Here is a 57,671-nt window from a genome sequence, read left to right on the forward strand (position 1 = left end):
TCTACGCCATTGCCGAAAAAGTCTTCATCGACGGGGCATTGGTCTTCGACGCCGATGATCCCGCAACACAGCACAGGTCCGATTTCGAACTCGGGCAGCCGGCGGGAGATCTCTGACATGTTCTGCAAATGGATCTATACTGCCGGCACTGCGGCAGCGCTGGCTCTCGCCGGAAGCGCGCAGGCGGAAACCATCGCGATCATCAACGCCCACATCGTCACACCCGGCCCGGTGGGCGACGTGCCGGAAGGCACAGTGCTGATCGAAGGCGATCGCATCGCCGCTGCAGGCGCCAATGTGGCCGTGCCAGCATCCGCCCATGTCATTGATGCGAAAGGCGCTCCAGTCACGCCCGGCCTGATCGCGGTCGATACGATGCTCGGCCTCAAGGAAGTCAGTTCGGTTTCCGGCACGACCGACAATCACACCACCAGTCCGGGCATCAGCGCCGCACTGGACGTGCAATATGGCCTCAATCCCGATTCCACGATGATCCCGATCGCACGGCTGGGCGGTATCACGCGGGCGGTTGCCATGCCGGACTACGATGACAGCGACAAACAGCGGCATCTGGCCTTCGCCGGACAGGCGGCGATGATATCGCTCGAAGAGGGTCCGGACATTCTGTTCAAGCCCCGGATCGGCATGGTTCTGGAAATGGGCGAGCACGGTGCGCAGCGCGCGGGCGGATCGCGCGCGGCGGAAATCATCAGGCTGCGGATGCTCTTCGACGCGTTGCAACACCGCAAACAGCGCGGCAAGGCTGACACGGGCGGGACGGGGCTGTCAGCCGCCGATCTTGAGGCCTTGCGCCCCGTGGCAAGCGGCGCCATGCCGCTGATCGTCAGCGTTCACAGCGCACCCGACATCCGCCAGGCCCTGAAACTCGCCCGTGACTACCGGCTGAAGATCGTCCTCAATGGTGCGGAAGAGGCCTGGCGCGCAGCGCCTGAGATCGCCTCGGCCCATGTGCCCGTCATGCTGACGCCGCCATCGAACATGCCATCCAGCTTCGAGCTTCTGGGCGCCACGCTCCACAATGCGGCCATGCTGAACAAGGCAGGCGTGGAGATCGCGATAACCGGCAACGATCCCACCCATTCGGTGCGGGATATGCGCTTCAACGCGGGCATCGCCGTCTCGCGCGGCCTGCCCTATGCCGCCGCCATCGAAGCGATCACGCTCACCCCCGCACGCATGTTCGGGCTGGACGGTCAGCTCGGTTCGATCGCGCCGGGGAAGATCGCCGATATTGTGATCTGGGACGGCGATCCGCTGGAGCCGCTGTCCGGCCCCACCGCGATTTTCGTCGCGGGGAAGGTCCAGCCGATGACGTCGCGCCAGCGCGAATTGCGCGACCGTTATCTCGAACCGGCGCCCTGAAGCCGGGGCGGCACCTGAAATGCCGCCCCGGCCTCGTGATTAGCGATACTGCGAATTGGCAGTTCAGTCCTTCTTGACCGGGCCTGCGAGATAGACCTCGTCCGGCACCGGCTCCATCCACGTCACCGGGCTGCCGTCCATCGCTTCGGTGATGGCGATGTGCTGCATGGCCGTGGTGTCCGTGGCGCCGTGCCAGTGGCGGCGGCCGCAGTTGCACCAGACGGTATCTCCGGCGCGAATCTCGGTCTTTTCGCCGCCTTCGCACTGGGTCCAGCCGGTGCCCTGCGTCACGTAGAGGATCTGGCCGAGCGGGTGGGTGTGCCAGTTGGTACGGGCGCCAGGCTCGAAGTTCACAATACCGAAGCCGCCCCGCGCAGGTGCGGGCGGGTTGAAGATGATGTCGATCCGGACGTCGCCGGTGAAGGTTTCCGCCGGGCCCTTGATCGCCGGTGCGGTCCCGTTGCGCACGATCGCCATGTCCTGGTTCGAAATGTCGGTATTGCTCATTATCGCTTCCTTCGGCTGCGGTGCTTGCACACGCTGGTACAGTGCCTCTCGACGCCGGGATACTCGGCCTTTTTCCAGCAGTTGAAAATCCCCGCGCGTTGCATGTCGCGTTGAAGAGAGCTCATCGAGCATAGGCGCGGAAAATGCGGTATCGAGGATGAACCGTCCCGGCTGGCGGCCAACTGCCTGCTGCTGGAAAAACGATAGATGCCCATGGAGGTTCCGATGAAAAAGCAGATCATGGCCCTATGCCTGAGCCTGACAGGAGGCCTCGCCGGGCTTGCTCCTTCAGCCTATGCCGGCGATCCCGTGAACCCCGCCGATGCGAAAGTGATCGTTGGCCCGGCCGCCGTCTTCACCGGAAAGACCTATGTGCGCCTGCTCACGCGCCCCACTGCCCCCGGGCAGGCCGGCACAGCGCTGGTCACGTTCGAGCCCGGCGCCCGCTCCAACTGGCACACTCATCCGGCGGGGCAGACGCTCTATGTGACGCAGGGCTGCGGATGGACGCAGGAAGAAGGCGGCCCGGTGCAGCGGATCTGCGCGGGCGATATGGTCTACGTCAAACCCGGCGTGCGGCACTGGCACGGCGCCACCGCCAGCGAGACCATGACGCACCTTGCCATCACCGAAGTGCTGAACGGCAAGAACGTGGAATGGATGGAACCGGTCAGCGACGCGCAGTTCCACGGCCCGGACGATTGATATCGCTCTGTTTCTGCGCTGTTGCGTAACGGCGGCGCAAGCCGCATTACAAAGCGATGTCCATTGGCCGCACCGATATCGCCGACTTTTCCTATTTCCTGGCTATCGCGCGGCACGGCAGTTTTCGCCGCGCCGCGCTGGAACTGGGGGTAAGTCCTTCCGCACTCAGCCACTCGCTGCGCGGGCTGGAAACGCGGCTGGGCGTGCGGCTTCTCAACCGCACCAACCGCAGCGTCACTCTGACTGCCGCCGGGGAAGAGCTGCGCGACGCGATTGCCGAACCCTTTTCCCGGATCGACCAGGCCCGCGATGCGCTTAACCGGTTTCGCGACACGCCGATGGGGCGCATCCGCCTCAACGTCGCCTCCGATGCCGCAATTCTGTTGCTGGCGCCGGTCATGCCGGTATTCATGGACCGTTACCCGGATGTCGAAGTCGATATCGTGGCCAGCAACCGGCTGGTCGATGTCGTGGGGTCCGGCTTCGACGCGGGCATCCGGTACGGCGGCACCGTGCCCGAAGACATGATCGCACAGCGCCTCTCCGGCGATATTCGCTGGATGGTGGCGGGCGCCCCGGCCTATTTCGAACGCTTCGGGATGCCCGAGGAACCGGCCAGCCTGAAAGACCACCGCTGCCTGGGCGTGCGCCTGGGCGACGACCGCATCTACCGCTGGGAATTCGAAGGGCCGGACGGCGAATTCGATATCGCCGTCCCCAGCATGGTGACGGTCGACGACAGCCGCTCGATGCTGACGATGGCGCTGGGCGGCGGCGGGCTGATGTTCGGGCCGGAACCGGTCCTGCGCCCGCACCTTGCCGACGGTTCGCTGAAAGCCGCGCTGGATAGCTGGGCCACGACCGGCCCCGGCTTCCAGATCTACTACCCCAGCCGCCGCCAGTTGCCGACCGGCCTGCGGCTGCTTATCAACCTGATCCGCGAACTCGATCCACTCGGCTGCTGACCTTCCCAGCCGGAGTGAGCAAAACTCAACACTCCATGCAACGCTGGCCGGCTAATCACGCCCGCATCATGCGCCTATCTTCCCTTGCAGACGAAATCCTCGCGAGAGGCTGAAACAAGCCGTCCAGCAAGTGGAGCGCACAATGAACCCGACATACGATTACAGCGGCAAAGTGGCCTTCGTCACCGGCGCCGCGTCCGGAATGGGCCTCGCTGCCGCCACCGCCTTTGCCGAAGCAGGCGCCGCCGTAGCACTCGTGGATGCCAACGGGGAAGCAGCCAGCAGAGCTGCCGAAACACTCGCCGCCGCCGGTCACAAGGTCCTGGCCATCCGTTGCGACGTTTCCGAAGACGCTCAGGTAAAGAGCGCCGTGGAACGCACCGTCGAGGCATTCGGCAGCCTCGACATGGCCTTCAACAACGCCGGTATCCAAGCCGATGTGACCGAGCTGGCCGATATCGAAGTGGCTGACTACGACCGCATGACCGGCATCAACCTGCGCGGCGTGTTCCTCTGCATGAAGTACGAACTGCAGCAGATGCGCAAGCAGGGCAGCGGCGCGATCGTCAACTGCTCCTCGCTCGGCGGTTTCGTCGGCGTGCCCGGGCGCTCGGCCTATCATGCCGCCAAGCATGGCGTGCACGGCCTCACCCGCACCGCCGGAATCGAATATGCAGAGCAAGGCATCCGCATCAACGCCGTGGCTCCGGGCATCATCGACACGCCGATGGTCGCAGAGATCAAGGAACGCGAGGCCGGTGTGATCGAAGAGATGATGCGCGACGTGCCGATCCGGCGCCTCGGCAAGCCGGAAGAGGTCGCGGCAGCCGTGCTGTGGCTGAGCAGCCCGGCGGCCAGCTTTGTGGCCGGCCAGATCCTGCCCGTCGATGGCGGCTACGTCGCGCGGTAAACCGATAGCAGGAGAAATCCCATGCCCCATGTCAGTGTGAAGATGTACTCCGGCCGCAGCGACGCCGAAAAGCAGGCCCTGACTGACCGGATCACCGCCGCCGTGCGCGAAACACTGGGCTATGGCCCGGAATCGGTGTCGATCGCCATCGAGGACGTTTCGCCCTCGCAATGGATGTCGAAAGTCTATGGCCCCGACATCCAGCAGAAGGAAGACAAGCTGTTCAAGCGGCCCGGCTACGGCCCGCTGGCCTGAACCGAAGCACGGCATGCTGAGCTGCCCTCAGCATGCCGTGCGATAATTCTCATCGGCAAGATGGCAGCCGGAACGCGGCCAGCCGGTTATCCTGTTCATCGAACAATTCCGGGAGCGATTCATGACCAAGACAATCCTCACCGCCGCGGCAGCCGCCGCCCTTCCCCTGTCCGCCGGTGCGCAGGCGGCCGAACCCAGCCCGCCCGAAGCGATGAAGCACGCCGCCCCCGCGCTGGCCGAATACACCAAGGACACGCTGTTCGGCGACGTATGGAAACGCCCCGGCCTGACGCCACGCGATCGCAGCCTGATCACCGTTGCCGTGCTGGTCTCCACCGGCAAGAGCCAGCAACTGCCCACGCACCTTGCCCTCGCGCTCGACAACGGGGTGACGCCTGCAAAAATCGGCGGGCTCATCACCCATCTGGCATTCTACAGCGGGTGGCCCAATGCCGTTTCGGCCGTGGAAGTGGCGGACAAGGTCTTCCGCGAGCGCGGTATTCCCGCATCTGAACTGCAGTCCGCCGAAAGCGCGCTGCTGCCCCCGCCCGAAAACGATGCTCCGCGCGCCGCCGCCGTCGAAAAGAACATGGGCCCGATCTCCCCCTCGCTGGCGCAGCTTACCAATGGCGTCCTGTTCGACGACCTGTGGCGCCGGCCGGACCTTACACCGCGTGACCGCAGCCTTGTCACTATCGTGGCGCTGACGGCGAACGGCGATGCCGACCAGCTCGGTTTCCACCTGCAGCACGGCATCGCCAATGGCCTTACGCGCGAACAGTTGGGTGAGGCCATGGCCCATATCGCGTTCTATGCCGGATGGCCCAAGGCTTTCTCCGGCGCGAACGCCCTCGGCAAGCTGGACAAGTAAGAGCGAGCCCGCCCGCGATGAACACCCTGCCGGATACGACCGCCCTTTCCCCGCAAGCCCCCCTGAGCACATCGGCGGCGCTGACAGTCGTATCCCTGGCAACGGCGCTGGTGCTGGCTGTCTTCACGATCCCGCTGACGACGCTGGGCAGTACCAGCGCCGCGTTGGGCTCGAACGCGGGCGGGCTTGCCTGGATTCTCAGCGCCATGCCGCTGGGCTGTGCGATCGGGCTGCTGCCTGGCGGCGCATTGGGCGATGACTATGGCAGGCGCCGGGTATTCAACGCCGGGCTGGCGCTCATGGCCCTGTCTCTGGCAGGCGGCATGCTGGTTACGGGGACGGCGGCGCTCGTCCTGCTGCGTGTGGTGCAGGGGATCGGCGGCGCGGCGGTGATGGCCTGCGGGCTGGGCCTGCTGGCGAAAGTGTTTCCCGAACCGGCCCAGCGGACGCACGCCACGGCCATGTGGGCCACCGCGCTCGGCGCGGGCGTCGCGATCGGACCGATCCTTGCCGCAGTGATAGACGGCCTTGCAGGCTGGCGCTCCGTCTATGGCGTAGAGGCTATCCTCGCCGCCGCGCTCGCCATCGCGGGCACGCGGTTCCTGCCCGAATCCCGGGCCGATCAGGCAAGGCCGCTGGATCTGTCCGGCACGCTGACGCTGGGCACCGGCATGGCCGCTGTCCTGGCGGGCATGACCGAGGCCCGCGCGGACTGGACCCGGCCGCTGGTCTTCGGCCTTGCTATCGCAGGTATCCTGCTTCTGGCAGCCTTCATCGCCATCGAGTACCGCAAACGCCAGCCGATGCTCGACCTTGCCCTATTCCGGCGCGGAGACTTTACCGGCGCGATCCTGGGCGCGTTCTTTTCCGGAACGGGCGTGCTGGCCATCATGTCTCTGGTGCCCACCATCCTGCACCGCGCCTATGGAACGTCTCCGGTCGTGGGAGCCTTCGTGCTCCTGGCCTGGTCCGCGATGACGGCCATTGCCGCGCTGCTTGCCAAGCGCTTACCCGGCTGGGCTACCCCGCCGCGCGTGATCGTCGGCGGGCTGCTCGCCTGCGCGATCGGACAGGCCGCTACCGGTTTTACCGGGCCGGACGGCAGCTACCTGCATTTCCTCCCGGGAATGCTGCTCGCGGGGATCGCCAACGGCCTGCTGAACGCGGCGCTGGGCCAGCAGGCCATCGCCAGCGTGCCGCCCGAGCGCGCCGCGATGGGCAGCGGCGCGAACAATACCGCGCGCTACCTCGGCTCCGCAGCAGGGCTGACACTGGCCGCCTTGCTGGTGGCCCATGCGGGTCCGGACAACGTGCTGGACGGCTGGAACCTTGCGGTTATCGTATCGGCCTTGCTGTCCCTGCTGGGCGCCGTTTGCGTGATCCTTGCGGGACGAAGCCGATAGGCTCACCCGGCGCGGCGGGCATCCCACAGGCCGAACAGCCCCGATGCGGCAAGCAGGCCTGCGCTGGCCAGGAAAGTCGCCTGATATCCCGCAGCATCGAACAGCAGACCGCCGCCCGCCGCACCCAGCGTGATCGCCATCTGGATCACCGCGACCATCAGCCCGCCGCCGGCCTCGGCATCTTCGGGCAGGCGGCGCGCCAGCCAGGTCCACCAGGCCACCGGAACCGCCGTGCCGATGAGACCCCACAAGGTCAGCAGTATGGCCGTGGGCAGCGCCAGCGTTCCGGCCAGCACCAGCCCGATGGCAATCGCCACCATCGCGAAAGGCGCCAGCACCAGAACCGCCGAGAGACTGCGCGCAACCATGCGCCCGATCAGCCATGTCCCCGCCAGCCCTGCCAGCCCCATCAGCAGCAGCACGAACGACAGCATCGAAACGCTAAGCCGCGTCACATCCTCCAGAAACGGCCGCACATAAGTGAACAGCCCGAATTGGCCCGCGAACAGCAGGGCCACAGCCACCATGCCGATCCGCGCCACCGGCTTGCGCAAGACGCCCAGCGCGCTCGCACTCTGCCCGCTGCGAAGAGGCGGCATCGAGGGCAAAGTCAGCCATTGCCACACGAACGTGACCGCCGCGAGCGGCACCACCACGAAGAACGCCCCGCGCCAGCCGATATACTGGCCCAGAAAGGCCCCCAGCGGCGCAGCAATCGTGGTCGCCAGCGCATTGCCGCCATTGAGCATGGCCAGCGCCTTGGGCACATCCTCTTCGGGCACCAGCCGCATCACCGTTGCCGCCGACATCGACCAGAATCCGCCGATCACGACGCCCAGCAAAGCCCTCCCCGCCATCAGCACAAGGAAATTGGGCGCCAGCGAGACCATCGCGCCGGAAAGCATCATCAGCAGCGTCAGCCCCAGCAGCAGCACCCGCCGGTCGATCCCCCGGGCCACTGTCGCGATGGCGAGGCTGGTCAGCACGGCGAAGAGGCCGGACACCGAAATCGCCTGCCCCGCCGCGCCTTCGGTAAGCTTCAGGCTGGAGGCGATCGGGGTCAGAATGCTGACCGGCATGAATTCCGAAGCAATCAGGGTCGAAACGCACAGCGTCAGGGCAAAAACGGCACTCCAGCCATTTCCGGCCGGACCTTCTCCGGCCGCAACGGTGCCATATTTCTCTGAGATCGCAGGTTCCGTCACGTATCGGCTCCATCAAGCAGGGGTATTCGGCGCGAGGCGAGCCCGCGATTATGGCATGGCCCATAAAAGATCATGGCGCCGCCAGTCATTCCCTGTCTGTGCGATGCCGCGTTGAGCAGATTTCATGCAACGGATGGGCCGCCTTGTTCGTTGCATCCCGAACCATGGAAGGACTTTGACATGGCACGCATCCTCATCACGGGTTCTTCGGACGGACTGGGACTGGAAGCCGGACGGCAGCTTCTGGCGCAAGGACATGGCGTTGTCCTTCACGCCCGCAACGAAGAGCGTGCCGGTGATGCCAAGGCCGCTCTGCCCGGCTGCGAGACGGTGGTATCGGCGGATGTCTCCACGCTTGCCGGAATGAAGGCGCTGGCCGGGGAGATCGCCGCTCTGGGCCCGTTCGATGCCGTCATCCACAATGTTGGGATCGGCTATGGCGGCGGGCCTTCCATCACCGCGGACGGCTTTCAGCGGATCTTTGCCGTGAACGTGGTGGCGCCTTTCGTGCTGACGGCGCTGACACCGCGCCCGCAGCGGCTGATCTATCTCAGTTCGGAGATGCACGCAGGCGGAAATCCCGATCTGTCGGACCCGATGTGGGAGAAGCGCCGCTGGAACGGGGTGCAAGCCTACAGCGACAGCAAGCTCCACGACACGATCCTGGCCATCGCGCTGGCGGAGCGCTGGCCCGGCACGCTGGTCAACGCCGTCGATCCGGGCTGGATTGCCACCAGGATGGGCGGCTCCAGCGCGCCCGGCACGCTCGATGACGGAGCAAGGACGCAAGTCTGGCTGGCCGCCAGCGACGCGCCCGAAGCCGCTGTTACGGGCGGCTACTTCCACAACATGCGCCAGCTTCGTGCCTGCCCGGCCGCCTATGACAAGGCCGCGCAGACGCGCCTGCTGGAATACCTGGAGACAATCACCGGCATCCCGCTGCCACAGTGACCGTGCAGTGACCGTGCCGCTCAGTGCATCTGCAGGACGATGGGATCGGCACTGGCCGGATCGGTGCGCTTGCGCAAGTCCGCCACATCGCCTTGCGAAACCGCACCGCCGTGATTGCCCCAGGCCCCGCGCACGAACGTGAGCAGATCGGCGATCTCCCGGTCGGAAAGCTGGTGACGGTAGGACGGCATGCGGTAAGCGTCGGGCACGCCCTGCGCCACCACCCGGCCCGAACCGTTCAGCGTGGCATTGATGCCCGACACCGCACCGCCTTCGGCCAGCGATGAGGCTGCACCGGCAAGCGGCGGAATCCACGGAGCCTGCCCGCGCCCATCCCTGCCGTGGCAATAGCTGCACTTGGCACGGTAGGTCTGCGCGCCCGCGCTGGCGGCCATGTCGGCCGGGGTCTCGCCCGCCTGCCACGGCGTGCCATCCCGGTCCGGATCGCCCGGCAGCGACTTCAGGTAATGCGCCATGGCGCGCAGATCCTCGTCGCTCATGAACTGGAGCGAGTTGTTGAAGGCTTCCGTCATCGAACCATAGACGACGGCGTGGCGGTTCCGCCCGGTCTTGAGGAACTGGAGAATCTCCGCCTCGCTCCAGCGGCCGAGGCCCGTGTTGGGATCAGCGCGCAGGCTGGGGGCATACCAGCCGTCGAGCACGGCGCCCGCCAGATAGCGCGGGCTGCTTTCATCCAGCGCCTTCTCGTTCATCGCCATGCCGCGCGGCGTATGGCAGCTGCCGCAGTGGCCCGCGCCCTGCACGAGGTAGGCCCCCCGGTTCCACAGCGCGTCATGTCCGGGCTTGTCCTGATACCGGCCCGGTTCGGTGAAAGCGAGGTTCCACAAGGCCAGCGGCCAGCGCATGTTGAGCGGCCAGGGAATCTCGCTCTTGCGGTTTTCCTGCCGCGCCGCCGGAACGCCCTTCATGAAGAAGGCATAGAGCGCGCGCACGTCATCGTCGCTCAGCTTGGTGTACGAGGGATAGGGCATGGCCGGATAGAGCCTGTGCCCGTCCGGCGCCACGCCCGAACGCACGGCGCGGTCGAAATCGGCGAGGCTATAGGCGCCGATGCCGGTGTCCTTGTCCGGCGTGATGTTGGGCGCGAAGATGGAGCCCATCGGCGTTGCCATCTCCAGCCCGCCGGTGAAGGGCGCCTTCCCGGGCAGGCCGTGGCAGGCGACGCAGTCCGCCGCGCGCGCCACGCTTTCCCCGCGCTTGACGAGTGCCTGGGAAAGCGCTGGCGAAGCCTCCCCGTCGAATGGCGAGGCTGGCGTCCGGCTGGCAACCCAGACAACCGCACCGGCAACGATGACCGCTGCGGGCAGCAGAACCTTGAGCGTTTTCTTCAACGGCTTTCCCATTCCCGCTTAGCTGTCGAACTTCAGGCGCGAAAGCGGCATCGAGCGCACGCGCTGGCCGGTGAGCGCCGAAACCGCATTGGCCACCGCGGGCGGCACGGCGGGCAGCGGCGGTTCGCCGATACCGCCCATCTTGGCGCCGCTCTCGACGATCTTCACATGGACGCGCGGCATCTGGTCCGGCCGCAGGATCTGGTAGAGATCGTAATTGCGCGCCACCGGCTCGCCCTTTTCGTAGACAGCCTCTTCCATCAGCACTTGCGAAAGGCCCAGCGCTGCAGCGGAGTTGACCTGCGCCTCGACAATCGCGGGATTGACGATGCTGCCCGGGTCGATCGCTTCCCACACGTCGTGCACCACGACCTGCCCCTCGCGGATCGAGACTTCGGCAATCGCCGCCGCCTCGCTGCCGAACGGGGAGGCCATGCCGATGCCGCGCGCGCGGCGCGTGCCATCAGCGGCGGTATAGGGCCCGCGCTTCCAGCCGCCGGACAGTTCGCCCACTGCGTTCAGCAGATTGGTCAGCCGTTCGTTGCCATGCAGCAGCCGCAGACGCAGGCCGTAGGGGTCGATCCCGCCCTTGTCCGCCACTTCGTCGAGAAACGTCTCGTAAAGGAAATCGTTCATCGAATTGCCAACCGAACGCCAGTAGGCCAGCGTGGCCGGAGTCTTCACGAACTGCTGCGCGATGCGGCGGTTGGGGATGGCATAGGCCTTCTTGGTCAGCCCCTCCACCGCGCTCTCGTCAATGCCCTTGCCGCGCTTGTTGGCAATGCCTTCGCCCGGCCCTTCGGTGGCGCTGATCGCTTCGAAGGCAACCGGCATGCCTTCCGCATCAAGTCCCGCGCGGAACCGCACGGCGGCGGCCGGACGCAGCGGATCGCGCAGGAATTCCTCCTCGCGGCTCCAGATCAGCTTGACGGGACGGCCCGAGGCCTTGGCCAGTGCAATCGCCTGCGGATAGGGATTGCCCGCCGGATAGAGGAAATGGCGCCCGAAGAAGCCCCCCAGCAGCGGGCTGTTGATGATCACTTGCGAAGGATCGAGGCCGGTCAGCTCGGCAATCTGCCCCTGGAACATCTCCGGCGCCTGGTTGGGCATCCACAGTTCCAGCGTGCCGTCCGGATTGAACCGGGCCAGTGCCGAAGGCGGCTCAAGCTGGGCGTGATGGAGGTACTGGCTGTGATACGTCGCCTCGACCGTCTGGCTCGCCTCTTCGAACGCCTTTGCGAAATCGCCCTCGCTCTCGGCCTCTTCACCGTCCCCGGTGGTCGCGGCAAGGCTTTTCACGAACGCATCGCTGCCGAAATCGACAGGCATGTTGCGCCCGTCCGAATCCGCCGCAGGCTCCTGCCAATCGACCGACAGCGCTTCCACCGCGCGCTTGGCATGCCACCAGCGCTCGGCCAGCACCGCCACGGCGCCATCGAGACGATGCACCGAATGCACGCCCTTCATCGCCTTGACCAGATCCTCATTGCGGATCGCACCCACCGTCATTCCCAGACGCGGCGCATGCTGCACAGCGGCGTGGAGCATGTTCTCCACCTTGCAGTCGATGGCATAGACCGCCTTGCCGGTGGACTTTTCGTGCATGTCCAGCCGGGCGACGGGCTTGCCGATCCAGCGGAACTGCTTGGGATCGCGCAGCTTCAGCGCCGAAGCATCGGGCACCGGCAGATCCAGCGCGCCCGAGGCCAGTTCGCCATAGCGCAGCGAGCGGCCCGAGGCCTTGTGGATCACCTTGCCCGGCTCGGTCGTCAGCGTACCGGCGGCCACGCCCAGCCGCCGCGCGGCGGCCTCTATCAGCATGGCGCGTGCCGAAGCGCCAAGGCGGCGCATGAAATCATAGGTCAGGCGCACCGACATGCTGCCGCCAGTAATCCGCATGCCGCCGATCATGACCTGGAAGACCTTGCCCGCAGGCGCGGCCTCGACCACGAAGACCGAAGGATCGATGTCGAGTTCTTCGGCCACGATCTGCGCCATGGCCGTGAAGACGCCCTGCCCGCCTTCCATGAACGGGCTGAGGAAGCGCACGGTATCGTCGGGCCGGATCTCGATGAAAGCCGGAACCCGCGATGCCGCATCCGGAGAAGCCGGGGCGGCCTGCGCCAGCGCGCGCGGCGCGCCTAGCGGAATGCCAAAGCCCAGAACGAGCGCGCCGGTGGCAACGCCCGCCGATCCCAGCAGGAAGCGGCGGCGGGAAATGTTGGTGGGCTCGCCAGCGGGAAAGCGGTGAAAGTCGGCCGGAGCGTTCATGTCAGGCGCCCTCCTCTTCGTTACGGGTTTCCGGCCGGGCTTCCGGGCTGGTCTCCTGACCGGCCGCCTTGGCTTTTCTGGAACGCCGCACCAGCGCACCGCCTGCCACGGCCGCGCCTGCCGCAACGGCAACGCCTGCCGCGATCGTGCCTGCGCCCAAGCCGCCTTCGCCGCCGCCAGCAGCTTCGCTTTCCGGCGCAGTGTTCTCGATCCCGGCCAGATCCATCATCGCTGCCTCGATCGCGTTATAGGTTCCGCAGCGGCACAAGTTGACCATGGCCGCGTGCACGTCTTCCGCTGAAGGGCTGGCATTTTCCTTGAGCAGAGCCGTGGCCGCCATGACCTGCCCGGACTGGCAATAGCCGCACTGGGGAACCTGATGCTTGACCCAGGCTTCCACCACGCGCTTGCCCACCGCGTCCTGCTCGATCGCCTCGATCGTGGTGATCGCGCTGTCCGCCACGCTTTCCACCGGAGTCACGCAGGAGCGGGTAATCACGCCGTCCACCATCACCGAACAGGCACCGCACTGGGCAAGGCCGCAGCCATACTTCGTGCCCGTCATGCCCAGATCGTCCCGGATCACCCAGAGCAGCGGCGTATCGCCATCCGCATCCACTTCGCGAGATTCGCCATTGATCCGAAGCTGCATCGCTGCATCACCTTTCCAAAGAGTTGTGCAGGCCGCGATGCCCCCCTTTTGACATCGAACGCGGAAATCATTCTGCCCTGCACGCCGGACTTCGGAGATATCCTCCTGCGACCAATATCCGGCGCATTCTCAGAGGTAGAACCTGTGCAAGGCAATGAGCAAGAGCAATATCACTCATCGTTTAAATGAGCACGGCTCATCAACCCAGCCAGCCCGGCAGCGGCCGCAGCGCCTCTTAGCGCTGCAGAGCCCAGCCGTAGAACCTGTCCAGATCGGCTTTCATCTTCGCCAAAGCCGTGTCATCGACATAAGTCATGTGGCCGGAGCGATAGTGGGAAAAGCGCACATTTCTGCGCAAGTTCGGCGTCAGATAGAGCTGCGAGATGTCGTATTCCGCGCCGGCATAAGGCGTCGCCAGATCGTAGACACCGCCCATGATCAGCACCTTGAGGTGGGGATTGCGCTGCAAGGCTCCAGCAAGGTCCAGGCCGGTGTTGGCAAAAGGCAGGGGCTGATCGATGCCCGGCGCCTTGTGCCGGTTGTCCCACTGGGGCTCGATCACCGCGTTGTAGAGCGGGCGGTAATGCCGTTCGCTGATATAACCGATGTCCCGCACCAGATGCTGGCGGAACAGCGAAAGATGCGCGCTCGTGACGCCTGCGGTCGCGGCATCGTTGGTCGCCGGATCGAACGTGCCATCACCGGAGGCATAGGATGCGGGCGCGGTAAAGCGCGTATCGAAACGCCCGATCACGATCCCTTTGCCGGCCAGCAGTTCGTTGCGGTACTGTTCCATGCCTACGCGCAGCTTGTTCTTCTTCAGGAAGTCCACGGAAAGCCCGGTGAACCCGCTGAGCTGGCGCGCAACGCTGTCTTCCTCATCCGGGGAAAGCCTGTCCCCCTTCAGCAGCGCGGAGGCGTAAGGGCCGAAAGCGAAGTCCCGCGCCTGTTCCAGATAGGTGTCCAGATCGGCGGGATGACTGGCCGAGCGCTGGTGATACCACGCCGTAGCCGCCAGCGTGGGCACGAGATTGATCGCATCGATATCGCTGCCCTGAAAGCCCGTGCCGAAGTTCAGCAAAGTGGAGAGCAGGACGACGCCGTTGAAATCCAGCCCCTGGTTCTGGAGCTTGTAGACCAGCCCCGCCGAACGCGTCGTCCCATAGGATTCGCCGAGCAGGAAACGGGGGGAGTTCCAGCGGTCGAACTTCGCGATGTAGCGGGTGATGCCGCGCGCGAAGGCATCGATATCCTGATCGACGCCCCAATAGGCATTGACCGGCGTATCGCCAATCGTGCGCGAATAGCCCGTCCCGATGGCATCGAGGAACACCAGATCCGAATGGCCGAGCAGCGTGAAGAGGTTCTCCTGCTCGCGGTAAGGCGCGGGTGGCGTGGCGCGGGGCGTCTGCGTCGGCGCGCGCACCGGGCCGAACCCGCCGACGTTGAGCCAGAGGCTCGCCGAGCCCGGCCCGCCGTTGGTCAGGAAAGTCACCGGCCGGTTCTTTGCCGCAGCCCCTTCGCGGGTATAGGCGACATAGAACATGCTCGCCCTGGGCTGGCCCGCATCGTCGCGGATGATCAGCGTGCCCGCCCTGGCGCGGTAGCTGATGGTCTGTCCGTCCACCGTGATGCGGTGCACCTTGCCGGTTTCGGTTTCGACCGCTTCGGCCTTCCCGGCAGGCGCCGTTTCCGCCGCCTGCGCGGCGGGAAGTGCCACCAGCGAAGCCACCGCCAACAGGGCCAGCGCGCCCCTTTTCCATTCCACCATCTGCAAGCCCCCTTGCTGCACCTTATGCGAAGCGCTCCACATCAAACGGCGCGACCGGCATCGCCGGTTCTTCCCCCGTCACCAGCGCCCGGATCAGCCCGCCCGTCACCGGCGCCAGCGTCAGGCCGAGGTGCTGGTGGCCGAACGCGTAGAAGAGATTGCCCAGCCGCTGCGAACGGCCGATGGCGGGGAGATAGTCCGGCAGCGTCGGGCGGCAGCCCATCCAGCGCCGGAACGGTCCTTTCACCGGCAATCCCAGCTCCGCCACGTGACGCTCCAGCCGTTCCCACTTGCGCGGATCGGGCGGGGCATCGGCATGGCTGAATTCCACGAAGCTCGCAGCCTGCACGCAATCGCGGAAGCGGGTGACGATCGTCGCACGTTCCTCGAAGGCCACCGGCGGCAGGTCTTCCGGCCAGAGCGGCGCCTCGGCGCGGATATGGTATCCGCGCTCGGCAACGATCGGCACCTTGTGGCCCAGCCCGGCCATGATCCCCCCGGACCGCACGCCCGCGCAGACGACGACCGCATCGGCCTCCACGCCTTCGACCTGTGCTTTCCCGCCCGTGCCGCGAACCACGGCCTCACCAGCCACGATCTCACCGCCGCGCGCCTCGACGGCGGTGCGCAGGGCCAGACGCAGCGCCCCGAGATCGGCGATCTGGCCGCTGCCGGCAAACCGGGCCGCGCCGCCCACCGGCCGGCCGCACAGCCTGCCGAGCACCTCCAGATCGCCCGCCGTGGCCGGGCTCACCTCAACGCTTCCGGTATCGCCGGCGATCCATGCCGCCGTGCCCTTGCGGGCCGCCTGCCCGTCCATCCACGCGACCAGATGCCCGTCCTGGCGCACCAGATCCTCGGCTTCCACCCGCGCCGCCAGATCGAGCCATGCCGGCATCGCCGCGCCCAGCAGCGCGCGCAGGGCATCGGCGCCCTTGCGGAACCGCGCCGGGCGCGACGCGGCGATCAGGCGCAGGCTGAAAGGCAGCCAGGCCGAAATACCCGACGGCGGCAGCGCCAGCGCGCCCCCGCGCAGGAACAGACGTTGCGGAAAACTGCGGAGAGTCTTCACCGAAGCCAGCGGTTCGACTTGCTCGGCCGCGATATGACCGGCATTACCCCACGACGCCGCGAGCCCGTCGGGATCGTTGTCGATCAGCGTCACGCCATGCCCGGCGTCGAGCAGTTCCAGCGCGCAGCACAATCCGGTCACGCCGCCTCCGGCGACTGCTACACGCTTCATCAAAAACTCCGTTGCATCCGTTCGATTATCGTATACGATATATACGATTCATCTTCCACGCAAGGCTTGATCCGCGATGTACTGCGCCGCCCTTCCCGACCCCACCGCCAGGCATGATCTGGCCGGAGCGGCCGCGCGCGTATTTCCGGCAGCAGGAGCCACCGCTTCGAAAGGGGCCTTTCCGCAAGTTGATCGGCCTTGGCGATTGCAGATCAGCGGCAGCATATCTACTTTATACAGTAGAATAGAGGCGGACATCTCCGCCTGTTCGGGCTGTATGGAGACAAAGCCGTGACAATCGTCGTTCGCACTCTTGCGGAGCGCATTTTCGAAATCATCCGAGAAAGGATCATCGAGGGCAAGCTTCCGGTCATGGAACCGGTCCGGCAGGATGCGCTCGCGGCGGAGCTGGGCGTGAGCAAGATCCCGCTGCGCGAAGCCCTCGCCCGTCTGGAACACGAAGGCCTGCTGTCCAGCCAGGCCAATCGCGGCTGGTTCGTCCGCCCCCTCTCGGCCGATCAGGCCGAGGAGATCTATCACTTGCGCCTCGCCATCGAACCGGACGCGGCCGCCTTCGGTTGCCTCCACGCCAGCGAGGATGACCAGAAAGCCGCGGAGGAAGCCCTCGAACGGCTCGATCTGGCCGCCGAAAGCAACCTCAGCGATGTCGCCCTGCGCAACCGCGAATTCCACGTCGCTCTGGTGCGCCCCGGCGGCCGCCTGCTGACGACGCAGCTTGTCGAGCGGCTGGAAGTGCTCGCCGAACGCTACGTCATCGCCCATCTGGAGCCTGCCGGGCGCGGCAACCGCGCCCATACCGAACACCGCGAGATTCTCGACGCCTGGCTCGCCCGGGACGAGGCGAAGCTGCAGACCCTGCTCGCCAAGCACATCGCCAATACGCTCGAAGATCTTCGCGCCCATTTCGCCGCCAGCCTGACCGGCTGACGCACTCAATGACCAAGGGGAACCCATGCTCGGACCGCGCAAATCGATAGAAAAACTGGCCCAACGCGAATCCGGGCATTCCCTTGCCAAGACCCTGAGCTGGCCCCACCTGATCGCCCTTGGCGTGGGCGCCATCGTCGGCACCGGCATCTATACGCTGACCGGCGTCGGCGCCGAGCGCGCGGGGCCTGCCGTCATTCTGGCCTTCGCCATTGCCGGGGCCGTGTGCGCCTGCGCCGCGCTGGCCTATGCGGAAATGGCGACGCTGATCCCGGCAGCGGGCAGCGCCTATACGTTCAGCTATGCGGCCATGGGCGAGACGATCGCTTGGGTCGTCGGCTGGAGCCTGATCCTCGAATACTCGCTCGCCTGCTCCACCGTTGCGGTGGGCTGGTCGGGCTATCTCGTCGGCTGGATCGAGTCTGCGGGCGTGCACTTGCCCGCGATGTTGCTGGTGGGGCCCCATGGCGGCGGTATCGTCAACCTGCCCGCTGTGCTCGTGGCGCTGGCGGTGATGGGCCTGCTGATCGCGGGCACGCGTGAAAGCGCGACGCTCAACATCATTCTCGTCATCATCAAGCTGGTGGCGCTGTCGATCTTCGTCGCCATGGCGCTGCCCGCCTTCCAGTCCGGCAATCTCGAACCGTTCATGCCCTATGGCTTCGCCAGCACCGAAATCGGCGGTGAGAAGCGCGGCGTGATGGCGGCAGCAGCCATCGTCTTCTTCGCCTTCTACGGCTTCGATGCCGTCGCCACTTCGGCCGAGGAAGCGAAGAATCCGGGCCGCGACCTTACCATCGGCATTGTCGGCTCGATGGTCGTCTGCACGGTCATCTACATGGCCGTGGCGATCACCGCCGTCGGCGCCCTGCCGTTCCTCCAGCTTGCCAATTCGCCCGAGCCGCTCGCGCTCGTGCTGCGCGAACTGCACCAGCCGCTGGCCGCGCACCTGATTGCGCTCGCCGCCATCATCGCGCTGCCTTCGGTCATTCTGGTGATGATGTACGGGCAGAGCCGCGTGTTCTTCGTCATGGCGCGCGACGGGCTGCTGCCGCGCAGCCTCGCCAGGATCAGCCCGCGCACTGGCGCGCCCACCCGCATCACGCTGATGACCGGCGCCTCCATCGCGGTGGTCGCCGGCATCTTCCGGCTCGACGAGATCGCCGAACTGGCCAATGCCGGCACGCTGATCGCCTTCATCTCGGTGGGCGCCTGCCTGATGATCCTGCGCCGCCGCTCGCCCGACCTGCCGCGCCTGTTCCGTTGCCCCAAGCCCTATGTGGTCGGTACGCTGACGATCCTGGGCTGCGCCTACCTGCTGTTCAGCCTGCCCGAGACCACGCTGATCCGCTTCGGTGCCTGGAACGTCATCGGCCTGCTGATCTACAGCCTCTACGGCCGCAGCCGCAGCGACGAGGCGCAGGCGATCGCCCGCACGGTCTGAGCGTCGCTCACCCTTTTTCCCGTTTCCCCATTCAGGAGATTGCCATGTCGCGCGCTCTCATTCGTGCCGCCGCGCTGCTGGGCACGGCCCTTTCGCTCGCCGCAGCCCCGGCATCCGCCCATACCGCTTTCGACGGCGTCTGGCTGTTCGACGATACGCCGCCCACCCCGGGTATCACCATGATGGAGGTCTCCTCCCAGGGTGAGCGGATCGAGGGGCAGGTCACCAGCCAGTGGTACGGCCCGATGACAATGATCGATCCGCATGTCGAGAACGGCCGCCTGGTCTTCGACATGCGCAACATCAACGACCGCGATCACCCGACCCGGCGCTGGAGCGTCAGCCTCGAAAGCGGCAAGGCCCATCTGCAAGGGCAGGTCTGGTACACCGAGATCGACAGCATGGGCTATCGCGGCACCGCGAAGGACGCTGCGAAGCGCGCCTTCGCCGTGGCTCCGCTGCCGGAAATGGGCGCGCCCATCCCGGGCAAGCTGGCCGCCACGCCGCCGATGGGCTGGAGCAGCTGGAACAAGTTCGCCGAGGACATCGACGATGCCACCGTGCGCGCCATGGCCGATGCCATGGCCGCCTCCGGCCTGCGCGATGCCGGGTACACCTACATCAACATCGACGACGGCTGGCAGGGCAAGCGCGACGCCAGTGGCATGCTCCACCCCAATGCCAAGTTCCCCGACATGAAGGCGCTGACCGATTACGTCCATTCCAAGGGGCTGAAGATCGGCATCTACTCCTCGCAGGGCCCCCGCACTTGCGCGGGCTATGAAGGCAGCTACGGCCACGTCCAACAGGATGCGCAGACGTTCGCGGACTGGGGCTTCGACTATCTCAAGTACGATCTGTGCTCGGGTGAATGGTTCTATGCCGACGCCGATACGGTAAAGCGCAGCTATTATGAAATGGGCGCCGCGCTGCGGGCCACCGGGCGCGATATCCTCTATTCGCTGTGCGAATACGGGCGCTTCGAAGTGGGGAGCTGGGGCCGCTACGTGGGCGGCGAACTGTGGCGCACCACCGGCGATATTACCGACGATTACAAGACGATGGCCCAGATCGGCTTCGATCACAACGGCAACCCGGCCCACACCGGCCCGCACGGCTGGAACGATCCGGACATGCTCGAAGTCGGCAACGGCGGCATGAGCACCGAGGAATACCGCACGCACATGACGCTGTGGGCGATGTCCGCCGCGCCGCTGATGATGGGGCACGACTTGCGCGAGACCACGCCGGAAACGCTGGCGCTGCTCACCAACCCGCGCGTCATCGCCGTCGATCAGGACGTGCGCGGCATCCAGGGCACCGCCATGCGCAAGCAGGGCACGATGGAAGTCTGGGCCAAGCCGCTGGTGGACGGCCGCGTCGTCCTCGCCCTGTTCAACCGGGGCGAGGAAGCCGCCGAAATGGCCCTCACCCCTGCCGACGCGGGTCTGGCGACGGTCTCCGGCGTGGAAGACCTCTGGAGCGGCCAGCAGGCTGACGCCCTGCCCGCCTCCTACACCGTGCCCGCGCACGGCACGGTCATGATCGCCGTGCACGGCTGACGATCCTGCGATCCGGAACGGCCATTACCGGCCGTTCCGGATGGCAAACCGCCAACAGACGCCCGCTTGCAGACATCCGGATCAAGTCGTACGCTCAGACTCATCCGGGAAAGCGAATTCCATGAGCTATGTACATCCAGAGCCACGGCACATGCCTATAAGAAGGAGGCTTGCAGCAGCCATTTCAGGCGGCCCTGGCGTGCTCTTACTGTGCGACGAGTTCGGTTACTACGATATGCCCGGCCTCATGCGGACAGTGGTCGTTTGCCTTCTTGTAGCCGGTCTGGCTCTTGCGTCCTGGCCGACCGGGATCGAGACAGAAAGCGAGAGATAGTCCAATTGCCTCCCGGCATGGCCTCGCCGGAAGCGCAATGGACAAGCCTCCGCCCCCTATAGAACCTGCACCGCCTCCGCTCATTCCGAGCCTGCCGAAGAGCGCTTGCGCGGCTCCCACGAAAAGGGCCCGCCAGCGGTTGGGAACGCTGACGGGCCCTGTCTTCAACGGCGGCGGGATGGAAAGCCGCCGGTGAAAGGTGGGAACAGGAGACGAATCCGCGGTCCCTCCAAGAGTGCTTACTTGACCTGAAAACCCGCCCAGAACGTGTCTTCGCGGTCGATCCAGATGGTGTTGAAGCCGGTGGCGATCGCCGAGCCCTCGATCGACGGCACGATCGCGTTCCGGCCACCCAGCGTCACCGCCTGCTCCACGCGGCCGATAAAACGGCTGCCGATGTAGCTTTCGTGCACGAAGCTTTCGCCCACAGAGAGGCGCCCGGTCTCCACGAGATGGGCCAGACGCGCCGAAGTGCCCGTGCCGCAAGGGCTGCGGTCGATCGCCTTGTCGCCGTAGAACACGGCATTGCGGCCATCGGCACCCTCGCCCCGGGGCTTGTCCGCCCACAGCACGTGGCTGACCCCGCGGATGGTGGGATCGAGGGGGTGCACCGGCTCGAACGTGTCCGCCACAGCCTGGCGCACGCGACCGGACAGATCGACGATGCGGGCTGCGCCCAGATCGTCGAGGCCGGTATAGGCGCCCTGCGGCTCCACGATCGCATAAAAATTGCCGCCGTAGGAGACATCGACCGACAGCGGGCCGATCCCTTCCACGTCGATCTCTATGCCGCGCGCGGCGACATAGGCAGGCACGTTGGTGATGCGCACCGCCGTGACTTTGGCCGCTTGCGTCTCATAGGCGATCTCGATCACCCCGGCCGGCACTTCGACGCGCAGCTTGCCGGGCGTCGCAGGCTGGATCAGCCCGTGTTCCAGACCGAACGTGACCATGCCGATCGTGCCGTGGCCGCACATCGGCAGGCACCCGCTCGTCTCGATGAACAGGATGCCGATGTCGTTGGCCGGATCGACCGGCGGATAGAGGAAACCGCCGGACATCATGTCATGCCCGCGCGGCTCGAAGCAGAGCCCGGTCCTGATCCAGTCGAAGCGGGCGAGGAAGTCCTGCCGCCGCTCCGACATCGATGCGCCTTTCAGCAGCGGAGCCCCGCCCGCCACCAGGCGAACGGGGTTTCCGGCCGTATGGCCATCGATGCAGAAGAACGTATGGCGCATCACAGCTCCGTCAGGCAGCCACGGCCACCGGCAGTTCGGGGCGGGTCGCGGCGGCCTTTTCGACCATCGCGATCACTTCGGCGCGGCGTTCGCCTTCGAGCACGTAGCGCGGCGGCAGCACACGCTCGGACCCGCGGCCCATCACCTGCTCGGCCAGCTTGATCGACTGCACCAGATCGTGCTCGGCATCGAGGTGCAGCAGCGGCATGAACCAGCGGTAGATTTCCATGGCCTTGGCATGATCGCCGCGCTCGAACGCCTTGACCAGTTCCACCGATTCGCGCGGGAAGGCATTGGTGAGGCCCGAAACCCAGCCCTGCGCACCGAGATAGAGCCCTTCGAGCGCCACATCGTCGAGCCCCGCGAAGAGCACGTAGCGATCGCCGAAGATATTGCGGAAATCGGTGAAGCGGCGCGTATCCGGCGCGGACTCCTTGACCGCAACGATGTTCTCGACATCGACCAGCTCGGCCAGCACGTCCTTGTCGATGACGGTGCGGTAGGCGGGCGGGTTGTTGTAAAGCATGATCGGCAGACCGGTCTGCCCGGCCACGCCCTTGAAGTGCGCGACCAGTTCGTGCGCCTTGGGCACATAGACCATCGGCGGCAACAGCATGAGGCCATCGGCACCGATCTTCTCGGCCGCCTGCGCATAACGCGCGGCGCGGCGCGTATCGTATTCGGAAACCCCGGTGATCACCGGAACGCGGCCGTTCACCGCTTCCACGACGGCGGAGAGAACCGAGGTTTTCTCTTCGAATTCCAGTGAGTTGTTCTCACCCACCGTCCCGAGCGCGATCACGCCCGTCACACCGTCGCGAATGAGATCATCGACGACGCGCTGGGTGTCCGCCAGATCGATCGACAAATCCTCACGCACCTGCGTGGTGACCGCCGGAAACACACCCTTCCAACCAATTGCCATTCTTCGAATCTTCCTAAGCGTTTGCGATATAGATATCGTATACGATATTAGATAGACATGTGCAATTGCATATATTGCACCTGTAGTCTCAGTTCTTTTTGGGTTCCGTGCCGGACACAGGATCATCCACATGGCCAGCGAAGGGCAGGAAATGATCGATGACGCAGCTTGGGCCCGGCACCTTCGTGGGGGGCATGTACACTCTCACCGTGTCGCCCCCGCAGTAGCGCGACTGCCAGGAATCAATGCTAGCCGAAGCGAACTGATTGAGACGGCGGCAGCTTTCACCCTTGAACACAGCAATGTACGATTTCTTGTAGTCAGGCTGGCCGCGAAAATAGAGGAGCCCGTCATCCCGCACAACCGGCGCGGCGACTTGGGCACTCTCGATACACCGTTTTCCTTTGTCCGAAGACAATGGCGCCGAAGGTCTAGGTGCTGCCCCCATAACTGCAAAGCAAAGAGGAACAAGGATAGAGACTTTACGAAACATAATGCACTTCTCCTGCCTTCAAGCTTTTATTCAAGATCAAGACAAAGGGCCGCGATGCTGTGCATCACGGCCCTCTTTATCATGATCTTATCCTACAGCCGCTCACATCAAAAGCGGAAGCGAACGCTGCCCTGAAGCGTCCGCGCCAAAGTACGGACACCAAGCGGCAAGTAGTGCTGGCTGCCATGGTAACGGCGAACATCGTTACCTAGGATATTCGATGCCTCCAGCGAAAGCGTCATGAACGGCACTGGCGTATAGTTCACCGCGGCGTCCAACTTTTCTGTCGCTGAGTTATAGGGCGAAAAAGTCGCGTCGTTGCCACTCTCCGAATTGATCAGCCAGATACCAAGGCGATACGAAGAGCGGTAGTTATAAGCGACCCTGGCACTAAACTTGGGCGTATCATAGAACAGCGTTGCGTTTGCCGTCCATTTTGAAGTGCCAACCGAGTCGAACTCACCCGGGAAGCTTTCTTCATCGGCATATTCAACGCGTGCCTTCATGATGTGCGATGCGTTCAGGTTCACACCAAAGTTACCCAAGGCTCCCGGCAGGAAGTCGAAGAACGTCTGGAATGTCCCCTCGATCCCCGCGAAAGTGCCATCACCTACGTTGCGCAGCTGCTCGACATAACCGATCTCCGATCCATACGTGGAAAGATCTATGCCATACTTCGCCATTTCCTCCGGACCTACGCTTTCGCGGCTATAAAGCAGGAAGCCCGTGGCCTTCTTGTAGTATCCAGCCAGAGAGATCTGCCCGCCATGGCCGAAGTAGTACTCTGCGCTTACGTCAAACGCCTGTTCGCGTTGAGCCTTAAGGTCCGGATTACCCGCATAGATAACCGGCGGATTTGCACGAGTTTCCGCAAAATAGAAAGGACGCGTATCGTAAAAGCCCGGACGACTGACATTCGTCGAGTAAGACAAACGCAACTGAGCCTTCGGCGTAAAATGCACGATTGCCGTCGCGCTCGGCAAGATGTCGGAATAATTACCCTTACCCTTGCCACCTTCGACAATATCCTGGTAGCCGTTACTCTCATCCCCAGGCCGGAAATTGAAGCTGGTGGAGCTACCCCAAGTATTCTGGTAACGAGCCCCTACCAGGCCATCGACAGGAAAACTGCCAAGCTCGAAGCCGTAGTTCACCATCCCGTAAAAAGCGAAGTGTTTCTCGTTCGTCTTCCAAGTCTGGCCACGATCGCTAGCAGGATAGACACTGGAGAAGCGCTCAGCACTGCCAGGGTCATTAGCCTGAACATATTCGCGAATGTTTTCAATATTGGAGAGCACTTCGGCGCCCGGAATGCGATACCACTGCACCGCCGCTCCACCAAGATCAGGACCGACCATGGACGCCATGGAGCCACCGGGGAAATCGCTGAGCGGAGCATACTCGCCATCAACGCGCGGGAAACCATCGCGATAGCCGTAATAATTGCTAGCCCGGCGCTGATTGAAACGCCCACCCACCTGCAGACTGCGCAGAAAGGAATGCTCACTCACCTGCAAAGTCAGATCAGCCTGAGCGGAAAATTCCTTGTTCTTGGACCCGCCCCGGTTATCCTGAAAGCGCTCGACGCCATACTGCGACAAGTCATCCAAAGCGAAATCGTTGAACGTTATTGACGGTGCCCCGCCACTATAAATGTCTGACGCAAAATCCACCGACACGGATTGCTGCCCGCCGATTTTCCGCATGACTGTATCGACAAAATAATGACCTGTATCTGACCAGTTATACTGTGCCGAGGCACTCAACTGAGCGCGGTCGCTATGCCAGTGTGCCTCCAGGTTACTCGTATAGAGATTCGAATGGAAGGTGTTGTACAACGAGTCGATGCCTGCTCCCAATCCGTTAGGATTGCTGATCGTCACTTCTTTCACCGCCGTGCCGTTAGGCATCATGACGATGTCGCTATAACCATCCGAAGGAGCGAAAGGCATGTCTTGCGCATAGAGGCGTTCGGATGAGCGCTTTTCACGCGATCCCACATAGCCGCCTTCCAGGACGAAATCGAGTTTATCGCTAGCACGCCATTGTAGCACCGCGTTCACCGACGGTCGGGTAACGTGCCCTTCTTCAATGCCATAGTAGGCCCGATACGGAATTGCGAACTCAGTGTCATCATCCAGCGTCACCCGGAACGGAGACTCGCTCTCGATGAAATTTTCACGGTATTTGGTCTTTGTCAGAGACGCGTTGATAAGGAAACCGAGTTCACCGATCCCCGTATCGAAGTGGTTTGCGACAAGCAAACTCCCGTAAGGACTGACCTTCTTAGAAATATCGTCATAGGAACCGCGCAGACTTCCTGCGACCGTCCACCCCCGCTTGAGATCGAACGGGCGGCGAAGTTCTACATTAACTGTACCAGCAATACTGCCTTCCACCTGATCAGGTGTGCGGGTTTTGTAGACCTCCACCGCTTTGAGCAGTTCAGCTGGAATATCGGCCAGATTGAGCGAGCGGCCTTCACCAAGGTTGGTATTGTTGCCATTGATGGTGGTCTGAACACCTCCAAGGCCACGAATGGTCACGCCCTGCCCTTCGCCGCGTTCACGATCAATCTGTACGCCGGTAACGCGCGCAAGTGCTTCAGGAACGTTGTTGTCCGGCAATTTGCCAACGTCTTCTGCGACAACCGCATCGACGATCTGCTTGGCGTTTTGCTTTGTAGTCGTGGCAGCCTCGACACTGCCGCGAATGCCGGTAACGACGATGTCGGTCGGCTTCACTTCTTCATGCCCGGACGATGACGCTGCCCCGCCTTGCGCCCATGCCGGTGCTGCCACGCTGGCTGCCATTACGGAAACCAGCGCCGTCGAAAGCTTCAAACCCCTTAGATATGTCATGAAAAACCCCCTGTTTTGATCCCCAGCCTCTCGGCTTTATACCCTTAGTTTATATCGTATACGTCCTATGATATCCTATTTCTGTCAAGGTGTTTGTGACACTTCAATGATTTTTTGTATGAGTAATAGAGACCACTAAAATGGCACCCTGAAGCCGCGTGGCAGAGCGCGTACCGGAGGTTCGTGCCCTGCCTGCCACCTTCACCACATGAAACTAGTGCATTAATTTCATGCCATTACTGGCACGCCTTCACCGGAGCGGAACGCTCGCGAATAATGGGAGGGCGTTCACCGGGCGTCAGTGCCTCCCATTCCTGCACGGCCAGCCCTGCGTAGCCTTTGCCGTCTGTGGAGGCATTCATCACCGCGCGCAGGCAGCGCGTGGTCACGGCCGGGAACGAGACCGATTCGAACGATCCCGGCGCCGTACCGTAAGCGCTGGCGCCCGCTACCTGCGTCCAGCCCTTGCCCGCGCCGTCCCAGTATTCGAGATGCCACTGCGCGGGCGGAGCGACGCCCATGCCCGATCCGGCGGGCTGGTCGTTCCAGAACCAGATGCGCGAGCCATCGATCGTTACCGGCTTGTCCCAGCGGTATTCGATCCACTGGCGCGGCGGGTTGCGGGGAGACCAGCTTCCCCACATGTCCGGCGGGAGCGGCGCGGCCTTGGTCACGCCGTCGTTGAGCGACTTGATCCAGTATTGCACCGGCACCGGATCGTTGGAGGCCGTGGCCCAGGCCGCCCGCGCGATGTTGCGGGTGGGCGCGAGCGGCGGCTGCGGGCGGCGCGTGGGCACGACCTTGCGGATCGCGGGCGGGCTGACGCTGTCATCCCACTCCATCCGGTCCAGCGCGACGCTGCGGCGGAAATGGCCGCCGCCTTTGGCATCGGCGGTGTGATAAGCGAGATACCATTGCCCGTGAAACTGCACCGCGCCCGAGTGCGAGGTGGTGGAAGACACCGGCCCCAGCGCCACGCCGCGATACGTCCACGGCCCCATTGGCGAAGGCGCGGTGCCATAAGCGATGCAGGCGTGATAGACGGCAGGCGTGCAGTCGGACTTCGGCCCCGCGCGGTTGCCCGCATAGAGCATGTAATAGGTGCCCTTGCGCTTCATGATCCACGGCGCCTCGAAGAAGCCGGTCAGCCCCTCGATCGCCCGTTCCGGCCCCTTGGGCGTGATCATGTCGCGCGCCAGTTCCATGCCGCGAAGCTGGCCGAAAGTGCCCCAGTAGATGTAGACGCGGCCATCGTCGTCGATCATCACTGTGGGATCGATGTTCTGGATATCGTTGGCCACCGGCACCCGCTGCGAGATGATCGGGCCGGCCGGATGGGCATCGCGCCAGGGGCCGAGCGGGCTGTCCGCCACCGCAACACCGATGGCGAAGCGGTCCTTGGCATCGCTGTCCTTCTCCAGCACCGGGGCATAGAAGTAATAGCGCCCGTCCGGCCCCGGCACGATTTGTCCGGCATAGGCCCGGCCGGTCCCGGCCCAGGCAAAGACGTTTTCGGGCCGGGCGATGTCCGAATAATGCGTCCACTTGCCCGAAGCGGGATCGGCCGTCTTCAGCAGCTGCCATTCGCCCATGATGAAATCGTTGACGTCCGGCGGCGCCTGATCGCGCCCGGCGAGGATCCACAGCGCCCCGTCCGCAACAAATGGCGCGGGATCGGTCGAGTAATATTCGCCGTCCGCCAGGATCGGATTGCCCGGCACGGTGACGGCGCGCCCGGCGGGCCGCACCGGCTCGTTCCCGTCCCGCGCGATGCAGCCGGTCGTCATCGCCGCCGTGGCGGCCAGCGCGGCGGCGAGAGCGGCCCTGTACTTATTCCTCATCGGGATAAGGTCCCTTCCCGCCATCGGCAATCAGTTGGTCCACGCGTTCGTCGATCACGTCGAGCGGCACGCCGCCCAGTTCGAGCACGGCATCGTGGAACGCGCGGATGTTGAACTTCGGCCCCAGCGCCTTTTCCGCCTTCTTGCGCGCATTCAGAAACGCCAGTTCGCCCATGTAGTAGGACAGCGCCTGGCCCGGCCAGGAGATGTAGCGGTCCACCTCGGTCTCGATCTCGTGATCGGACAGCGCGGTGTTGTCGCGCAGATATTGCTGTGCCTGTTCGCGGCTCCAGCCCATGGTGTGAATGCCGGTATCGACCACGAGCCGCGCCGCGCGCCAGGCCTGATAGCTGAGCATGCCGAAGCGGTCATAGGGCGTTTCGTACATGTCCATGTCCTCGCCCAGCGCCTCGCAATAGAGCGCCCAGCCCTCGCCATAGGCCGACAGGTACGTGTCGCGGCGGAACGCGGGCAAGTCCTTGTTCTCGGCCGCGAGCGGCATCTGGAAGGCATGGCCCGGCGCGCTTTCATGCAGCGTCAGCGCGATCTGCGAATAGAACGGGCGCGAGGGCAGATCGTAGGTATTGACCAGATAGATGCCCGGCCCGCCCCGGCCGCCGGTGTAGAACGGCGCGATCTCGGCCGGCACCGGCTTGATCGCGAAACGGCTGCGCGGCAGATGCCCGAAGAACTGCGAGGCCTTGCCGTCGAAGGTCTTGGCGATCCAGGCCGCGCGGTAGAGCAGTTCCTTCGGCGTCTTGGGATAGAACTGCGGATCGGTGCGCAGGAAGTGCAGGAACGCCTTGAGATCGCCCTTGAACTTCACTTCGCGCATCACGTCGTCCATGCGCCCGCGAATGCGCGCAATTTCGGACAGGCCGATCTGGTGGATCTCTTCCGGGCTCATATCCCGCGTGACGTATTCGCGGATTTTCGAGCGGTAATAGGCCTTGCCATCGGGCAGGTCATAAGCGGCCAGCGTCTTGCGCGCCTGCGGCGCATATTCGCCGCGCATGAAGGCCAGCAGCTTCGCATGCGCGGGAACGACGCTGGAGGCGATCAGATCGCGGGCGCGCTGGCGCAGCTTTTCCTCCTCCTCAGCCGGGATCGTATCGGGCAGATCACGAAACGGTTCATAGAACGGCGAAGCCTCGGGCGACTTCGCCTCCACCACCAGTTCGATGCCCTTGTCCCGCCCGGCGAGCGTGACTTGCGGGGCGGAGAACCCGCGCTTGAGCCCGGCGCGCATATTGGCGATCTGCTGATCGTAATAGCGCGGAATCTCGCGCAGCATTTCCAGATAGTTCTCGGCCGCTTCCCGATCGGCCAGCGGCGCGCGCGCCCATTCGGCCAGATCGCCCCAGAAGCTGGTATCCGCGTTGAAAGGCTTTTCGTAATCGCGGAAACGCTGCGCGGCGAGCAGCGCATCGATCTGGCCCTTGTAGACCGCGAAGTTGATGCGGTTCGCGCGCGAAAGCTTGTCCTGCGGGATCGCCGCGAGCTGCTGTTCCACCTGCTCCCAGCGCGCCAGCCGCTCGGCCTGCGCCTTGGGGCCGAGATCGGGCAGGACCAGCTTGGGATGGCTGGGCCCGTCTTCGCTCGGCCCGCTTTGATCCACTCGCCATGCATATTCGGACGTATAGATCGCCTCGAAAGCCTGATCGGCCGTCTGTGCGGCAGCGGGGGCGGTCGATTGCGCCGCGGACGGAGCCCTGGCGGATGCCGGAGCGGGAACGGTGGCAGCGGATACGCCCGCGAATGCCGCGCCTGCCATCAGCAGCGCCTGACCAACCGTTTTCTTCATAGCGTTTCCCCTTTCGAGAATTGCGAGGATATCCTGATGGAGCTTGGCCGGGATGCGCAGCCCTTCCACGGCAGAGCGCGCCCGGGCGGCCAGCCTGCGCGAACCGGGCAGGCGTGCGCCCTGATCCTCGATCGCCGCAAACATCTCCTCGGCCCGGCGCAAGTGCTCTTCCACGCCCGCGCCCAGAAAGCCGGCCGGATCGATCGCCAGAATCAACTCGCCACCGATCGGCGAGCCGCCGCGGCCTTCGTCGGCCGCCATCGATTCCGCGCTGGTCATGTCGCCGATCAGCGGGCCCGCGATCAGTTCGACCATGGCCGCGAGCGCCGAGCCCTTGTGCGCCCCGAACGTGCGCATCGCGCCGTCGAGCACGGCTCTGGCATCGCTGGTCGGCTGTCCGTCCGCGTCATAGCCCCAATCGGGCGGGACAGGCTTGCCCGCGCGGCGGTGCAGTTCGATCTCGCCGCGCGCCACCGCGCTTGTCGCGAAATCGAACACGAAAGGCGCGCGGCCGGGGCGCGGCCAGCCAAAAGCGATGGGATTGGTGCCGAACACCGGCCTGGTGCCGCCTTCCGGCGCGACCCAGGCATGGCTGGGCGTGAAGGCGAAAGCCACCAGCCCCTGCTCCGCCAGCGCCTCGACCTCGGGCCAGAGCGCGGCGAAATGGACCACATTGTTGAGCGCCAGCGCGGCAATGCCGAACCGGCGCGCCTTTTCCACCAGCAGCGGCATGCCCTGTTCAAACGGAAGCTGGGCGAAACCACCCTTCCCGTCCACCCGCACCAGCGCGGGGGACGGTTCGCTCACTTCGGGCACGGCATCGGGCACCACCACGCCGCGCTCCACCGAATTGGAAGCGACCAGCAGGCGGTAAAGCCCGTGCGAGGTGCAGCCGTCCCGCTCGCCCGAGACCATCGTGCGGGCCACCGCCGCCGCATGGGCGGGCGCCAATCCCCAGGCTTCGAGGACCGTGCGCGCCAGTTCGTCCGCTTCGGCGAGCGACAGGCTTACTTCTTCATTCGAACTCACTGGCTGTCGTTCGCCTTGGCCGTGAACAGGCGCACGCCGAAGACCGGCCCGGCGGAGCTGCGGTCATGCGGCTCGAAGCGCACCTGCACGCTGCTCTTGCCCCTGGTCAGTGCTTCGGGCAGCGGATAGTCGACATCGAAGAACTTGCCCGGCCGGTCCGCATTTAGGCGCTGGGTCGCGATCTTCTGGCCGTCCACGAGAATGTCGAACACGCGCGAACGCTCGCTGCCCCAATAGCTGGTCTGGAGGACAAGCGGGCCCGGCTTCACTTTCATCGCGAATTCGAAGAAGCCGCCCGAACGGGCATCACGCCCGTTGCGGCCGCGATAGGCCGCCGGATAGGAAATCTCCGACGTCAAGTTGTGATCGCGTTCGGGCTGCATTTCGCCCAGATGCATGACATCGATCGAGCGGGCGGCGATGTCCTTCTGGCGGGCCTGCTCGGCGAGGAACGCGGCCTCTTCCTGCTTCCAGCCGGATTCGGTGAAGCGCTTGAAGTAGACGGCATTGCGCCGGTCGTACTGGCTGTAGAACGGCACGAACATGAGATCGTCCGGACGCATGACTCCGCTGGTCTGGAACCGGGGCCGATCAGACACGATGGCAGAGAAGGCCTTGAGCGGATTCTCGCCGACCATGGCGGGCTCCACGCCTTCCCACTCCATTTCCACCGGGCCGAGATCGGCGGCCATGACCATCGGGCCATGCATCACCGAAACCACGTCCTGCGAACCTTGCGCATTTTCCAGACGCAGCTCCAGCGGCATGTCGATCGAGACCACATCGCCCTGCTTCCAGCGGCGTTCGATCACGGCATAGCCATTGACCGGGGTGGACGGCACCGGCGCGCCATTGACCCGGATCGCCGCGCGATTGCCGGCCCAGCCCGGAATGCGCAGCGCCAGCGCGAAACGGCCGTGCTTCACGGCATCGAGCGTGAGCGCGATGTCCGAGCGGAAAGGATATTCGGTGGCCAGCGTGAGCGCGACGCCCTTGGCCTTCCACTGCGCCCTGGAGGGAATGTAGAGATTTACGAAGAGCGTGTCGTCGCCTTCCCAGTAGATGGAATCGCCATGCTTGGCATGGCTTTCCATCCCCGAGCCGACGCAGCACCAGAACGCTTCCTCGCCCGGCTGCGAATAGCCGCGCGCCGTGCCGCTCATCATCGGCGTCATGTAGGTAAAGCCGCCCGTCGCCGGGTTCTGCGCCGACATGACGTGGTTGAGATGCGCGCGCTCGTAATAGTCGAACAAGGCGCCGTCCGGCTGCCAGGAGAAGAGCTGCCGGGTCAGCTTGAGCATGTTGTAGGTGTTGCAGTGCTCGCACGTCGATTCGGTGATGTGCTCAGCAATCTTGTCCGGCGCGAAGAAATATTCGCGGTCCGCATTGCCGCCGATCACATAGCTGTGGTGTTTGGTCACGCGCTCCCAGAAGAAGCGCGCCGCGCGGCCCGGCGCGTCCTGCCCGGTCAGCTCGTGAATACGGCCCAGACCGATCAGCTTGGGCACTTGCGTATTGGCGTGGAAGTTGGCGAGCTTGTCTTCCTGCGCTTCCAGCGGATCGAGCACGCGGTGGTCGTAGATCCGCTCGGCTACCTTGAGCCAGCGCATGTCTCCGGTGCGCGCGTAGAGTTCGGCGTAGCTTTCGTTGAGGCCGCCATATTCGCAGTGCAGCAGCTCTTCCATCTGCGCATCGTCGAGCGCGGCGAAGACATTCTCGAAATAGGCGGCAAAGGCCGTCAGCACTTTCAGCGCGCGGTCATTGCCCCAGCCGCCATGGATATCGAGCAGCCCCGCGAAGATCTTGTGCACGGTGTAGAGCGGCGACCACGATCCGTTGAGATCGAACCCGCCCGAGCGAATCACGCCCTTGCGCACTTCCTGAAAGACTTCCTCGCCATCGACGATCTTGCCGTCCTTGGTCTTGCGGCCGAGCGCGCCGATATAGCCATCGCTGCGCTGCGCCTGGCAAAGCGCCAGTTCCTCGACGATATAGTCGGCGCGGCGGCGGCATTCGGCATGGCCGGTCTGCTGCCAGGCCAGCACCAGCGCGGTCATGTAATGGCCCAGCGAGTGCCCGGCGATCGTGTCCGATTCCCAGCCGCCGTAGATCGGCGCCTTGGGTTCGAGCCCGGCATACTTGCGGAAATTGTGCAGGAACCGGTCGGGGCTGAGCGAGAGCAGGTAGTCAACATTGACTTCGACTGCCGTCGCATAGTCCGACGGCGTCAGGCGCACGTCGGTCAGCGGCAACGGCCGGGCCCGGATCGGCAGCTTGGGCGCGACCACCGCGAAAGCCTTGAAAGGAACGGCACAAATGGCCAGTGCCGCCACGCCCGTCATCCATTCGCGCCGGTTCGCTTTCATTTCCAAAACTCCTACAGAATATCGTATACGTTTATGGATAGGAGTCGGGTTCCCAAAGTCAATCCCCCTTCGAGGATCGGACTTATGCCCCCATTTGCGCAGCACGGCAGCCGCACCCCCTATCGCCACCCGGATGCCCGTCCGATAAGGCCGGAATATCCGCAAAGGCAATTACTCAGATTATATATCGTATAATTTCCTTGACCCCTTTGCCTGGGGGCGTCAAGAACGGACGGGTCCTGCTGCAGCAATCCAAGGGTAGTTGTCTTGAGCGCCCCTCTGCTTTTCCCGATTTCCACGTTATCCCGCACCGTCAGCCTGCTGGCGTTGGCCTGCACGGTGGTCTGCACGGGGGCCCTGCCGCCGCAAGCGGCCATGGCGCGCACGCCTTCGCATGCCGCCGCGCCAGCCCCGCAGCCCGGCATGGCGCAGCGCTATGCCACGGCGGACCGGTTCCTTTACGACGGCATGTCCGACTTGCTCGACAATGCCGATATCGCCCCGCGCTTCACGGAAAACGGGCTGTTCTACCGCACCGGCAACCGCCACGATCAGCACTATCGCTATCTCGACCTCGCTACGCAGAAAGAACGCGAGATCACCTCCACCGCAAAGCTGCTGGCCGCGCTTTCGCAGGCCACCGGCGGCACCGTCTCGCTGGACGATGCGGCGATCTGGGGCGTCGAATACGATCCCGCGCAGAATGTCGTCACGTTCAGCGCGCTGAAGGCCCGCTGGCGCATGGATGCCTCGGGCAAGGCCAGCAAGGAGCAACCGGCAAAGGCCGCGCCCGGCCTCCTCTCGCCCGACGGCAAGACGCGGATCGTCGCGCGCGATTACAACCTCATCGCAGTGGACGTCGCCAGCGGCCGCGAAGTGCCCCTCACCACGGACGGCACGCGCGAGCAGCCCTATGGCCGCTCGATCCCCCAGCTTGCCGACATCCTGCGCGAAGGCACCGAAGAGCCCGAAATGCCGGTGTCCGCGCAGTGGTCGCCCGACGGGCGCTATCTGCTGAGCTGGCGCCTCGACACGCGTGGGGTGAAGAAGCTCTCGATGACGCAGGAGAACCCTCCGGGCAGCTTCTACCCGCGCAGCTTTTCCTACATCTATCCGCTGGCGGGCGCCAACGTGCTGCCGCAGGCGGCGCGCTTCACAGTCGATGTGAAAGCGGCCCTGCGCACCGGCAAGGCCACGATCGTGCCGATCGAAGTGCCCAGCGAATCGCTGCTCTACCCCGCTCCGCCCGACATGGGCTGGGTGAACGGCAAGGCGCACATGACCTGGACCGAGCGCGGCTACAAGCAGCAGGTGGTCTACGAAGCCGATCCGGCGACCGGCAAGGCCACCATCGTCGCGCGCGAGGCGGTGAAGCCCGTCATCACCGTCACCTCCAGCATGATCTTCCCCGCCCCCGAACTGGGCGGCGAGCTTTCGATTTCCGAACGCACCGGCTGGGCCCAGCTCTACCTCGTCACGCCGGACGCTCCGGACGGCGGCAAGGCACTGACCACGGGCGAGTGGGAAGTGCTCTCGGTCGACCATATCGCCGAGGACAAGACCTCGCTCGTGGTTACCGGCGTCGGGCGCGAGGCGGACCGCAATCCCTACTGGCGCGCGCTCTACCGCGTGCCGCTCGCGGGCGGCGCCCTGACCGAGCTGACGCCCGAACCGCTCGATCACGACACGCGGATCTCACCCGACGGCCAGTGGATCGTCGATCAGATGTCCAGCCCCACCACGGCGACCCGCGCCGTGCTGCGCGACGGGAAGACCGGGCGGATCGTCAGGGAACTGGCCCGCGCGGACGACAGCCGCCTGCTGGCGGCGGGCTATACCCCGCCCGAACCCTTCAAGGGGCTGGCGGCGGACGGCAAGACGCCGATCTACGGCATGATCTATCGCCCGGCGAATTTCGATCCCCACCATAGCTATCCGGTGATCGACAATGTCTACACCGGCCCCACCACCACCGACGTTCCGGCCACATGGTCGATGGCGCGACGCGTGGCGGGCAACAGCGTCGCCCAGATCGGCGCGATCGTGGTGATGATCGACGGCACCGGCACCTCGCGGCGCGGCCAGGCCTTCCGCCTGCCCGCGTTCGAGAACCTCGGCGAGGTGGGGCTGGACGATCACATCGCGCTGATCCGCCAGATGGCCGCGAAGTATCCCTATATGGACGTGGACCGCGTGGGCGTGTTCGGCGGCTCCGCGGGCGGATACGACACCGCGCGCTTCGTGCTGCGCCGCCCGGATTTCTACAAGGTCGGCGTCGCTTCCTCGGGCAACCACGATCTGCGGCTGGACAAGGCCTGGTGGCCCGAAGTCTCCATGGGCTATGCCGATCAGGCGACCTGGGAGCGCAATTCGAACATGTCGGTGGCCAGCCAGCTCAAGGGGCATCTGCTGCTGATCCACGGCGATATCGACGATAACGTGCCCGTCACCGAAAGCTTCCGCCTGGCCAAGGCGCTGATCGATGCCGGGCGCGATGTCGACATGGTGGTGCTGCCCAATACCACCCACCGCGTCTATCAGCCCTTCTTCTGGAAGAAGCTGCGCGACTACTTCACCCGCTATCTGCTGGACGAGGCCCCACCGCCGCTCTCCTCCGCCAAGACAGACGCGCCCGGCGCCACCCACTGAGATATCAGCGAGGACCTGAAACCAAGATGAAACCGTTCCTGAAACCGCTCCCCCTCGTTGCCCTGATGCTGGCCGCGCTGCCCGGCGTGGCCCCGGTGATCTCCGCGCAGGCCCAGGAAGACAAAGCCAAGAAAGTCTATCCGCCGATCCCGAAGACGGCGATGGAAACGCCCGCCTTCGATCTGGCGCTGCGCGCGGACACGCAGACGCTGGCGCACCTTTCGCCCAAGGGCGATGCCGCGTTCGATTTCGTGCCCGCCGCGCGCGAGGCGGAGCGGGCCGCCAATGGCTATGTCCATATCGGGGACATCCATATTCGCCTGAAACAGGCGGGCGGGGACTGGCAGGATTTCTCCTCCGCCCATTTGCGCAAGCAGATCACCGCGCTGGCAGGCGGGCCCGGCGTGCTCGCCGCCGCCGACATCACCGCCTCGATGGGCGAAGGCATTCCGCTGCGGGTCGAACGGCGCTGGGTGAACGATGACGGCGTGCTGGCGATGCGCTTCACGCTGGCCAACACCGGCACGGCGCCGGTGGAGATCGGCGGGCTCGGCATGCCGATGGTGTTCGACAATATCATCCGCGACCGCGATCTCGATCAGGCCCATGCCCAGGCGAGCTTCGCCGATCCTTATATCGGACGCGACGCGGGCTATCTGCAAGTCACGCGCCTCAACGGCAAGGGCCCCGCGCTGCTGGTGCTGCCCGAAAAGGGCACGCCGCTCGAAGCCTATCGCCCGATCCTCGAAAAGCGCTGGGCGCCCAAGGACGATATCTTCACCGACAAGAGCCCGCGCAGCCAGGTCTCCGAAGGCTTCTATGACTGGACGGTCGCCAGCAAGGGCTTTGCCGAAAAGGAATGGGCCAAGGCAGGCCGCCAGTGGAACGCCCCCACCAGCATCACGCTGGCCCCGGGCGAAAGCCGCACCATCGGCCTGCGTTTCGTGACTTCCCCCAGCATCCGCAAGATCGAGGATACGCTGACCGCCAACGGGCGCCCGGTCGCCGTCGGCATTCCCGGCTACGTCGTCCCCACCGACCAGACCGCGAGCCTCTTCCTCAAGAGCCCGAGCAAAGTCACCGGCATCGAATCCTTCCCCGCAGGCGCGCTGACCGCGACGGCGGAAAAGAGCGGCAAGGGCTGGGCCCGCTATCGGATCAAGGCCAGCGGCTGGGGCCGCGCGCGCCTGACCGTTACTTATGCCGACGGCCAGAAGCAGACCGTCAGCTACTACATCACCAAGCCGCTCGATCAGGTCATGGCCGATATCGGCCACTTCACCACCACAAAGCAGTGGTTCGAGGGCAAGAACGATCCCTTCCACCGCTCGCCCGCGATCCTCTCCTACGACCGCGAGGAGAACCGCATCCTCTCGCAGGACGGGCGCGTGTGGGTTGCCGGGATGAGCGATGAAGGCGGGGCCGGCGCATGGGTCGCCGCCACGATCAAGCAGCTCGACAATCCCGATCCGGCCGAAGTCGCCCGGATCGAGGAACTGGTCAACAAGACCGTGATCGGCCATCTGCAAGTCGCCCAAGGCGAACATCAGGGCGGGGTCAAGAAGAGCCTGTTCTACTACGATCCCAAGGAATTTCCGGACTACTACGATCCGAAGATCAACTGGAAGAGCTGGACCGCCTGGCCCAAGCAGGCCGCCGACGATCTCGGCCGCTCCTACAACTATCCGCACGTCGCCATCGGCCACTGGGTGCTCTACCGGCTGGCGCGCGACAACCGGGGGCTGGTGAAGCAGCACGACTGGAAATTCTACCTCACCTGGGCCTACCGCACGAGCGTCGCCATGATGCGCGACGCGCCGTACTACGCCGAGTTCGGCCAGATGGAAGGCGATGTCTTCCTCGACATCCTCAAGGACCTGAAGCGCGAGGGGATGACCGCCGAGGCCACCGAAATGGAGCGCCTGATGAAGGCGCGCGCCGATCACTGGCGCACGATGAAATACCCCTTCGGCAGCGAGATGGCCTGGGATTCCACCGGCCAGCCCGAAGTCTATGCCTGGATGCGCTATTTCGGCTATCAGCCGCAGGCGGACGTCACCCGCGAAGTGATCCTGGGCTATGATCCCACGATCCCGAGCTGGGGCTACAACGGCAATGCCCGCCGCTACTGGGACTTCCTCTATGGCGGCAAAGTCTCGCGGATCGAGCGGCAGATCCATCACTACGGCTCCGCGCTCAACGCCGTGCCGCTGTTCGATGCCTTCCGCCAGAACCCGGCCGACATGCACCTGCTGCGCGTCGCCTATGGCGGCATGATGGGCGGCATCACCAATATCGACCAGGAAGGCTTCGGCTCGGCCGCCTTCCACGCCTGGCCCGACATGATGAAGTGGGACGCGATCACCGGCGACTACGGCATGGGCTTCTACGGCCATGCGATTGCCGCGGCGACCTACCTCGTAAACGATCCGCGTTTCGGCTGGCTGACGTTCGGCGGCGATCTGGCGCACAAGGGCCACAAACTGACCGTGACGCCCCGGGACGGCGCCCGCCGCCGCCTGTTCATTGCCCCGGCCGGGCTGTGGATCACGCTGGAGGAAGGCCGCATCGCCAGCGCCGCTTACGATGCGAAATCGGGCAAAGTCACACTGACGCTCGATCCCGCCACGGCCACGGCGCCTCAGGCCCGCCTGCTGTTCAAGACGACGACCGCCGATGGCCGCGCCTATGAGACCGACACCGGCACGCCCGATCGCGGCGGCTATGCCATCGCGCTGGGCAGCGGCGAAACCACGGTCACGCTCTCGCCGCGCTGAGAGCTGTCCTCGCTTCCGGCGGATACGCGGCCCTGTATCTGCCGGGACCGGCCACCGGATGCTTTGCCATTCGCCTCCGGTGGCCGGGTTCCCTCCCAACAGCCTTGGCGGGCAAACCCCGGAAGAACCCGGCCCAGTGGCACCGGCCCGTGGCTCGCCCAACCTGGACGAGACTAGGGGGGTATTGGGCACGGGCCGATGCCAGTTCCGTTTGAAGCACACAGACGGTAGAAGGCGCATTCCGGAAAAAGCCCGGATGCAGGGTATGTTAGAACTCGCGAAACAGGAGCGCGCACGTCATGATCGGTGGTTCGGACCGGGACACCCAACTCGCAAGCATGGAACGTTGGGCTGACTGGGCGCCTGCGATCACCCGGGAGGAATATGCAGCCCGGCTCGGCAAGGCCCGCATGCTGATGGCGCGCGAAGGCGTCTGCGCGCTGGTGATCAATGCCGGATCGAGCCTGCGCTACTTCACCGGCGTGACCTGGGGCCAGACCGAACGCCTCGTCGCCCTGCTGCTGCCTGCCAGCGGCAAGCCCCGCATCGTGTGCCCGGCTTTCGAACGCGGCTCGCTGGAAGCGGAATTGCGGATAGAGGCCGACCTGCTGCTCTGGGAGGAAGACGAAGACCCCGTGCGCCTGCTGACGGATGTGCTGCCCAAGGGCGGCACCGTCGCCATCGATCCGCTGCTGCCGTTCGGGCAGGCGGGCCGGATCGCTTCCGCCCACGGCGCCGCCGTCGATGCCTCCCCCGTGATTGACGGCTGCCGGATGTACAAGTCCCCGGCCGAACTGGCACTGATGCAACAGGCCAAGGCGATGACGCTGGACGTGCATCGCGCCGCCGCACGCATCCTTGCCCCCGGCATCCGCGCCAGCGAAGTAATCCGTTTCATCGACGAGGCCCACCGCGAGATGGGCGCGGGCGGATCGTATTTCTGCGCCGTGCAGTTCGGCAAGGCGACCGCCTACCCTCACGGCCTGCCCATCGATCAAGAACTCGAAGAAGACCAGATCGTCCTGATCGACACTGGCTGCCGCATCGAAGGCTACCATTCGGACATCACCCGCACTTATGCCTTCGGCAAAGTCAGCGACGAGGAGCGCGCGGTCTGGGATCTGGAAAAGGCCGCGCAGGCCGCCGCTTTCGCCGCCGTCCGTCCAGGCGTGCCCTGCGAGGAGATCGACGGCGCCGCCCGCAAGGTTCTCGAAGAAGCAGGGCTTGGCCCGAACTACCGCCTTCCCGGCCTTCCCCACCGCACCGGCCACGGCATCGGCCTTGCCATCCACGAACCCGCCTATCTGGTACGCGGAGACCGCACCCCGCTGGCACCTGGCATGTGTTTCTCGAACGAGCCGATGATCGTCTGTCCCAACCGCTTCGGCATCCGCCTCGAAGACCACTTCTTCGTGACGGACGAGGGCGCGCAGTGGTTCACCGAGCCGCAGCCGGCGATCGACCAGCCGTTCGATTGACAAAGGGACGAGGCACCGCTTCCTTCCACACTATCGCCATCAAGGTGTAACGATCGGCAGATAGGCGCGGCTCCCATAGGTCGGGGGGCGCGTCTTGGAATTCGATGAAACGGCATATCGCTCCTTTCGCAAGGAACTGTATCGTCACGCCCGGAACAGGCTCGGCGATCACTTTGCGAGTGAGGACGTGGTGCAGGACTGCTTTCTGCGCGTAGCCCAATACCGGCCCGGCTCGATCGCAAACATGGGGGCACTGTTGCGCCGGATCGCAAACAACCTGATCGTCGATCAGACCCGCTTCCGCCGGCGCCGCGCCGAAGATGTGCCCGCGCAGGATTTCGAGGTGCCCGATGACGAGCCCTCGCACGAACAGGTTTTGCTCCACCGCGAACGGATGGAGCAGGTATCGCAAATTCTGGACCGGATGCCGCCGCAGCGCCGGGAAGTCTTTGTCATGCGCCGGTTGCACGGTATGTCAGCCAAGGAAGTGGGCGCCGCACTGAAGATCAGCCCGGCCGCCGTGGACGCCCATGTCGCGCGCGCCGTTCTGGCCCTGCATAAGGAAATGGCCGCTCTTGAGGGCCGGTGAACGAATGACCGACAAGACGGCATACGAAGCGGGCGACGAGGAAGAAGCCGCGCTCTGGGTGGCCCGGCACCTCAGCAACGCCGTGGACGCGACGGCTTTTTCCGCATGGCTCGCGGGCGGCGAAGGGCGCCGCGAGACATTCGACGCGCTGTGGGCGACATGCATGGACGATGCCGTGGCCGATGGCCTGCGCCTGCATCAGCAGCAGGAGCGCACCGTCCGCAACAGCCACCGGGCCAGAACGCACCGGCGCATTGCAGCGGGCGCCGCTGCGGCGGCCGCAACAGCCGCTCTCGTCTTTACCTGGCCGCAAGTCCGGTTCGCCCTGACGCCGGAGCAGACTTTTGCCACTAGGATCGGCGAAATCAGCCGCGTCACCCTGTCCGACGGGTCCACCGTGCTGCTGAACGGGGACAGCCGTATCCGCGCAAAGATCGGAGCCGGGCGCCGCGAAGTGCAACTCGACGAAGGCGAAGCACTGTTTGACGTTACGCACGATCCGCAGCGCCCTTTCACCGTCGTGGCCGACAACAGCCAGGTTACGGTGCTGGGCACCCGCTTCGACCTGGCCCGCAACGGCGGCCGGGTGGACCTTGAAGTCGAGCGCGGGCTGGTGTCGTTCGAAAGCACTTCAGAACAACAGTCCGCCGTGCTTGTCCCTGCCCAGCATCGCGCCGCCCTCGTCAACGGCCGGATCACGCCACCCGCCACCCTGAAACGGAGTTCCGCCACAGACTGGCAAAGCGGCTGGCTTCAGGTCGCCGACATGCCGCTCGCGGATATCATCCCCCGGCTGGAGCGCTGGACAGGCAAGGACATCGTAGTCGAAGATCCGGCCCTGCTGCGCACACGCGCCGCCGGACGGTTCCGGCTTACCCAGCCCGAGGTCGTTCTCGAAAGCCTCGGCGAGCTCTACGGCTTTACCGTCGATGTTTCCGGCAACGCCTATATCCTCGAAAAACGGTGACGGCGGGCATGCTGCCTCTCCCCGGAGCCGGACCGCGCAAGCCAAGCGAAAGGGGCCGCTCTCCGCTGCCGCAGCGGTGACCTGATGGCCGCCTGCCGGTATCTGCTGTTGTTTCCCACGCTGCTGGCCCTGACGCCCGCCGCGCAGGCGCGCACAGCGGCCTTCGCCATTCCCGGCGGTTCGCTCGCCCCCGCGCTGACGGCCTTTTCCAAAGCCACGGGCATCCAGGTCATTGCCGATCCGGCAGTGCTGAAAGGGCTGCGGACGCGCGGCGTGCGCGGCACCATGCCGGAGGAACGCGCGCTCGCTGCGCTGCTGCGCGGAACTGGCCTGACGTACCGCCGCAAGGGTGGCGTGGTGCTGATCCTGCCCGGCCACCTGCCGGACGCATCCGGGCTGCCACGAACCGCCAAGCACACCGCGCCGGGAACAGCAAGCCGAAGCGCCGGACACCGCCAAACCGGGGCCGACACCCCGATTACCGTCATCGGCCAGCGCTTTGCAGACCAGCGCGCACTTGATGCCAAGCGGCGCATGCGCAACATCGCCGACGCCCTTTCCATCGACGAAGTCCGCCGTTTGCCGGACAGCACAGTGGCCGACGCCATGCGCCGCATTCCCGGCGTCTCGGTGCTGCCGGTAGCCGACAACGAACATCCGCGCGACGTGCCGATTGCACCCGTCGTGCGCGGACTGACGCAGGCCTACAACAACGTTACGATCGACGGCATGCCGATTGCCTCCACCGGCATCCCCGATGCCGGTTCCAACAGCGCCAGCCGGGGCGTGCGGCTCGACATCCTGCCCGCTTCGGCCGTCAGCCGCCTGCTGGTGATCAAGACTTTCACGCCCGACCTCGATCCCAATGCGATCGGCGGCGCGATAGACCTGCAGACCCGCAGCGCATTCGGCAACCACGGTGCCCCTTTCCTTTCGCTCGAAGCCGGTCTCGCCAGACCCAGCCGCCATTCGCAAGTACAGCCCCAGTCCGAACTGGGCCCGCACGCCACTGCCACTGCAAGCCGGACTTTCGGCCCCGATCACCGTTTCGGCGTGGTGATATCGGCCAGCTACCGCCATCTCGACAACAACAGCGACGTCCACGGAACGTCCGACAGCGGCTACCTCAACTTTTACAAGGATGACGGCACGCGGGCCGAAAGCGGCAGCACCGGCAACGGCATTCCCGTGCCCCGGCAGGACAAGTACTGGTACAATGGCAGCGACCGCAGGCAATGGGGCGTCACGGCCCGGGCGGAAGCCGATCTCGGCACGCTTCGCCTGTCCGCACTCGCCGCCGATCTCGTCTTTCGCGATGGCTTTACGCGTAACGAAATCATCATCGACCCTGAAGGCCCCGGTGCCGCCGATCAGACCGCAACATCAGGCCGGTTCGAGGCGGGGGCCATCCAGACGGGTTACCGCCACGGCATCACCCGCAACGAGACACAGATTGCGAGGTTCGGCGCGGCATGGTCTCCCGGCGAAGAGGACCGGATAACAATCGACGCCAGCTTCTCTCGCGCGATGATGCGCGAACGCTATGACATGGTGAAATTCACTGCCGGGCTGGATGCCGAAGGCAAGTCCACCGGCTCGCCCTTGCTCGGCTTTGCATACGATACGGCCCCCTTGCAGTTCAGCTTCAACCCGCCACCCTCCGCCTATACCGACCTTTCGCTTTATGCCGCGGACTATTGGCGGCACCGCAGCCGCACGGCGGATTCGCGCATCGAGGCGCTGCGAGCCGGGTGGCGGCACAATACGGACCGCGGAAACCGCGGCTTCGGGTTCGCCACCGGCGTATCCGCCACACGGTCCACCTATGCCTACGGTTTCAGCAATGAGGCCTATGAAACCACCGATCGCGGGCTAACGCTGGCCGACGCCGGATATGTCAGTGCGGTAAGGCTGCCGTTCAACCAGAACGGCCTGCCCCTGCTCGTCATCGATCCGGCGCGTGCCTGGCAAATGTTCGAAGACAACCGCAGTGTGATAACCCGCACCGACAACGAGGCTGATGAACTGCAAAACGACTTCCGGCATGCGGAAAGCTCGCTGGACGGCTATGGCATGATCCGGTTCGCCTCCGGCCGCTTTGAGGCTCTGGCCGGGGCGCGGCTCGACTACACCCGGCTGTCGACCCGGGGATACATCGGCGTGGCCGATACCTGGTCACCCCACCAGTCGTCTGCGCACTATGTGCAATTGCTGCCTTCGGTCCTCGTGAATTTCCGCCTCGCCGCCGGATTGCGCCTGCGCGCCGGTTACAGCCGCACGATCAGCCGCCCCAGTTACGAGGACTATGCGCCGCGATCCTCGATCGATTTCGCAACGGGCGCCACGCCCGGAGACGGCGATGCACAGGGCGTTTCCGTCCGGCTCGGCAATCCCGGAATAAAACCGCGTCTCTCGGACAATTTCGACCTGAGCGCCGAATGGACGCTGCCGGGCGCGTGGGATGGCATGGTCTCCGCCGCCGCGTTCCACAAGGCGATCCGCAACGAGATCTTCGACGCCACTACCACCGGCTACACATATGGCGGCGTCTACTACCGGTTCGCCCGTGTTTTCCGCCCCGCAAACGCCACCGCCGCGCATATTTCGGGGCTGGAACTAAGCGCTGTCGTAGGATCGCTGGAGCCCGTTACGCCGCTGCTGCGCCATGTCGGTTTCAGCGCGAACTGGACTCTGCTGGACGGCAAATTGACCGTGCCGCTGAAGAACGGCTCGGTTCGGGCGCTTCATCGGCTGGTCGGCCAGCCCGGGGAAATCCGCAACCTCAGCGTGTTTTTCAACGACAACGGCTTCGAACTGCGCGGCGCCATGAACTGGACCGGGCGTGCCCTGCGCAGCATCGTGCCCGGCAGGCCGTGGGAAGATGCCTATTGGGCGCCTCGCCGCCAGTTCGACATGCAGGCCCGCTATCACTTCACCCGGGGCTTCAGCGTGATCCTCGACGTGTCCAACCTGACAGAGGAACGCCTGACCAGCCTTACCGGCCCCGGCATGGCATGGCTCAAGGACAGCTACTCAGTGCCCCGTACCATTCGCCTGAGCCTGCACTGGGGCCTGAACCGCTAAGGGAAATGCGTCCGGGCAGAACCATGGGGGAATCCCGCCCGGACGCGCCGCCCGGCTCAGCGCCGGGCCACTCTGCCCGCCAGCCCGCAGGTTTTCAGATAGCGGCGCAACAAGGCCGGGTAGTCAGTCTGGATATTCGTGACGCCCATCGCACGCAGACCTTTCAGCCTGTCGCAGGCATCGGGATCGTGCCGGGCCAGGCTCTCGTCGGTATCGCCCAGCGCATTGGCCCAGATCCGCGCGGGCATGGCCGCGATGGCACGGCTCGCGGCCCGTGTGAGCGACTGGGGATCGCCATGGACGATCCGCACCCGCGCCAGATCGCGGTTGATCGCATCGAGCGTGGTCTCCGTGCGCAGGCGCGTCATCACCTGAAGGCCGGGCGCCAACACCGAGGCCGCCCGCAGGGTGGTGCTGTCGCTATCGAACATTTCCACCTGATCGAGCATGCCGAGCGCCTGCACCACGGCGATCACCGGCCCCACGCGATCGGTCTTCATATCGAGATCGACAAGCACGCGCCCGCATGTGTGCATCAGAAACTGCTGCAAGGTGGGCGGCGGCGCGTCCGTGCCCTTGAGGCGCAGCTTGCGCAGATCCGCATAGGATATGTCCTCGCTGCCGCCGATGCCGCCGGTCATTCGCTCCACGGTGTGGTCGTGCATGATATAGGGCACGCCGTCGGTCGTGACGTGGACATCGGTTTCCACGAAGTCGGCCTTGGCCGCCACCGCCTCATCGATAGCCGCAAGCGAATTTTCCGGCGCCTTGAGATGGCCGCCGCGATGGGCCGCGATCATCATCCGCCCGGCGGGGTTCGCCCAGTGCCGCTCCAGCGCCGCGATGCGCCGCGTCTTGCCGCAAAACGGCGCCGCCAGAACGGGTGTTGCGGCCATGGCCAGCACGCCTGCCAGCGCGGCTTTGGCCGCGACTTTGGCCAATATCGGGATCATACGGTTTCCTGTCCGGCTTCGCTTTTGAAAACGGCAAGGGACGATCCGCCACGAAGCCAGGCCGCGGATCGTCCCTGTCAGGTTCAGAAGCGGCAGTTCACGCCCAGCCAGAGCACGCGGCCCTTCTGGCTGCGTTCGGCCACGAGGCGGCCCGAGGGCATCTTGCGGTAATATTCGATGTTCGACTTGGCGAGGTTCTGGCCCTCGGCAATGATCGTCACGCCATCGAGGATCGTGTAGCGCACTTGCGCCGAGATCTCGCCGCGATGCTTGCTGAAGATATCGAAGACCTGCGAATCCTCGTTGATCGATTTCAGGTAGTCGTCGACGTAGTTGTACGCCACCGAGGCCCCGAACCGCTCGGTTTCATAGGATACCGTGGCATTGGCGAGGAACTTGGGCTGGCCTTCCAGACCGTTGACCTGGCGGATCGATTCGTCCGACTGGATCACCGTCTGCTCGCCGTCGATGAACGTCGCGTTGGCGGCGACGACGAAGTTGCGCAGGAAGCCCGGGGCCAAATCGTGCATGTCCTGGCGCAGCCCGACTTCGATGCCCTTCACCGATGCAGCGTGCGAGTTCATCGGCGTGGAGATGCGGGCGGTATAGGTCTCGCCTTCGTATTCGAACCCGTCCTGCGTGATGTTCTGCATGAAGATCAGGTTCTTGATATCTTTATAGAACCCGGCGATCGAGATCATGCTGCCCGGGGTCGGATACCATTCGAGCGACAAGTCGAAATTGTTCGACGTGCGCGGCTTGAGATCGGGGTTGCCGCGCGTGATGGAGATGTAATTCTCCTCGCTGTCTTCCGGCAGGCCGATCGATTCCCCGATCGCGTAGTAATTGTAGTTCGGGCGGCCGATGGTCTTGCTGTACCCGGCGCGCACGATCACCCCGTTGCCGAAGTCGTAGCTCGCGATCACCGAGGGCAGCAGGTAGTCGTAAGACGCCTTCCGGTTGGTGCGGACATATTGCGCGGCCGAATTGGGCTCGGCCGGAAGATTGTCGTCCTGCGACCACAGATCGATATCGGTCTTGGTCTTGTCGTAGCGCAGACCCGCCCGGATATAGAAGCTGTCGGTCCGGTAAGCGGCCTCGGCGTAAGCGGCGGTGACTTTCTCGTTCAGCTGGTAGTCGTCGCTGATATCGTCGTCGCTGTTGTCGTCGGTGCTGGGATAGCCCGCCGCCGCCCAGGCGGTGCGATAGGCGGCATCGTCGATGAACAGGAAATCGACATCGGGATCGGTGGTCGGCTCGGTCACGCCGCGCACGAAGTCCACCATGGTACGCTTGTTGCCTTCGGCATCGAGCAGCTTGCCGCTCTCGCGGCCCTCGTCATAGGACTGGTCGGTGTTCTGGAAGCTGCCGCCCACATTGAAGCCGAAGCCGCGGTCGTCAGCGCCGAAGTTGTAATCGAGATTGCCGCCCACGAACGTCAGATTCTGCGCCGCGCGCTGGGTGATGTGCTGGATGTAGCCTTCGGTATAGTTCGCCGGATCGTTATCGTAAGCCGGATCGTAGAACGAGAGCACCGGATAGCCCCGGCTGAGGTCGTAGGAGAAACCGCCCTCGGCGCTGGTGCTGGTCCCGAACTTGGAACGGTCGCGGATCGTGTTGAGCCGCGCGCGCGAATGGGTGGCGCGCAAGTGCCCGGCGAGCGGGCCGCCCAGATCCTGATCGAGCATGCCCGAGACCACGAACGTCTCGCGCTTCTGCGGCTGGTGCGAATAGCCGAGCGAAGTCTTGCCCCTCGCCCATTCGCCCGAAGTCGCCGTCTGGTTGGCGGGCACGGTGCCGGTATCGGCGCTGGCGAGGTACTCGTTCCGGATCTCGTCTTCCTTCTGGTAGAAGTATCCGGTGTAGATCGAGGCGTAAGTCGCCTTGCCGGGGTTGTATTCCAGCTTCATCACGCCCGAGCCGCGCGTCACGTTGTCGTCGTAGATGAAGATCTGGTTGCGCGCGGCGGTGGGATAGCCGTTGGTGTTGCCGAGATCGTTGTAGTCGTCGATCTCCTCGCCGGTGTCGTTGTCATAGAGGCGGTAGCTGGAATCGACCGCGCCCGGCTTCTGGTCGTAATTGCTCGAATAGTACTTCGAGAATGAGCCCGAAACGACAATGCCGAAATCGTGGTTCTGGCCGAAGGTGCTGCTGAACGTGGCGTCCGCGCGCACGTTCTGGCCCTGATCGACGTCGAGCGAACCGGCGGTCGAATTGTCGCCGATCGAGGCGCGCGCGACCAGCGTGGTCTTGCCGGTGTCGAAGGCGCTGGCGGTGATCAGGTCGAGCTGGCCGCTCAGCGCGTGCGGGTCGAGATTGGCGGTGATCGTCTTGATCGCATCAATCCGGCTGACGAACGAGGGCGGCAGCAGCTCGATCCGCGCACCGCGGCTGTCCGAAGAGGTGGTGGCCAGCGGCAGGCTGTCGATCGTAACGAGGTTGTAGGCCGAACCGATGCCGCGGATCATCACGCTTTCGGCAAGATCGGGCGAGCGGTCGTTGGACGTGCCGAAGTCCGGCACGAGCGCGAGGCCGGGAATGCGCTGGGCGACCTGGGCGATGGTGAGATCGGGCAGCAGCCCGGCCTGATCCTGCGCGATCGAGTCGGTGATGCCGACCGCGCTGCGCTTGGCCTCGATGGTGGCGGTGTTCGACGAGCGGTAGCCGGTCACGACGATGGCGGAGGCTTGCGCGTCCTTCTCCTTCTTCTGCTGCTCCGCATCTGCGGTCTGCGCATGCAGCGGCGTGGCGAGAAGACCGGCGACCAGCGCCGAAACGGCGGCGGCGGATGAGAACGTAAGCGTGCGTTTCATAGGTACAGGTATCCTGTTGATCGGAAGACAGGTGTCAGGGAGGGTGGAAAAGGAAGGGCGCGGCGAGCGTCAGCCGCCCGGACAGCTTAAGGCGCGGCGGTCCGTTCGCCGGAGATAGGCCTTGAGCCTGACCGGCGCGTCGGTCTGGATGGCATCGACGCCGAGCGCCACCAGCCTGCCCCAGACCGCGTCCGGATCATGAACCGCATCGGTATCGGAAAAGGCGCGGCCAGCCAGACTGTCCACCCAGTAGCGGGCGCAGCGGGCATGGATCAGCGGCGTCATGACCGGCGCAAAGGCGCGGTCCTTGACGTCGATTTCATAGCCGACGGGGCGGACCGGATCGTAGGCGGCCACGGCCATGGCCGGATCGGCCTTGATATACGGTTCGCGCAGGATCGGCATGAAGTGCACGTCCTGCAACCAGGGCGCCAGTTCGCGCACCTGTTCGAGCGGCGCCTCGGCCTTGAACAGCACTTGCGCCCGCCCGCCGGCGGCATCGATCATCGCGAGAATAGCCGGAGACAGCGGCACTTTGGCGTCGATGTTGATAAGGATACGGTCCTTCGCCGCGCGCAGGGCCTCTTCGAAAGTGGGAATGCGCCGCGCGGTCAGCGGCGCGGGCTCGTCGCCCCTGCGGCCCTTCCCCTCCCGCAAGTGCAGCTTGCGCAGGTCCGCCCAGTCGAGATCGGAAACGTTGCCGGTGCCCTCGGTCATGCGATCGACAGTGGCATCGTGCATCAGCACCAGCTTGCCGTCGCGCGTGGCGCGCACGTCCAGCTCCACCATGTCGATGCCCGCCGCGATGCAGGCGCGAATGGCATCGAGGCTGTTTTCCGAGGTGCCTTTCCAGCAGGCCCGGTGCGCGACGACCATCACGGTCCCGTCCGGCCCGGCCAGACGCCGTTCGAGTTCCGCCTTGCGCACCGGAACGCGCGCCGCCGCAACCGGCAGCGCAAGCACGGCGGATGCCAGCACGGCCATCAACGCCAACAAGGCGCCTGCAAAAGATGCCCGTGGCGAACGCCTGTGAACCGGACGCACGCCGCCAGCTCGCCAGCCCGCATGGGCCAGCGACGGTACGCTGCAAGAAAACTGCACTGAACTTCCCCGTTGAAGGCCTCATTTCCCGGCCGTTCACAGACAAGACGGGGCAGGCTAGAAAATCTGACAGGCCCCGCGCGGAAAAATTTCCGATAGCCATGGCGCCTGTCCGCATTCGGCCTGCACAGGGCAGCGCACGCCCGGAAGGCATTGCGGTCATCCACCGGCCACGGCAAAGCACCTGCCATGACGCAGCGCAGGGTAAAGGTGTTCTTCGATGGCGGCTGCCGCCCCAATCCCGGCCCTGTAGAGGCTGCCGTGGTGGTGCACGGCCGTGCCTATCTGTTCGATGATCTGGGCCACGGCACAAGCAGCGACGCCGAATGGCTGGCCTTGATCAGCGCGCTGGAACTGGCGCAATCGCTGAACCTGACCGGCGTAGACCTGATCGGCGATGCGCGCGGGGTGATCGAACAGGCCAACAGCGCCTTGCGCTGCGGCCAGACCGCGCAGAGGCACGCCGCCGCATTCCTTGCCCTTGCGGCCAAAGCCCCGCCGCGCCGGGTCCGCTGGATCAAACGCGCGCAGAACCTGGCCGGGATCGCGCTGGCCGCCCGGCATCCGCGATAAAACCCAACGCTTGACTCTAACATTGTGTCAGGGTTCATACAGGGCAGCGTCACGCGAAGGAGATATCCGATGACGCCTTGCGATCACGATCATGATCACGGCCACACCCACGATCATCATGCCCACGCAGCCCCCGGGGACGGTGCCGTGCGTGATCCGGTCTGCGGCATGACGGTCGATCCCGCGGCGGCGAAACACCGCTCGCAGCATGACGGGCAGGACTATGTCTTCTGCAGCGCTGGTTGCCGGACGAAATTCGAAGCCGATCCCGAACGCTATCTCAATCCCTCCTCCGGTCAGGAACAGGACGTTCCGCCCGGCGCCGTCTGGACGTGTCCGATGCACCCGGAAATCCGGCAGGATCATCCCGGGGCCTGCCCGATCTGCGGCATGGCGCTGGAGCCGGAAACGGTTTCGCTGGATACCGGCCCGAGCGAAGAGCTGATCGACATGAGCCGCCGCTTCTGGATTGCCCTGGCGCTGGCACTGCCGGTCTTCCTGCTGGAGATGGGCGGGCATTTCATCCCCGCGATCCATCGGCTCGTTCCCGAACGGACATCGGTATGGATCCAGCTTGTTCTGGCCACGCCTGTCGTGCTCTGGGCGGGCGCGCCCTTCTTCGCGCGCGGCTGGGCTTCAGTGAAATCGCGCAATCTCAATATGTTCACGCTGATCGCGATGGGTACGGGCGTGGCCTGGGGCTACAGCATGATTGCCGCCCTTGCTCCTGGCCTGTTCCCGCCGTCCTTCCGCAGTGAGAATGGGACGGTTTCAGTCTACTTCGAGGCCGCGGCGGTCATCACCGTGCTGGTCCTGCTGGGGCAGGTTCTGGAACTGCGCGCCCGGGAGAAGACGTCGGGCGCGATCAAGGCTCTGCTGCAGCTAGCCCCCAAGACCGCGCGGCGTATTGCCGCGGACGGCAGCGAAAGCGAAGTGCCGCTGGAGGACATCGCCGCCGGAGACCGGCTGCGTGTGCGGCCGGGCGAGAAAGTCCCCGTCGATGCCGAAGTCACGGACGGGCGCTCATCGCTCGATGAATCGATGATCACTGGCGAAGCGATGCCCGTGACCAAAACCGTGGGAGACACAGTGATTGGCGGCACGATCAATCAGACCGGCGCGCTGGTCATCCGGGCCGAGAAAGTCGGGCGCGACACCATGCTCTCGCGCATCGTGCAGATGGTGGCCGACGCCCAGCGTTCACGCGCACCGATCCAGGGGCTGGCGGACCGTGTCGCGGGCTGGTTCGTGCCTTCCGTGCTCCTGGTTTCCGTGATCGCCTTTGCCGCATGGGCATTCTGGGGGCCGGAGCCGCGCCTCGCCCATGCCCTGATCGCCGCCGTTTCGGTGCTCATCATCGCCTGCCCCTGCGCACTCGGGCTTGCCACGCCGATGTCGATCATGGTCGGCGTGGGGCGTGGTGCCGGTCTCGGCGTGCTGATCCGCAATGCCGATGCTCTCGAACGGCTGGAGAAAGTCGATACGCTTGTTGTCGACAAGACCGGGACGCTGACCGAAGGCAAGCCGAAAGTCACCCGCATCGTGGCTTCTGCGCCCTGGAGCGAAGACGAACTGCTGCGCCTTGCCGCCGCCGTGGAACGGGCCTCGGAACACCCCCTCGCCGCAGCCATTACCGCCGAAGCCGATAGCCGGAAGCTCACCGTGCCTCAGGTCAGCGATTTCGATTCTCCATCCGGGAAAGGGGCGCTGGGGACAGTGGAGAACGCGCCGGTCGTGCTGGGCAACGAGCCCTTCCTTTCCAGCCAGGGCATCGACATCGCCCCCTTGCGCGATCAGGCCAGCAAGCTGCGCGAGCAAGGGGCCACGGCCATCTACGCAGGGATCGGCGGCAAGGCCGCGGGCATCATCGCCATCGCCGATCCGGTCAAACAGACGACGCCCGAGGCCTTGCGCGCCTTGCGGGACGAAGGCATCCGCGTCGTCATGCTGACAGGCGACAACCGCACGACGGCGCAAGCCGTCGCCCGGCAACTGGGCATCGACGAGGTGGAAGCCGAAGTGCTGCCCGATCAGAAAAGCGCGGTTGTGGCGCGGCTCAAGACGGAAGGGCGGGTCGTCGCCATGGCGGGCGACGGTGTGAACGATGCCCCCGCGCTTGCGGCGGCCGATGTCGGGATCGCGATGGGATCGGGCACCGACGTTGCCATCGAAAGCGCGGGCGTAACACTGCTCAAAGGCGACCTTACTGGCATCGTCCGCGCGCGCAGCCTCAGCGCGGCGGCCATGCGCAACATCCGCCAGAACCTGTTCTTCGCCTTCGCCTACAATTCGGCGGGCGTGCCGATCGCGGCCGGATTGCTCTATCCCGTCTTCGGCATCCTGCTCTCCCCTGTCATTGCCGCCGCCGCCATGTCGCTGTCATCGGTGAGCGTGGTCAGCAATGCCTTGCGGCTCAACCGGGTGGCGCTGTGAACATCGGCCAGGCCTCGGCGAAGAGCGGCGTCTCGCAGCGCATGATCCGCCATTACGAGCAGGTTGGCCTCATCCCGCCCCCGGCCCGGCGGGACAGCGGCTATCGCGACTATGACGAGCGCGACGTGCACCGTCTGCGTTTCGTCGCCAACGCCCGCGATCTGGGTTTCTCCGTGCCAGAGATCGGCACTCTGCTGGAGCTGTGGAACGATCAGGGGCGGGCGAGCGCCGAAGTGAAGAACATGGCCCTTACCCACATCGGAACGCTCGACGGGAAGATCGCCCAGTTGCAGGCTATGCGCGCAACCCTGCAAGACCTCGCCGACCGCTGTAACGGGGACGAACGCCCCGATTGCCCGATCCTGAGCGAGCTCGCCAAGTCCGGTGATCCACAAGCCGGTGAAGCCTGAAACAGGCAGTCTCGGCCATGCCTGTCCGCCCAACGTGAAAAACAGCACTGCCACGCCAGCCAATATTTGATATTGCGATTGACTCGCATTAACGAGAAAAGTAGAGCCCCGGTCGAAATCAAAGGGGTATTGAATGCGTTACGCTTGGCTTTGGGTATCGGCGGCTTGGGTTTGCGGGGTTTCCCCGGCGCTGGCACAGCAACCGGCAGAAACGAAAGGGGACGAGATCATCGTCACCGGGGAGAAAACCGCGCGCACGCTGCAGGAAACCAACACCTCGGTCAGCGTGACGACAGGCGTGCGGATCGAGCAGGAAAACATCCAGACACTTGAGGATGTCTTCCAGCGCACCGCCAATGTCTCCGCGACATATGGCGCTTCGGGTTTCTCGATCCGCGGTATCGACCAGCGCGGCGTGTCGGGCGGCGGCAACGGCGCCACGGCCACCGTGTTCGTGGACGGTGCACCGGTCCCGCAGGAATTGCTCTCCAACGGCCCGACCGACGTCTGGGACGTTACGCAAGTCGAGGTTTTCCGCGGACCGCAATCGACCATCCAGGGCCTCAATGCCCTCGCCGGGGCCATCCACATCCGCACGCAAGACCCGACGTTCGACTGGCAGCTGAAGGGACGGGCCATCCTCTCCTCGTTCGATACGCGCCAGTTCGCCGTGGCGGGCGGCGGCCCCATCGTGCCGGGCGAGCTGGCCTTTCGCGTGTCCGCCGAAAAGCGGGATTCGGACGGCTACGTCTACAACCCGACGCGCCAGAAACATGCCAATCCGCTGGACTCGATCTCCGCCCGCGCCAAGCTGCTGTGGACGCCGTCCTTCCTGCCGGACTTCGAAGCGCGCCTCAATTACCATCACTTCGAAGGCAAGACCGGCTACATCTATCCCTACATCGATCTGTCGGTGGACGATTACTACGATCACCGCCTGAACTTTTCGAACTATCCCAGCGATACCGACAACGATGCCGATCAGGCGACGCTGGATCTGCGTTACCAGCTGGGCGGCGGTTTCTCGCTCAACGCGCTGAGCACGTATACGAACACCAGCTACATCCGCCACTACGACGGCGATTTCACCGCAGAAAACCGCGCCTTCAGCGACATCAAGGGCGGCGATGAGACCTACACGCAGGAACTGCGCCTGAACTATGAAGGCGACCGGTTGAGCGGGCTTGTCGGCCTGTTCTATTATCACCGGGATACCGAGCGCAAATCGCATCAGGTCACGCTGATCGAGACACCGGGAGCGACGATCGAACGGCTGCTGGCGGATTCTCTCGGCCAGGACCTCGCCGCGCAGCTTGCCGCCGCCTATACGGCTGAACTGCCGAGCTTCCCGGTGGACTATACCGCCGATTTCCCCACCCGCACCCAGACCATGGCGATCTTCGCGGACGGCCGTTACCGGCTGACCGACCGCTTCTCGCTGATCGGCGGCTTCCGTTACGACCGGGAGCGCAATACCAACGGCGGTTTCGCACTGGCAACGCTAGCTGGTACGCTGCCCGATCCCGCGAGCTATGGCCAGCTCGCGCCTGCCGTGACCGGTATCAACGCCGCCATCCTCGGCCTTGTCGACGATGCCTCGGGCGGCGCCGCACCGGGCACGCGCACGTTCAATGCCTTCCTGCCCAAGGCAGGCGTGGAAATGGCCTGGACGCCCGACCTTTCCACCGCCTTCGTGGTCCAACGCGGCTACCGCTCGGGCGGCAGCAGCTTCAACACCGCGCGCTCGCTGCTCTTCGCCTACGATCCGGAATATACCTGGAACTACGAGTTCTCCGTGCGCTCGGCCTGGCTGGACGGCACGCTGACCGCCAATGCCAATGTCTTCTACATCGACTGGAGCGACCAGCAGGTGAACGCCAATTTCGGCAACGGGACATACGATTCGCATACGGTTAACGCGGGCAAGTCGCACCTCTACGGTTTCGAACTGGAGCTGGCGCACAAGCTGTCCCGTACTTTCGACTGGTACGCCAGTGCCGGCTACACCCGTACCAAGTTCGACACGTTCAATACCGATATCGCGCTGGGCGGCCTCGCCGACGGGAGCGACACCGGAACCATCACCGATCTGTCGGGCCTGCAATTTCCCTATGCGCCGCGCTGGTCCCTCTCGGGCGGGGCCAATCTGCGGCTCGGCCACGGGTTCAATGCCAACGTCAATGCCAATTACCGCAGCGCGGTGTTCGGCAGTGTTCTGAAACCGCAGGAAGACAGCCGGGTAAAGGCGCGCACGCTGGTCAACGCCCGTATCGGCTATGACGCCGGGCCCTGGAGCGTATCGGTCTTCGCGAACAACCTGTTCAAGGAAAAATACCTCCAATATATCAGCCCCTACACCACCAACCGCCTGCCTCCGCAGGGCATCGTCGGCGCGCCGCGCCGGATCGGCGTGGTGCTGGAGGCCCACCTTTGAGCGGCATGTCCTTCCTCGCAGTTGCGGCAGCCATTCTGGCGGGCGCGGCTGCCGGAACGGGCATGCTGCGCCGGGCCTGGCAGAGCAAGGCGGGCAAGACGCCCTGGCGAATGGGCGGCCTTGCCTTGCTGGCGTTCACGGTGATCTGGCCCGCCTGGCCGCTGGGGCCGGTGCGCGGCCCCTTCATTGCGATCACGCTGATATCGCTCGCAGCCTGGGCCGTCGTTTCCAGCGGCTATAAACGGCGCCCGGCCAAGGCGCAGCGCGCGGGGCGCGAGTCCCTGGCCCCGGAACCGGCCGAGCGTCTGACCACCAAATGGCGCACCACGCTGCGCTGGCTGCTGGCAGGGCCGATCGGCATGGTCGCCGCCATGGCCGTGGGCATTTCCTACACCGTCTGGGCGCCCGGCGCGGATCAGACCCGCCTGCTGATCGGCGCGCTGATCGTGCCGGTGGTATGGGGCGGCGCCATGGCCTGGACACTGGCGGACAACCGCATCGTGCGCGCCACGGCCGTCCTTACCGGCACGGCCGTCATCGGCTTTGGCCTCTCCATGCTGAAGGGTTTCGCATGAGCAAGACATCCGGCAAGACACCGCAGCGCAGCTGGGCGCCCTCCCCCGCTTTCGTGCGCGCCGTGCTGAACGGGCATGGCGCGCTCGGCCTCGCCTTTGCCGCAGTGTTCTATCTCATCTGCCTGACCGGCACCCTTTCGGTCTTCGTCGATGAATTCCGGCGCTGGGAAAATCCGGGCGCGCCAAGGATGGAGCAGGTTTCGCCCGACGCTGTCCAGCAGGCGTTCACGGCCGCACTCGACCAGGCAGGCCCCGGGGTCGAGCATGCATTCATCCACATGCCCAACAGCAGCGAGCCGATGCTGCGGATCACGACCGACGCCGCTGGAAAAGACCGGGAATGGTACGCCGATGCCGACGGCCATCTGGCCGGAGAAGCCCATCAGGGCTGGACCGAATTCCTCACACGCCTGCACATCAACCTGCAATTGCCACGCGTATGGGGCCGGGTGCTGGTCGGACTGGCCGGCGTGGCAATGCTGTCGCTGCTGATTTCCGGCATTCTGGCCCACCCGCGCGTCTTCCGCGATGCCTTCCACCTGCGGCTGGGCGGATCGCGCCGCCTGCAGGAAGCGGACATCCACAACCGCATCAGCGTGTGGGGCCTGCCCTTTCACTTCCTGATTTCGCTGACAGGCGCCGTTCTGGGCCTGTCCACGATTATCGTCGCGGCCTTGGGCCTCGCGGTGTTCCAGGGCGACACGCAGAAAGTCTATGACCTGTTCGTCGTGCCCGAACCGGTGGAAGACGCACGCGCCGCCCCGCCGCTGGACCTGCGCCCAATGTTCGCCGAAGTGGCGCGCCGCAGCCCGCAAGGCCATGTCGGCTTCATCCGGATCGAACATCCCACCGAGCGCGGCGGCGGGGCGCGTTTCGATGTCGAGACGGCTCCCGAACTGCTGACCAATGTCGATGTCTATGCCTTCGACCGGGCGAACAGGCTCTACTATGAAAAGCCCGCTGCAAAGACCAACCTGGGCGAACAGATACTGGGCGCCCTCGCCCCCCTGCACTTCGGCTGGTACGGCGGCGCCATTGTGAAGATCGCCTATGGCCTGCTGGGCCTTGGCCTCACCTATCTGGCGGTGGGCGGCGTGTACATCTGGCTGGCCCGGCGGCGGGACAAAGGCCGCCCCGCGCCCGTATGGGAACGGGTATGGACAGCCATCGTCTGGGGACAGCCGGCAGCTCTGGCCATGGCCGCGCTTGGAGCCTTGGCGGCGCCCGGCATGGCGGCCTTGCCGCTGGGGCTGTGGGCAGGCGTCAGCCTTGCCATGCTGGCCGCAGCAACCTCGCTTGCACCGGCACGGCTTGCCCTCACCGGCCGGGTCGCGACCGGCCTGACGATGCTGGCTTCGGCCTTGATCCACGGCGGGCTATCGGGCGTGACAGACCCTGTCGCCGCGATTGCCGATCTGACCATCGGCCTGGCGGGCCTCGCCCTTGCGGCAACGCTCTTCAAAGCCTTCCCGCAAGGAGCCCCAAAAGAACAGCCCCTGAAAGCGGCCAGCACCGGCGGCGGCAACCGCTGACTTTGACAGGCCGA

General features: G+C 64.9%; 41 protein-coding genes (1 of these 41 running past the window's edge). 24 read left to right on the forward strand and 17 right to left on the reverse strand.

What is annotated here, in order from left to right; translation table 11 throughout:
- Both MTR66_RS02855 and MTR66_RS02860 read left to right on the forward strand, forming a co-directional pair.
- Window positions 1–116 carry the 3' portion of an amidohydrolase gene (locus tag MTR66_RS02855; RefSeq protein WP_243917714.1) on the forward strand. 1,330 nt of this gene lie to the left of the window's left edge, so 116 of the gene's 1,446 nt are visible here — the last part of the coding sequence; its start codon lies off the left edge, out of view; its stop codon occupies window positions 114–116.
- 1 nt (window position 117) lies between these two features.
- A complete protein-coding gene (locus tag MTR66_RS02860) occupies window positions 118–1,383 on the forward strand; it encodes an amidohydrolase family protein (RefSeq protein ID WP_243917716.1) in 1,266 nt (421 codons plus the stop codon).
- Window positions 1,384–1,446: 63 nt separating this feature from the next.
- On the opposite strand, the gene MTR66_RS02865 is transcribed toward MTR66_RS02860, so the two are convergent.
- Entirely contained in the window at window positions 1,447–1,890 is a 444-nt protein-coding gene (locus tag MTR66_RS02865; protein WP_327194472.1) for a (R)-mandelonitrile lyase, read from the reverse strand.
- Between the two features lie 225 nt (window positions 1,891–2,115).
- Between MTR66_RS02865 and MTR66_RS02870 the strand changes: the two genes are divergently transcribed.
- The 6 genes from MTR66_RS02870 to MTR66_RS02895 all read left to right on the forward strand — a co-directional run bounded on the left by MTR66_RS02870 (window position 2,116) and on the right by MTR66_RS02895 (window position 6,999).
- Window positions 2,116–2,595, forward strand: a complete 480-nt coding sequence (locus tag MTR66_RS02870) for a (R)-mandelonitrile lyase (protein ID WP_243917718.1) — start codon at window positions 2,116–2,118, stop codon at window positions 2,593–2,595.
- Between the two features lie 56 nt (window positions 2,596–2,651).
- Entirely contained in the window at window positions 2,652–3,560 is a 909-nt protein-coding gene (locus MTR66_RS02875) for a LysR family transcriptional regulator (RefSeq protein ID WP_243917720.1), read from the forward strand.
- A gap of 142 nt (window positions 3,561–3,702) precedes the next feature.
- The gene (locus MTR66_RS02880; protein ID WP_243917723.1) at window positions 3,703–4,470 is read left to right on the forward strand and encodes an SDR family NAD(P)-dependent oxidoreductase; all 768 of its coding nucleotides are present in this window, start codon (window positions 3,703–3,705) and stop codon (window positions 4,468–4,470) included.
- A 21-nt stretch (window positions 4,471–4,491) separates the two neighbouring features.
- Window positions 4,492–4,725 (forward strand): tautomerase family protein, encoded by a 234-nt coding sequence (locus MTR66_RS02885; RefSeq protein WP_243917725.1) that lies wholly within the window; start codon window positions 4,492–4,494, stop codon window positions 4,723–4,725.
- Between the two features lie 121 nt (window positions 4,726–4,846).
- Window positions 4,847–5,596 carry a carboxymuconolactone decarboxylase family protein gene (locus MTR66_RS02890; protein WP_243917727.1) on the forward strand — a complete coding sequence of 250 codons (750 nt, stop codon included), beginning with the start codon at window positions 4,847–4,849 and terminating at the stop codon, window positions 5,594–5,596.
- A gap of 17 nt (window positions 5,597–5,613) precedes the next feature.
- Window positions 5,614–6,999, forward strand: coding sequence for an MFS transporter (locus tag MTR66_RS02895; RefSeq protein WP_243917729.1), 1,386 nt, complete (start codon window positions 5,614–5,616; stop codon window positions 6,997–6,999).
- Between the two features lie 2 nt (window positions 7,000–7,001).
- Here the strand turns inward: MTR66_RS02895 and MTR66_RS02900 are convergent, their stop codons facing one another.
- The gene (locus MTR66_RS02900; RefSeq protein ID WP_243917731.1) at window positions 7,002–8,204 is read right to left on the reverse strand and encodes an MFS transporter; all 1,203 of its coding nucleotides are present in this window, start codon (window positions 8,202–8,204) and stop codon (window positions 7,002–7,004) included.
- Window positions 8,205–8,384: 180 nt separating this feature from the next.
- Here MTR66_RS02900 and MTR66_RS02905 point away from each other — a divergent pair, with 180 nt between their 5' ends.
- Window positions 8,385–9,155: an SDR family NAD(P)-dependent oxidoreductase gene (locus MTR66_RS02905; protein ID WP_243917733.1), complete on the forward strand. Its 771-nt coding sequence runs from the start codon at window positions 8,385–8,387 to the stop codon at window positions 9,153–9,155.
- Window positions 9,156–9,175: 20 nt separating this feature from the next.
- Here the strand turns inward: MTR66_RS02905 and MTR66_RS02910 are convergent, their stop codons facing one another.
- The 5 genes from MTR66_RS02910 to MTR66_RS02930 all read right to left on the reverse strand — a co-directional run bounded on the left by MTR66_RS02910 (window position 9,176) and on the right by MTR66_RS02930 (window position 16,444).
- Complete coding sequence (locus MTR66_RS02910; protein WP_243917735.1) at window positions 9,176–10,507, reverse strand: c-type cytochrome; 1,332 nt, start codon at window positions 10,505–10,507, stop codon at window positions 9,176–9,178.
- 18 nt (window positions 10,508–10,525) lie between these two features.
- Window positions 10,526–12,778 (reverse strand): xanthine dehydrogenase family protein molybdopterin-binding subunit, encoded by a 2,253-nt coding sequence (locus MTR66_RS02915; RefSeq protein ID WP_243917737.1) that lies wholly within the window; start codon window positions 12,776–12,778, stop codon window positions 10,526–10,528.
- 1 nt (window position 12,779) lies between these two features.
- Window positions 12,780–13,430: a (2Fe-2S)-binding protein gene (locus MTR66_RS02920; protein ID WP_327194473.1), complete on the reverse strand. Its 651-nt coding sequence runs from the start codon at window positions 13,428–13,430 to the stop codon at window positions 12,780–12,782.
- A gap of 235 nt (window positions 13,431–13,665) precedes the next feature.
- Window positions 13,666–15,201, reverse strand: a complete 1,536-nt coding sequence (locus MTR66_RS02925; protein WP_243917739.1) for a S10 family peptidase — start codon at window positions 15,199–15,201, stop codon at window positions 13,666–13,668.
- Between the two features lie 22 nt (window positions 15,202–15,223).
- Window positions 15,224–16,444: an NAD(P)/FAD-dependent oxidoreductase gene (locus MTR66_RS02930; RefSeq protein ID WP_243917741.1), complete on the reverse strand. Its 1,221-nt coding sequence runs from the start codon at window positions 16,442–16,444 to the stop codon at window positions 15,224–15,226.
- Window positions 16,445–16,735: 291 nt separating this feature from the next.
- On the opposite strand from MTR66_RS02930, the gene MTR66_RS02935 reads away from it, so the two are divergent.
- Genes MTR66_RS02935 through MTR66_RS02945 form a run of 3 tightly spaced genes read left to right on the forward strand, consistent with a single transcriptional unit; the run spans window position 16,736 to window position 20,398 of the window.
- The gene (locus tag MTR66_RS02935) at window positions 16,736–17,392 is read left to right on the forward strand and encodes a GntR family transcriptional regulator (protein ID WP_243917743.1); all 657 of its coding nucleotides are present in this window, start codon (window positions 16,736–16,738) and stop codon (window positions 17,390–17,392) included.
- A 25-nt stretch (window positions 17,393–17,417) separates the two neighbouring features.
- Window positions 17,418–18,836 carry an amino acid permease gene (locus MTR66_RS02940; protein WP_243917745.1) on the forward strand — a complete coding sequence of 473 codons (1,419 nt, stop codon included), beginning with the start codon at window positions 17,418–17,420 and terminating at the stop codon, window positions 18,834–18,836.
- Window positions 18,837–18,880: 44 nt separating this feature from the next.
- The gene (locus MTR66_RS02945) at window positions 18,881–20,398 is read left to right on the forward strand and encodes a glycoside hydrolase family 27 protein (protein ID WP_243917746.1); all 1,518 of its coding nucleotides are present in this window, start codon (window positions 18,881–18,883) and stop codon (window positions 20,396–20,398) included.
- Window positions 20,399–20,971: 573 nt separating this feature from the next.
- Here MTR66_RS02945 and MTR66_RS02950 read toward each other — a convergent pair.
- The 7 genes from MTR66_RS02950 to MTR66_RS02985 all read right to left on the reverse strand — a co-directional run bounded on the left by MTR66_RS02950 (window position 20,972) and on the right by MTR66_RS02985 (window position 33,289).
- Entirely contained in the window at window positions 20,972–21,970 is a 999-nt protein-coding gene (locus MTR66_RS02950) for a 4-hydroxyproline epimerase (protein ID WP_243917748.1), read from the reverse strand.
- A gap of 10 nt (window positions 21,971–21,980) precedes the next feature.
- Entirely contained in the window at window positions 21,981–22,895 is a 915-nt protein-coding gene (locus tag MTR66_RS02955) for a dihydrodipicolinate synthase family protein (RefSeq protein ID WP_243917750.1), read from the reverse strand.
- An 88-nt stretch (window positions 22,896–22,983) separates the two neighbouring features.
- Window positions 22,984–23,388, reverse strand: a complete 405-nt coding sequence (locus tag MTR66_RS02960; protein WP_243917751.1) for a hypothetical protein — start codon at window positions 23,386–23,388, stop codon at window positions 22,984–22,986.
- A 107-nt stretch (window positions 23,389–23,495) separates the two neighbouring features.
- Window positions 23,496–26,231, reverse strand: a complete 2,736-nt coding sequence (locus tag MTR66_RS02965) for a TonB-dependent receptor (protein WP_243917753.1) — start codon at window positions 26,229–26,231, stop codon at window positions 23,496–23,498.
- Window positions 26,232–26,485: 254 nt separating this feature from the next.
- Entirely contained in the window at window positions 26,486–28,090 is a 1,605-nt protein-coding gene (locus MTR66_RS02970; RefSeq protein WP_243917755.1) for a family 43 glycosylhydrolase, read from the reverse strand.
- Complete coding sequence (locus MTR66_RS21330; protein WP_327194474.1) at window positions 28,080–30,923, reverse strand: DUF885 family protein; 2,844 nt, start codon at window positions 30,921–30,923, stop codon at window positions 28,080–28,082. The genes MTR66_RS02970 and MTR66_RS21330 overlap by 11 nt, the downstream gene beginning before the upstream one ends.
- Window positions 30,920–33,289 carry a glycoside hydrolase family 127 protein gene (locus MTR66_RS02985; RefSeq protein WP_243917757.1) on the reverse strand — a complete coding sequence of 790 codons (2,370 nt, stop codon included), beginning with the start codon at window positions 33,287–33,289 and terminating at the stop codon, window positions 30,920–30,922. The genes MTR66_RS21330 and MTR66_RS02985 overlap by 4 nt, the downstream gene beginning before the upstream one ends.
- 267 nt (window positions 33,290–33,556) lie before the next feature.
- On the opposite strand from MTR66_RS02985, the gene MTR66_RS02990 reads away from it, so the two are divergent.
- The 6 genes from MTR66_RS02990 to MTR66_RS03015 all read left to right on the forward strand — a co-directional run bounded on the left by MTR66_RS02990 (window position 33,557) and on the right by MTR66_RS03015 (window position 44,833).
- Complete coding sequence (locus tag MTR66_RS02990) at window positions 33,557–35,938, forward strand: S9 family peptidase (RefSeq protein WP_243917759.1); 2,382 nt, start codon at window positions 33,557–33,559, stop codon at window positions 35,936–35,938.
- Window positions 35,939–35,964: 26 nt separating this feature from the next.
- On the forward strand, window positions 35,965–38,715 hold the full coding sequence (locus MTR66_RS02995) for a DUF5695 domain-containing protein (RefSeq protein WP_243917761.1): 2,751 nt from the start codon (window positions 35,965–35,967) through the stop codon (window positions 38,713–38,715).
- Window positions 38,716–39,014: 299 nt separating this feature from the next.
- Complete coding sequence (locus MTR66_RS03000) at window positions 39,015–40,193, forward strand: M24 family metallopeptidase (RefSeq protein WP_243917763.1); 1,179 nt, start codon at window positions 39,015–39,017, stop codon at window positions 40,191–40,193.
- Window positions 40,194–40,287: 94 nt separating this feature from the next.
- Window positions 40,288–40,782: an RNA polymerase sigma factor gene (locus MTR66_RS03005; protein ID WP_243917765.1), complete on the forward strand. Its 495-nt coding sequence runs from the start codon at window positions 40,288–40,290 to the stop codon at window positions 40,780–40,782.
- A 4-nt stretch (window positions 40,783–40,786) separates the two neighbouring features.
- The gene (locus tag MTR66_RS03010; protein WP_243917767.1) at window positions 40,787–41,749 is read left to right on the forward strand and encodes a FecR family protein; all 963 of its coding nucleotides are present in this window, start codon (window positions 40,787–40,789) and stop codon (window positions 41,747–41,749) included.
- Window positions 41,750–41,833: 84 nt separating this feature from the next.
- On the forward strand, window positions 41,834–44,833 hold the full coding sequence (locus tag MTR66_RS03015; protein ID WP_243917769.1) for a TonB-dependent receptor: 3,000 nt from the start codon (window positions 41,834–41,836) through the stop codon (window positions 44,831–44,833).
- Between the two features lie 56 nt (window positions 44,834–44,889).
- Here the strand turns inward: MTR66_RS03015 and MTR66_RS03020 are convergent, their stop codons facing one another.
- The 3 genes from MTR66_RS03020 to MTR66_RS03030 form a co-directional block, all read right to left on the reverse strand.
- Entirely contained in the window at window positions 44,890–45,786 is an 897-nt protein-coding gene (locus tag MTR66_RS03020; protein ID WP_243917771.1) for a glycerophosphodiester phosphodiesterase family protein, read from the reverse strand.
- Window positions 45,787–45,869: 83 nt separating this feature from the next.
- A complete protein-coding gene (locus tag MTR66_RS03025) occupies window positions 45,870–48,599 on the reverse strand; it encodes a TonB-dependent receptor (RefSeq protein WP_243917773.1) in 2,730 nt (909 codons plus the stop codon).
- 69 nt (window positions 48,600–48,668) lie between these two features.
- Complete coding sequence (locus MTR66_RS03030) at window positions 48,669–49,595, reverse strand: glycerophosphodiester phosphodiesterase family protein (RefSeq protein WP_243917775.1); 927 nt, start codon at window positions 49,593–49,595, stop codon at window positions 48,669–48,671.
- 294 nt (window positions 49,596–49,889) lie between these two features.
- On the opposite strand from MTR66_RS03030, the gene MTR66_RS03035 reads away from it, so the two are divergent.
- The 6 genes from MTR66_RS03035 (at window position 49,890) to MTR66_RS03060 (ending at window position 57,657) form a co-directional block, all read left to right on the forward strand.
- A complete protein-coding gene (locus tag MTR66_RS03035) occupies window positions 49,890–50,273 on the forward strand; it encodes a ribonuclease HI (protein ID WP_243917777.1) in 384 nt (127 codons plus the stop codon).
- Window positions 50,274–50,342: 69 nt separating this feature from the next.
- A complete protein-coding gene (locus MTR66_RS03040) occupies window positions 50,343–52,706 on the forward strand; it encodes a heavy metal translocating P-type ATPase (protein ID WP_268740165.1) in 2,364 nt (787 codons plus the stop codon).
- The gene (gene cueR, locus MTR66_RS03045) at window positions 52,703–53,116 is read left to right on the forward strand and encodes a Cu(I)-responsive transcriptional regulator (RefSeq protein WP_243917779.1); all 414 of its coding nucleotides are present in this window, start codon (window positions 52,703–52,705) and stop codon (window positions 53,114–53,116) included. Before MTR66_RS03040 ends, cueR begins: the two co-directional genes overlap by 4 nt.
- A gap of 133 nt (window positions 53,117–53,249) precedes the next feature.
- Entirely contained in the window at window positions 53,250–55,550 is a 2,301-nt protein-coding gene (locus MTR66_RS03050) for a TonB-dependent receptor (RefSeq protein ID WP_243917781.1), read from the forward strand.
- Window positions 55,551–55,555: 5 nt separating this feature from the next.
- Window positions 55,556–56,125 (forward strand): hypothetical protein, encoded by a 570-nt coding sequence (locus MTR66_RS03055; protein WP_243917782.1) that lies wholly within the window; start codon window positions 55,556–55,558, stop codon window positions 56,123–56,125.
- The gene (locus tag MTR66_RS03060) at window positions 56,122–57,657 is read left to right on the forward strand and encodes a PepSY-associated TM helix domain-containing protein (RefSeq protein WP_243917783.1); all 1,536 of its coding nucleotides are present in this window, start codon (window positions 56,122–56,124) and stop codon (window positions 57,655–57,657) included. The genes MTR66_RS03055 and MTR66_RS03060 overlap by 4 nt, the downstream gene beginning before the upstream one ends.
- Window positions 57,658–57,671: the final 14 nt, after the last annotated feature.

Origin of the sequence: Novosphingobium beihaiense (genome assembly GCF_022832375.1) — a bacterium.
Taxonomy (GTDB): Bacteria; Pseudomonadota; Alphaproteobacteria; order Sphingomonadales; family Sphingomonadaceae; genus Novosphingobium; species Novosphingobium beihaiensis.

What these genes read in the sequence shown, in the direction of transcription:
- MTR66_RS02895 (WP_243917729.1), top strand. Translation starts at nt 5,614, where the DNA reads ATGAACACCCTGCCGGATACGACCGCCCTTTCCCCGCAAGCCCCCCTG.
- MTR66_RS02880 (WP_243917723.1), top strand. Translation starts at nt 3,703, where the DNA reads ATGAACCCGACATACGATTACAGCGGCAAAGTGGCCTTCGTCACCGGC.
- MTR66_RS02950 (WP_243917748.1), bottom strand. Translation starts at nt 21,970, where the DNA reads ATGCGCCATACGTTCTTCTGCATCGATGGCCATACGGCCGGAAACCCC.
- MTR66_RS03060 (WP_243917783.1), top strand. Translation starts at nt 56,122, where the DNA reads ATGAGCAAGACATCCGGCAAGACACCGCAGCGCAGCTGGGCGCCCTCC.
- MTR66_RS02930 (WP_243917741.1), bottom strand. Translation starts at nt 16,444, where the DNA reads ATGAAGCGTGTAGCAGTCGCCGGAGGCGGCGTGACCGGATTGTGCTGC.
- MTR66_RS03000 (WP_243917763.1), top strand. Translation starts at nt 39,015, where the DNA reads ATGATCGGTGGTTCGGACCGGGACACCCAACTCGCAAGCATGGAACGT.
- MTR66_RS02860 (WP_243917716.1), top strand. Translation starts at nt 118, where the DNA reads ATGTTCTGCAAATGGATCTATACTGCCGGCACTGCGGCAGCGCTGGCT.
- MTR66_RS02865 (WP_327194472.1), bottom strand. Translation starts at nt 1,890, where the DNA reads ATGAGCAATACCGACATTTCGAACCAGGACATGGCGATCGTGCGCAAC.
- MTR66_RS03040 (WP_268740165.1), top strand. Translation starts at nt 50,343, where the DNA reads ATGACGCCTTGCGATCACGATCATGATCACGGCCACACCCACGATCAT.
- MTR66_RS02905 (WP_243917733.1), top strand. Translation starts at nt 8,385, where the DNA reads ATGGCACGCATCCTCATCACGGGTTCTTCGGACGGACTGGGACTGGAA.
- MTR66_RS02915 (WP_243917737.1), bottom strand. Translation starts at nt 12,778, where the DNA reads ATGAACGCTCCGGCCGACTTTCACCGCTTTCCCGCTGGCGAGCCCACC.
- MTR66_RS03035 (WP_243917777.1), top strand. Translation starts at nt 49,890, where the DNA reads ATGACGCAGCGCAGGGTAAAGGTGTTCTTCGATGGCGGCTGCCGCCCC.
- MTR66_RS02940 (WP_243917745.1), top strand. Translation starts at nt 17,418, where the DNA reads ATGCTCGGACCGCGCAAATCGATAGAAAAACTGGCCCAACGCGAATCC.
- MTR66_RS03025 (WP_243917773.1), bottom strand. Translation starts at nt 48,599, where the DNA reads ATGAAACGCACGCTTACGTTCTCATCCGCCGCCGCCGTTTCGGCGCTG.
- MTR66_RS02875 (WP_243917720.1), top strand. Translation starts at nt 2,652, where the DNA reads ATGTCCATTGGCCGCACCGATATCGCCGACTTTTCCTATTTCCTGGCT.
- MTR66_RS03015 (WP_243917769.1), top strand. Translation starts at nt 41,834, where the DNA reads ATGGCCGCCTGCCGGTATCTGCTGTTGTTTCCCACGCTGCTGGCCCTG.
- MTR66_RS02995 (WP_243917761.1), top strand. Translation starts at nt 35,965, where the DNA reads ATGAAACCGTTCCTGAAACCGCTCCCCCTCGTTGCCCTGATGCTGGCC.
- MTR66_RS02920 (WP_327194473.1), bottom strand. Translation starts at nt 13,430, where the DNA reads ATGCAGCTTCGGATCAATGGCGAATCTCGCGAAGTGGATGCGGATGGC.
- MTR66_RS02890 (WP_243917727.1), top strand. Translation starts at nt 4,847, where the DNA reads ATGACCAAGACAATCCTCACCGCCGCGGCAGCCGCCGCCCTTCCCCTG.
- MTR66_RS02955 (WP_243917750.1), bottom strand. Translation starts at nt 22,895, where the DNA reads ATGGCAATTGGTTGGAAGGGTGTGTTTCCGGCGGTCACCACGCAGGTG.
- MTR66_RS02925 (WP_243917739.1), bottom strand. Translation starts at nt 15,201, where the DNA reads ATGGTGGAATGGAAAAGGGGCGCGCTGGCCCTGTTGGCGGTGGCTTCG.
- MTR66_RS02970 (WP_243917755.1), bottom strand. Translation starts at nt 28,090, where the DNA reads ATGAGGAATAAGTACAGGGCCGCTCTCGCCGCCGCGCTGGCCGCCACG.
- MTR66_RS02985 (WP_243917757.1), bottom strand. Translation starts at nt 33,289, where the DNA reads ATGAAAGCGAACCGGCGCGAATGGATGACGGGCGTGGCGGCACTGGCC.
- MTR66_RS03020 (WP_243917771.1), bottom strand. Translation starts at nt 45,786, where the DNA reads ATGATCCCGATATTGGCCAAAGTCGCGGCCAAAGCCGCGCTGGCAGGC.
- MTR66_RS02945 (WP_243917746.1), top strand. Translation starts at nt 18,881, where the DNA reads ATGTCGCGCGCTCTCATTCGTGCCGCCGCGCTGCTGGGCACGGCCCTT.
- MTR66_RS02870 (WP_243917718.1), top strand. Translation starts at nt 2,116, where the DNA reads ATGAAAAAGCAGATCATGGCCCTATGCCTGAGCCTGACAGGAGGCCTC.
- MTR66_RS02885 (WP_243917725.1), top strand. Translation starts at nt 4,492, where the DNA reads ATGCCCCATGTCAGTGTGAAGATGTACTCCGGCCGCAGCGACGCCGAA.
- MTR66_RS03055 (WP_243917782.1), top strand. Translation starts at nt 55,556, where the DNA reads ATGTCCTTCCTCGCAGTTGCGGCAGCCATTCTGGCGGGCGCGGCTGCC.
- MTR66_RS03050 (WP_243917781.1), top strand. Translation starts at nt 53,250, where the DNA reads ATGCGTTACGCTTGGCTTTGGGTATCGGCGGCTTGGGTTTGCGGGGTT.
- MTR66_RS03010 (WP_243917767.1), top strand. Translation starts at nt 40,787, where the DNA reads ATGACCGACAAGACGGCATACGAAGCGGGCGACGAGGAAGAAGCCGCG.
- MTR66_RS02960 (WP_243917751.1), bottom strand. Translation starts at nt 23,388, where the DNA reads ATGTTTCGTAAAGTCTCTATCCTTGTTCCTCTTTGCTTTGCAGTTATG.